We start from the raw sequence: 57671 nt of genomic DNA on the forward strand, positions 1-57671 counted from the left end.
TTAAGATTTTTTTGATGCGGCCGAGAGGACTTGAACCTCCACGGGGTTTCCCCCACTAGGCCCTCAACCTAGCGCGTCTGCCGTTCCGCCACGACCGCGCGAAAAAAAGTGAGCCATGAAGGATTCGAACCTTCGACCCTCTGATTAAAAGTCAGATGCTCTACCAACTGAGCTAATGGCTCGTAAATGGCTGGGCTAGCTGGATTCGAACCAGCGCATGACGGAGTCAAAGTCCGTTGCCTTACCGCTTGGCTATAGCCCACTGAAAAAATATCTTGTTTTCAAAGACAAATGTTATTGTACCATAATGTCCAATAAAAAACAACTGCCAATTAGCAGAAGTTAAAATGGCGGTCCCGACCGGGGTCGAACCGGCGATCTCCTGCGTGACAGGCAGGCATGTTAACCACTACACCACGGGACCATTTGGTTGCGGGGACAGGATTTGAACCTGCGACCTTCGGGTTATGAGCCCGACGAGCTACCGTACTGCTCCACCCCGCGATGATACTATTCATATAAAATTCATATGGTGGAGGATGACGGGATCGAACCGCCGACCCCCTGCTTGTAAGGCAGGTGCTCTCCCAGCTGAGCTAATCCTCCGAAGTGGTGACCCGTACGGGATTCGAACCCGTGTTACCGCCGTGAAAGGGCGGTGTCTTAACCACTTGACCAACGGGCCAATATGTATGGCAGAGAAGAAGGGATTCGAACCCTCGCACCGCGTTAGCGATCTACTCCCTTAGCAGGGGAGCCCCTTGAGCCACTTGGGTACTTCTCTGTATGGCTCCGCAGGTAGGACTCGAACCTACGACCGATCGGTTAACAGCCGATAGCTCTACCACTGAGCTACTGCGGAATAATGAAGACAATTTGTATCTTATAAAATTTCTTTCTGTAAGTCAAGAAGTTTTTAACAACATCTTGTTCAAACGTGACATGTTTATAATATACTGGATTGCGTTTTTACTGTCAAGATGTTTTCGATATCGGTTTGAGTTTCCCTTTACACTTTCCGCAGACATATCTTTTTGTATTTATTTGACGCCTTCTTACATATTGAAGTAAACACTCCATACATTCATACTTATAAATCTTTTTTTCCTTCTCTTCATTAATCATTCGTCTACAAAAACGAGGTGCATCAACTTTCTTTAACAACTCACGAAAATCTCTGTCCCTGTGCTTATACCCTCTTCCTGTAATATGCAAGTGATAATGACACAGTTCATGTTTGATGATTCCGATTAATTCCTCCTTACCATACATTTCGTAATATCGATAATTCAGTTCAACATTGTGACTCTTCAACAGATAACGCCCGCCAGTTGTACGCAACCTACTATTGAACTTTACTTTATGTAAAAATGGCATTCCGAAGTATTGTAGCGATACTTCTTCCACTAGCCGTTGAATTTCTTTCTCGTCCATTCTCATTCCTCCTAAACAAAAAAATATTTTTACACTTTTCACGCTTCTTATACATATATTAAATAGTACATATACCCATCCTCATTCAAGACGCGTGGTTTCTAAAAACACAACATGAATAGAAATCCACTCACCAACCTCTCATTAATAGTACTTTAGATTTTTGAGAGTAGGATTAAACAAGGAGGGATTCCTATGCCTACGTGGCTAAAAAAACAGATGCAACGTGCATATTTCGAAAAAAACCGGTATCAAATTAAATTGCTAAATGAATGCTGGTTTTATTATAGCAAAATACATCAAAACTCATGATCCATTACACTTTTTATTCTATAAAAAAAGAGCAGTTTTATCTGCTCTCTTCCCTTACTATTCAATCGGCAACATAGATAGTGCAACGCGTCCTTTTTTTGTATCAATATCATCTACCCATACTTTTACAATTTGTCCTACTGATACAACATCTAACGGATGCTTTACAAACTGTTTGCTAAGCTTAGAAATATGCACTAAACCATCTTGCTTTACGCCAACATCAACAAAAGCACCAAAATCAACAACGTTACGCACTGTTCCTTCTAGTTCCATACCACGTTTTAAATCTTCTAATTTCAAAATCCCTTTTTTCAGAAGTGGTTTAGGCAACTCATCCCTCATATCTCGTTCTGGACTAATGAGTGCATCTATAATATCAACTAACGTCGGCTCCCCAACTCTCGTTTCTTGAGACAACTTAGAAATCTCTACTTCTTCCAATCTCTTTTGTAATTGCGGTTGTCCTACGTCATCTATCGATAACCCTAAACTCTTCAATAACAATTCAACATTTTTATATTGTTCAGGATGAATACCTGTCCGATCTAATGGATTCGCTCCTTCTAATATACGCAAGAAACCTATACATTGTTCGTACGTCTTTGCACCTAAACGTGGGATTTTCTTTAATTCCGTGCGCTTTGTGAATTTCCCATCCTCTTCTCTCTTTGCCACAATATTTTTCGCAACAGTTTTCGATAAACCTGAAACATATTGTAACAATGCAACCGAAGCCGTATTTACATTAACCCCAACTTGGTTAACAGCTGTCTCTACTACAAATGTTAATGACTCATTCAATCTCTTTTGAGATACATCATGTTGGTATTGTCCAACCCCAACTGATTTAGGATCAATTTTCACAAGTTCAGCCAGTGGATCTTGCAGACGTCTTCCAATAGAAACGGCACTTCTCTCTTCAACTTGTAAATTTGGGAATTCTTCACGAGCTAAATCAGAAGCTGAATATACACTAGCACCCGCTTCATTTACAATAATATAAAAGACTTCCTGTTTCACACTTTGCAATACATCTACTATAAATTCCTCTGTTTCTCTAGATGCTGTCCCATTACCAATTGCAATCATTTCAACTTGATATTTATCTATAATAGAAAGAACTTTCGTTTTTGCGTCATCATATTTACGAACAGGCGGATGCGGATAAATAACATCAATATGTAGTACTTTCCCCGTATCATCTACTACAGATAATTTACAACCAGTTCTATATGCCGGGTCTACCGCTAGCACGACTTTCCCTTTCATCGGAGGTTGTAATAATAAGTTACGTAAGTTCTCAGAGAAAATATGTATCGCTTGTTCTTCAGCTGTTTCTGTTAATTCTTTACGAATTTCTCTTTCAATTGAAGATTGAATTAATCGTTTATAACCATCTTCAATCGCTAATTGTACATAATGCGCACTTTTAGAATCGTTATCACGAATTACTTTCTTATTTAAGAAATTTAATATCTCATCTACTGGTGGGACAACAGAAACTCTCAATATATCTTCTTTCTCACCGCGATTCATTGCTAATACACGATGTGGTACTACTTTTTGCAATGGTTCTTCATAACTGTAATACATTTCATATATATTCTTTTCATCTTTTTCTTCACCTTTTACAGACGAAGACATAATACCTTTTCTAAAAGTAATATTTCGAATCCAACTACGATACGTAGCTTCATCTGAAATCATTTCTGCAATAATGTCTTGTGCACCTTGTAAAGCTTCTTCTGCAGATTGCACTTCTTTCTCTGCATTAATAAATTCCACTGCCTTTTTAGCCGGATCTTCTTTCTTATATAACAATAACCATTCAGCTAACGGTTCTAACCCTTTTTCTTTTGCAATCGTTGCTTTCGTTCTTCTTTTCTCTTTATATGGACGATATAAATCTTCTACTTCCTGCAACTTTGTAGCTTTAACAATTTGCAGCCTTAGCTCTCCTGTCAGTTTTCCCTTCTCACCAATAAGACGAATAACTTCTTCCTTCCTATCTTCAAGTTGCATCATATATTGCCATCTCTCTAAAATCGCACGAATTTGCACCTCATCTAAAGAGCCTGTCCATTCTTTTCGGTAACGAGCAATAAATGGAACTGTGTTACCTTCTTCTGTTAATTGAATAACATGACGAACTTGCTTTTCGCTAAAGCCTAATTCTTTCACTAACATTTTCATTAACGCTTGTCGATTATCTACCATTTCCATATACAACCGTAACCTCCTCTATAATAAAAAAAGTTGCCCTTCAAAGAGAGCAACTTAAACTGCCGATTTAAAAATCTATTAGTCCTAAACTAATTTGTAACGCTTCATCTACACGACTCATCATCACTTCATCTAAATGAGTGATTTTGTCCGTTAAGCGTTGCTTATCGATTGTTCGAATCTGCTCAAGTAAAATAACAGAATCTCTCTCAAAACCATACTTTTTCGCATCAATTTCCACATGAGTGGGTAATTTCGCTTTTTGAATCTGTGCAGTAATAGCCGCTACAATCACCGTTGGACTAAAACGATTTCCGATGTCATTTTGAATGACAAGAACCGGACGAACGCCTCCTTGCTCAGAACCAACAACTGGGGAAAGGTCTGCAAAATACACGTCGCCGCGTTTTACAATCAAAATATTACCCCCCGCTAACTAAGCGTTCTACTGTATGAGCTGCTTCATACTCCGCTAAGAAAGCTTCAGATGCAATACCAAGATTAATTTTTCCCATTTCAATATACCCACGTCGCATTGATTCATGTTGGTAGCGTTTCTTCGTCTTATGTTGACGCAATAACAATTGTGTTGCCTGGCAAATTAGTTCATGGCGATTCTTATTCTCTTGTTTTCCAATTCCGTCCAATTCCGTTACCATTTGCTTTGGCAACCGAACCACGATTTCAGTAGTTACACTTGATTCGGACACAAAAATACACCTCCACCGTCAACTACACACCCAAATATATATATGACACCTATTGTAATAATACCATTGTATGGAGCCTGTTGCAAAGACTTCCTTATTCCTTGCTTATGTTTTCCAATTCACAAACAAAACATTCATCTTCTTAAATTTTTTATCTCATAACTAACTAAAAACAATAGAACTCCTCTTCAAAACTTACGTGTAACTTATATAAAAAATGATTATAAGTAAAAAGCTTCTCATCAAAAAGAGCTTATTATCCAGCAATGAACAGTCACTCCAATGACAAGAAGCAATCATGCTACCTTCTATATATTGTTCAAGTAATTAATTATCTCTACAACCTTACCATTCCGTATAAATATTCTTGGCACACGGAAACTGATCGTTGCAATAATTTCATAATTAATAGTCCCTGAATATTCCGCAACCTCTGTAGCGCTAATATACTCATCTCCCTGCCTTCCAATAAGCGTAACTTTCGTACCAAGCGGCACTTCACAAGGAAGATGAATCATGAACTGATCCATTGTTACTCGCCCTACAATCGGTACCCTTTTACCATTTATAAGCACTTCAAATCCTTGTAATCTTCTAAGCCATCCATCTGCATAACCAATCGCTACAGTCGCGATCCATTCTTCAGTTTTCGTTCGATAAGTGACGTTATAACTAATTCCATCACCTTTAATCACCTGTTTAATATGAGCTACTTTCGTATGCAGTGATAGCGCCGGTTCTAATTCAAATGGTAAAAAAGGACGTATTTCTACAGAAGGAGATAATCCATACATTGCAATCCCAATTCGCACTGCATTAAATGTAATCCCTTGAAAACGTAACGTGGCAGCACTATTAGCTGTATGGACAAACTTAGGATCCACTCCGAATTCTTTCAACCAACTTAACTGCTCTAAGAACGTGTTATATTGCTTATCAAAATACGAAGTCTCAACCTCATCTGCCGTTGCAAAATGCGTGTATACTCCTTCTAACTCTAAAAACGGTGCACCTTCTAAACTCCTTAAAAATTCTTTCAGCTCTTTTCTTTCACGTATTCCAATTCTCCCCATACCACTATCAAAATTAATATGAAATTTCATTACAGATGAACCATCCCAAAGTTTAATTGCTTCGTCCACCCATTCTTTTTGAAAAACAGTTAGCGCTACATCATTTTCAGCAGCTACATTTACATCACGCGGCGGCGAGGGACCTAACACTAAAATCGGCACAGTAATACCGGCCCTCCGAAGCACTAGAGCTTCATCTAAAAAAGCAACAGCTAACCTTGTTGCACCCGCTTCTAATGCCGTTTTAGCAACCGGTACATAATCGTGCCCATATGCGTTCGCTTTAACTACAGCAAAAATCTCTACATCACTTGGGATGAACTCTTTAATATGTGTAACGTTGTTATAAATGGCATCTAAATCCACTTCCACCCACGTGTCACGATAAAATGGTGCTTCTTCCATAAATACACTTCCTTATACACGATATGCGAAGCTTATTCTTTTATATGCTTCTTTTATGAAATCCACCTTCAAACTAAGAAAAGACGTGGTGCACATATATCACCACGTCTAAGAAGTTTACTTCACCTGCTTCGCTGTAACTGAACGAGCAACCATTAACAGCTCCTTCGGCTCTAAACCTTTAGACACGAGCATATATTCTACTCCGTTATGCGACCACGTTACAGAGTCTTTCGTCAACGCACCAATCGTAAACCCAAGATCAACCGGTTCTCCACTTACACTTACCGCTGATGAAGCCTCTGCAACTTTTGCCTTTTCTTGTATTAAAGTAAAGGATTTCTTATTTCCAGTGTATGTGAGTATCGCACGCTTGCCACTGTCTGTCTTCAACTCTTTTTCATCTTGCAGAGTCATACCTTGTGGTGTATCAAGCGGATACAAAGTAGCAAACGGTTTGTCTTCTTTCGCTGTTGTTTGAACATCTACCTGCGCTCTAGACATATTTTGTTTCGTATCAAATGCACCTTTATCAAATTTCGCATCGAATTTTACCTTAGAGAAATCTACTTTTACAAGAACATTTTGATCATTATCCATTAACTTCACTGAAACTGGAGTCAAATCGCTCTTCTTCAGTGTAATCTCTTGTTTCGGCAACATATTTTGATGTTGATAGTTTGTTTTTGTTTTAAAAATATAATACTTATCTGTTTTCTCGAAAGTAAGGTTTTTCTTATCCTGCAAAATATCTCTTACAAGTGATTCATATAAATAAGCCTGGCTGCTATTTTGCGGCCAATCACTTTGAAAACGGAAGCTCTTATTAAGTGCTGGCGTTAATACAAATACACCTTCTTCATTTCTTAAAATGATTTGGCTCTGATCTTTTTTTGCATTCTTTAAATTCACACGATAAAAAGACGGTTCTTTATGCCAAATCTCTACATTATACTCCTGAGGCTCATTTCCTGTTTTAATAGATAATTTCGCTTCAGCTTGATAACTTTTCATCCCTTTTACTTTCGCTTCTAAATCTCTCACGACATCATCTTGTTTCTTTTCCACACAACCCGCCAACACAAAAACGGTCAACAAACCGACAAGAACTAAAAACAGACGCCTTTTCATCACTTCAGCCCCTTTGCCCCTATAAATGAATGGAAGATGTACCTTCCTTATCGCTACCTCAAATATATGAGACAAAGATATAAAATATGCAGACTAGCGTGACGAGCTTTCTAAAACAACTTGAGCAACAGCAAATTCCTTACTATGACTAATTGATAAATGAACAATATACTCTGTACTTGTAATCAGAATCGGCTTACCTCTTTCATCATTTTTCACTTCAATATCTAAAAAGCTCACTTCTTTCCCGATACCAGTACCTACAGCTTTTGAATACGCCTCTTTCGCTGCAAACCTTCCAGCTACAAACTCTGTAAGGCGACTTCCTTTCAGCTCCATAGCAACATTACGTTCATTTTCTGTTAAAATACGTTCCATAAATTTAAGCTTTCCATCTAGCATTTTTTCAATACGATTTAATTCAATAATATCGATTCCAATCCCTATAATCATTTCAAAATCCCCTTCTTCTATTTAACTTTCTTCTTTCATATTGATAAGAATAACAGAGAATCTTTCTGATGCAAAAGGGGTGATAGTAACCGTATGCTAATAAGATCCACTCAGATTTCTTTACAACCGACTATTCTCACCTTACTTCTTATTCACTTAGTCCTGATGATATTAGGCGACTTTTTCCTCTTCCCACTGGCAGCCTCTAATGAATATATCGCTAAAGGAGAATGGTGGCGTGTCATAACTTCCCTTCTGGTACACGTAGACTTACAACATTTTCTTTCTAATAGTATTTTTTTGTTTGCACTTGGTTCTTCTATCGAAAAGCAACTCGGACACTTTTCTTTTTTTATTCTATTTTTTATTTCTGGAATTTCTGGAAATATTTCTTCTTATATTATTATGCCACCTGAATATATTCACGCAGGTGCATCAGGTGGTATTTTCGGACTATTAGGCGCACAATTATTTTTATTGTACAATCGATACCGCTCTTCAAAACCAAAAGAAATTGCCATTTTCTCAATTATGATACTTCTATTACTGCTATTTACTTTCTTTAATCCTTCCGCCAATCCGATCAGTCATTTAACAGGTTTAATAACCGGCGGCATTTTAACTCCTTTTTTAACAAAAAAAAACGATGGTGCAAAGCTTATTTAATATAAAAGCTTGCACCATCGATAATTTCTACATCTACATGTTCGCTTAAATCCCTCATTAATTGAAATAAAGACTCATCCTTCATCTTCGCCTCAATCATACAATCAATTTGCGGAACACTTCCCTTTATCCTTCTTAAAAAAGATAAAAATGCGTCTACATTAATATAATCTGCATGAGCTCTTGGATCTTTTCCCTCTCTAGGGCTAGAGATATGCATTTTAACTGGCAACAAAGATGTTTCCCACGTATAAACAACACGTGCCCAATCTTCATACCAATCTTCTTGCTCATTATTCATCATATGGTGATGCAAATCAAACACGACAGGAATATCTAATTTTTCTCCTAAATATAATGTTTCCTCTAACGTAAAAGTTGTATCATCATTTTCTAATATAATCATTTCTTGAATACCCCTTGGGACATTAGACCAATTCTCTATAAAACGCTCTAATGCAAGTTCTTTATCTTTATACCCTCCTCCAACATGTAGTACACATCGTTGCTTATGTTCAATCCCCATGCCTTTTAATAATTTTTTGTGCATCTGCAATGTCTTTACAGATTGTTTAAAAACACTCTCCTCAGGTGAATTTAGTACAACAAAATGATCCGGATGAAAATCAATTCGCATATTCATATGAATTGCATATTCACCTAATTCTTTCAATTTTTCTTTTAAAGGACGAATATAGTTCCACTCTAGCAATTCCTCATGATTCGCTAAAGGAATGAGCTTAGAACTAAGCCGAAAGAAAGATATGTCATGTCCCTTATTATGCTTTAATAAACGCAAACAATTTTCCAAATTGGAATTAGCAATTCTTTCAAGTTTACGAATTGCAGCATCACGATCATCTATTTTCTGAAACTGTGCGTACGTCATCGTTTGAGATGGGGATGCATTCTTCAAATGCACACTCATCGCAACGTAACCAAGCCTTACAAGCATATAACAGCCCCTTTTCTATCATAACTACTATGTAGTATGCACAATTACAGAAATAAAAAAAGAGAATGCCCGCAAAGGGCATTCTCTTTATTTATTAAGCTTGTGGACGGCTATGATGTTTTCTTTCGCCGCGTCCATTTGAAGATCCTGGGCGACCTTGACCTTCACCTCTACGACCACGACTACCACCATCACGATTACGATCACGGTTTCCATCACGATTGCGATCACGGTTTCCGTCACGATTACGTCCATCACGGTTACGACCATCGCCACCACCGCGTCCATCACGACTACGATTACGGTTACCATCACGGTATCCGCCTCCGTTACCGCCACGTTTTTTAGAACCGCCACCTCTTGAAACAACTGGTGGTTCTGATGTTAAAGCAATCGGAGTTGTATCCGGCTCTTTAGTCATCATTTTTAAAGCAGCAGCTACTACTGTTACAGAGTCATTCTCTTCTAACATTTCTTCTGCAATACGCTTGTAGTATGATAAGTTCTCATTTTGGATTGTGCTTTGAAGTTTTTCAGCGATTAAACGTTGTTGACCTTCTAATGCCTCATCAAGTGTCGGTGCTTCCATACGATCAACTTTACGTTTTGTTGTACGCTCAATATTTTTTAATTGTCCTGATTCACGTGGTGTTACAAATAACATTGCAATACCTTTTTTACCTGCACGGCCAGTACGACCGATACGGTGAACGTATGATTCTGGATCTTGTGGGATATCGAAGTTGTATACGTGTGTTACGCCTGAAATATCAAGACCACGTGCAGCAACATCTGTTGCAACAAGAACTTCAATAGCACCTTCTTTAAATTTACGTAATACAGACATACGTTTCGCCTGTGTTAAGTCACCATGAATACCTTCTGCTGCATAACCACGTAAGTTTAATGCTTCTGATAATTCATCAACACGACGCTTTGTACGACCGAATACGATCGCAAGCTCTGGAGATTGAATATCTAGTAAGCGTGTTAACACGTCAAACTTTTTCTTTTCTTGCACTTCTAAATAGAACTGCTGAATGTTTGGCATTGTTACTTCTTTTGCTTTTACTTTAATGTGTTGAGGCTCAGTCATGAAACGCTCAGCAATACGACGGATTGGATCTGGCATTGTCGCTGAGAATAATAATGTTTGATGTGTTTCTGGCACATCTGTTAAAATCGCTTCAATATCTTCAATGAAGCCCATGTTTAACATTTCATCCGCTTCATCAAGAACAACAGTCTCTACGTTTTGTAAGCGAAGTGTTTTACGGTTAATATGATCTAAAATACGACCCGGCGTACCAACAATAATGTGTGGGTGTTTTTTTAGAGCACGAATTTGGCGGTTAATATCTTGACCACCATAAATTGGTAGAATACGAACACGTTTATGTTTACCAATTTTGTATAGCTCTTCTCCAACTTGAATTGCTAATTCACGCGTTGGCGCGATAACAATACCTTGAACTGCTTCTTTATTTGTATCCACTTTATCTAATAGTGGTAATCCGAATGCTGCTGTTTTCCCTGTACCTGTTTGCGCTTGCCCAATAATATCCTTACCTTGCAATGCATGTGGAATTGTTTCAGCTTGAATCGGCGTAGCCTCTTCAAAGCCCATACTTTCAACCGATTGCAGTAAAGACTCACTTAATCCTAATTCTCGAAATGTTGTCAATGTTACTTCTCCTTTTCTATCCTATACTTATCATTTAAAAAAAGGCGTTTTCCGAATTTGCGGAAAAGCCCTTTTCCTGAATGCTCACGTATATAACCGGGCGTATATTCTTCACGAAAATACTTCTAAACGTTATTACACTTTATCAATTATAAGTTTTGTATGTGTAAAAAGCAAACCCAACTGTTACCTTATTTTATATTAAGGGCCTTTTTCTTTACTTTTATTTTTTTATCATTTACTGTAAGCGCTTATTATAAGTTTCTTCTATTTTCGTGACTATCATCCCTATTTATATACACCAATTATTTCAACATCGTAATTACTTCTTCTAATTTCATACCGCGAGATGCTTTTATTAATACGACATCTTTCGCGTCGACTACTGCTTCTAAATCTCTTACTAACTCTTCTTTATTATCATACGCCTTTACACGTTCATTAGGGAAATTAATTTTCGCTCCTTCAGCAATTTGAGCTCCTAATCTACCGTATGTGAATACATGTGCGATTTTTGCAGGATCGATTAATTTACCTACCTCATAATGGAACTGCACTTCTTGATTTCCAAGTTCTAACATATCACCGAGCACAACGATTTTTTTAGTAAATCCATCTAAACCATTCATTAAATGGAATGCTGCCTCCATAGCCGTCGGACTTGCATTATAAGCATCGTTGATAATTGTTAATCCACTATCCGTTTTTACAATCTCCATACGCATGCCCGTCATTTGAAGTGTTACTAAACCTTGTTTCATTTCTTCCCACGTCACCCCAAAATGTGTCGCAATTGCCATTGAAGCAAGTGTATTGTACACATTATGTTTTCCTAACACCGGTAGGTAGAATGAAATATTTTCATCTCTATTCATTTTAAAATGTGTCCCAGTTGCCTGTAATGTTACAGTCGTTGGATAGTAATCGTTGGCTCTTGCATCACCAAACGTAACTGTTTCTGCTGCTAAATTCATTTCAGGAACACGATTCGTTAATAACGGCTCATCTCCATTATATACGAACACGCCACCTTCTTGTAACCCTGTAACAATTTCTAATTTCGCTTCAGCAATTGCCTCACGAGATCCTAAATCCATTAAATGTGCCTCACCAATATTCGTAATGATAGCTGCATTAGGACGAGCTAACTTAGATAAAAATTCAATCTCTCCTCGGCTTGACATACCCATTTCTAATACAGCTACTTCTGTATTTTCTTCTAAGTTTAAAATAGTGAGAGGTAACCCAATATGGTTATTGAAATTTCCTTCTGTTTTTTGAACTTTGAACTTAGTCGCGAGAATACTTGTCACAATATCTTTCGTGGATGTTTTACCGTTACTACCTGTCACACCAACAACTTTAACATCCAATTGATCGCGATAGTTTTTCGCTAACATTTGCAGTGCAGATAGCGTATCTTCTACAAAAATAACCGGAAGATTCTCGGGTGGATTTGCTACATCTTTCATCCATAATGTAGCTACAGCTCCATTTTCAACTGCTTTATCTACAAAAGCATGTCCATCGAAACGCTCCCCTTGAATCGGAACATATAAGTTTCCTTTTTCAATTTTTCTCGTATCAATAGACACGCCTTGAATAATAGTTCCCTCATATTGCTCTGCTAATCCAGTACCATTTACCATCTGTTCTACTTGCTTTAACATTCGCTTTATCATATAGAAACGCTCCTTACATAGAGGAAGCACTATTCCTACGAATAGTGCTTCCTCCTTTTTTTGTTAGATTGTATATTTAATTTTTTGTTTTTCTTCGTGACGTTCAATCGCTAAACGAATTAGCTCTTCGATTAACTCTGGATACGGTAACCCAGTATGTTGCCATAATAGAGGGAACATACTAAACGGTGTAAATCCTGGCATAGTGTTTACTTCGTTAATATACACTTCTCCGTCTTTCGTTAAGAAGAAATCAGCTCGCGTTAAGCCTGCACCATCTAATGATTGGAACGCAATAATTGCATCACGCTTAATCACATCAGATTCTTCTTCTGTCATTTCAGCTGGAATAATTAACGCCGTATCACCATCGATATATTTCGACTTATAATCATAGAAGTCCTTTTTCGGAACGATTTCACCTACAACTGAACATTTCGGCTCATCATTACCTAGTACCCCCACTTCTACTTCACGACCTACAATATTTTCTTCTACAATAATTTTGCGATCAAATTGGAATGCCTCTACAAATGCATTCTCAAGTTCTTCACGATTTTTACACTTATTAATACCAACACTTGAACCAAGGTTTGCTGGTTTTACGAAACAAGGATATCCTAACTTATCTTCTACTTTAGAATAAGCTTCCTCACGATTTTTTTCCCATGCACTGCGAATGAAAGACGCATATTTTGCTTGTTTTAAACCAGCCTCTGCAAAGATGTTTTTCATAACAACTTTATCCATACCAGCAGATGATGCTAGAACACCATTTCCTACATAAGGAATATTCATCAATTCTAATAGTCCTTGAACCGTTCCATCTTCACCGTTTGGTCCATGTAGTAATGGGAAAATAACGTCAATAGCGTTTTCCTCAGAAGCTGCAGATGGAATAATCTCTGTACTTAATGATAACGGAGAAATCGCATTTTCTGCACTACTCATTTTTAAAGCTTCAACATCTGTTACTTCGCCTTCAATACGCTCACCACGTACCCATTGACCTTGTTCTGTAATATAAATTGGATGAATCTCGAATTTATCTTGATTTAACGCTTTAATAGCAGCAAGAGCCGTCTGTAACGAAACTTGATGCTCAGCTGATTTTCCACCATATAATAAACCTAATTTAATTTTTGTCACTGAAATCACCCTAACCAATTGTTTTCATTTTTCTATTTTAGCACTTTTTATAAAAATAGGTAGTTCCTATTTGAAATAAAATGTAACTTCCACAAATAATTAAATGACACCACTTATTGGTTTTCTACACTTTTTCTATTCCACTACTATACAAAGGTGAATTTTAAAATGAAATGGTAATCCTATCTAGTTATGTACCTAAAATATGTAGAAATTCCCTTTTTTGTGTATGTCACCTATTTACTAAGAAGATTGTTTGGTTAGTGTATCTTTTTGCCTTTGCTCAACAAGGCGATCTAAAGAAATATATACAATACCTGCAACTACACATCCTACAGCTAAAATTGTAAATAGAAAGTGGCCAAGTAATCGATCTAATAAAAAACCTCCCAAAAGTGGACCAAATGCGCTTCCTGTAATCCACTGCAAACTTGCAGCGCCCATATAAGTCCCTCTCAAATGCTCAGGGGCCAAGTTGGCTACAAATGTCATCTGTACAGGCGACATAATCATCTCACCTAACGTATATATAGCATAAACGAACAGTAGTGTTATTAAAATAACTGTAGCATTTGTATTAAACTCTCCAAACCACTTCGGTAACCACCCTATAAAAAATAATCCAATCCCGAACAAACATGCACCATATAACATCGTCTTCCCGACTGGTTTATCCGTAGCCCATTTTGAAATTTGAAATTGGAATAAAACAACTAATAGTCCGTTTAACGCCATTAAATATGGATATGGATTATTCGTTCCAAAAATACCCTTCATTTCATTATCAAAATGTAGTGGCAACATGCCTTCGGTTTGAGAAAAACCCATCGAAATGATAATACCTGCTAATAAGTAAATCATTAATGCCTTATCTCGCATTACAATTTTCAAAACTGCCCCAGATTCCTTTTCTTTATGTTCTTCCTTATCTATCCTCTTTGGCATCGTCTCTTGAATAAGAAGTAATACAAGTAACGCATAAAATAGCATTGTAGAAGAGGCAATAATAAACACAAGATTCTTTGACAACACAACTACTGATGCTCCCATTATCGGACCAATCGCAGCACCTATATTGTGTCCCATTCGTAATAAACCATATGCCTCTGTTCTTTTTTCTGGTGCCGTTACATCTGCGACCATAGCTGATGCAGCTGGATGAAATAAAGAATTACTCAACCCTAAAAAAATAGATAAAATTGCATATGGAATAAACCCTTCTATAAATAGAAAACCGAGCATTAATAATGCATTACTTGCCATAGAAAATATCATAATCGGTTTTCTTCCATATATGTCAGCAATTCTTCCTCCTATAAGTGATCCAAAGCTTGCAGCAATTGGAGAAAGCGCCATAATAACCCCAACTTCCAACAACGAATCTACCTTATCTTTTAAATATAATGCAAAAAAAGGCATTAACATCATCATTGCAATTCCATTTAACGTCTCTCCAATAAATCGAATCCATACGTTACGGTCCATCTCCCTTAACTCACGCCACGTATTTTTCATCATTTCACCCCTTTAGTTAGCCAACAATTATCTTATAATAAGTTCAGAAAAATTTAAATTTTCAAATATAAAAATCCATTCTAATAGAATTAGAATGGATTTTTTCACTTATAAATTCGCAACATCTTCTTCTTTTTTACTATTATTTAAAGCACTATGTTTTCGGCTATATAAGAAGTAAACCGCTATACCAATAACCATCCATATCCCAAAACTAATCCATGCTGTCCCCGATAATTGAAGCATTAAGTATAAACAGAAAATCACTGTTAACGCTGGTAAAAACGGTACAAGCGGAGCCTTAAATGCCCTTGGTAAGTCTGGATGGGTTCTTCTCATTACAATTACCGCAACAGCTACGAGTGCAAATGCTGACAATGTCCCCATGTTTACAAGATGTGCTAAAACATTTAAATCTATTAATCCTGAAATCAGTGCCGCAATAATTCCCGTTGTCCATGTATTTAAAAATGGCGTTTTAAATTTCGGATGAACTTTAGCAAGACGCTTCGGCAGTAAACCATCTCGGCTCATCGCATAAGAAACACGAACTTGTCCATACATCATAACTAGCATTACTGTTGTAATTCCTGTAATTGCTCCTACTGAAATTACTCCAGCTAAGCCATCTTGTCCAATAAATTGAAGTGCAAAAGCAACTGGATCTGATATATTTAACTGTCCGTATGGAACAATTCCTGTCAAAATAAGCGAAACAACGATATAAAGAACTGTACAAATTAATAACGATGCAATAATACCAATTGGTAAATCACGTTGCGGACGTTTCACTTCTTCTGCCGCTGTTGAAACTGCATCAAATCCTATAAATGCGAAGAATACTGTAGCCGCTCCAGCCATTACACCATCTAAACCAAACGGCATAAAAGGCGTCCAGTTTTCAGGTTTCACATAATTAAAACCAGCAAAGATAAAAATAAGAACAACTGCTATTTTAATAAATACCATAATGTTATTTACTCGTGCACTTTCACGAACACCCCTAGATAAAAGAACTGTCATCACTAAAATAATTAGAACTGCAGGTAGATCAATTATTCCACCCTTTCCTGTACCAGGAGCCGAGGAGAGAATAGTCGGAATGTGAATTCCAAACCCCTTTAATAAAGATTGAAAATATGCAGACCAACCGTTTGCTACAGCAGATGTAGCAAGTAAATATTCAAGCATTAGATCCCAGCCAATTAAAAATGCGAATACTTCTCCCATCGTCGCGTATGTATACGTATACACACTGCCCGATACAGGAACTGAAGAAGCAAATTCAGCATAACAAAATGCAGCAAAGGCACAAGCTAGCGCGGCAATCGCAAACGATAATATAATAGCTGGCCCAGAATGTTTCGCTGCCACAACACCCGTTAGAACAAAAATACCAGTTCCAACAATTGCTCCGATTCCAAGCATAGTTAAATCTAGCGCGCCCAATGTTCTTGCTAACGTTTTTTGCTTACTTTCTTGCATTAACTTTGCAATTGGCTTCTTTTGAAAAATTTGCTTCATCTTTCACTCCTCCAAGTTTTAAATTTTCTGAAAATTTTTAATTCGCTTTTTTATTTTACTCATTACGCTTTTCCTAGTCAATACTTTTGTCGAAACAAGTAGAAATTCTTCTGAATATGCACTATCCTTATCATTCTTTCTATATATCTTTCGACAACTCTTTTTGGTATTATTATACATGTCGATTCCACAAAAAAGGCATGCTCCCTTATTGAGAGCATGCTTTTTTTACTTATTTCACAGTATATGAACCTTGTTCAATCCAGCTATACATATACTTTTCATCTTCTGTTTCATGTGCTTGTTTTACAATACGAAGCGGACGGAATGTGTCTATCATAACAGCTAATTCAAGTGTCTCTTTCTTCCCTATACTTGCCTCTGTTTTCCCCGGATGCGGCCCATGGGGAATCCCGCTCGGATGAAGTGTAATAGAACCTTCTTCCACACCTTTGCGACTCATAAAGTTTCCTTCTACATAGTAAAGAACTTCATCACTATTAACATTACTATGATAATATGGTGCCGGAATTGACTCTGGATGATAATCGTATAAACGTGGTACGAAAGAGCAAATAACAAAATTATGCCCTTCAAATGTTTGATGTACTGGCGGCGGCTGATGAATGCGCCCTGTAATTGGTTCAAAATCCTCTACATTAAATACCCACGGATACAAATAGCCATCCCATCCAACAACATCTAACGGGTGGTGTCCTAAAACATGTTTGTGCATATAACCTCTTGATTTTGTCATTACGACAAAATCGCCTTTTTCATCATAGGTCTCTAATTTTTCTGGACCACGAAGATCTCTTTCACAAAACGGACTATGCTCTAACAATTGTCCGTATTCATTTCGATAACGACGCGGCGTTGTAATTTGGCTATTCGCCTCTACAACAAGAAACTTAGTCTCTCCTTCATCTGGAATAACACGATAAATCGTTCCAATTGGGATCGTTACATAGTCGCCTTTTCTATAGTGAATCGTTCCAAACATCGTTTCAATTTTCCCTGTTCCATAATGAACAAATAACATTTCATCGCCATCACCATTACGATAGAAATAATCCATTTTTTCTGTTGGGCTCACTACTCCAATTAACAAATCTTCATTTCCAAGTATGAAATTTCGTCCACTTATTGCATCACCACTTTTTTTATTTTCTTTCGTTCGGAAGTGGCGATGAGAAAGAGCAACATCCTCTTCATACTGCAACTGACAAGAATGCGATAATGCAGAATGACCTACTTCTGTTGGCATATAGTGATGATACAAAATAGACTGTGTACCAGAAAAACCTTTTGTTCCCATTACCTGTTCACGATAAAGCGATCCATCTTTTTTACGAAATTGTACATGTCGTTTATGAGGTAGTTCTCCCATGTGACGATAAAACATGCCCATCACTCGCTTCCTTTTCTTTTTTGATCGTATTACGTAGTGTACCTAAACCAGTAATCGACAGCTCTACAACATCTCCATCTTGTAGCCACTCTTCTGTACCAAGTTCTAAAATACAGCCTGTTCCTACTGTCCCAGAACCAATCACATCTCCTGGATATAACGTAACGTCCTCTGAAGCACGTTCAATCATTTCAGCAAATGTATAGTAAATATCTTGGAAGTTTCCCTTTGATAATAGTTTTCCATTTACATGAGCAGTCATTTCTAAATCATATCGATCACCATTACGATAAACATCTAATTCCTCTTTCGTAACAAGATGTGCTCCTAACGAAGTTGCAAAGTCCTTTCCTTTCGCTGGACCGAGACCTACTTTCATTTCTGTTGCTTGTAAGTCTCTCGCACTCCAGTCGTTCATAATACAATAACCAAAAATATATTCCTCTGCTTGCTCACGAGAAATATTTCGCCCTTCTTTTCCTATTACGCAAGCGATCTCCAACTCGTAATCAAGCTTTTTAGACTTTTTCGGACCAATTACAAAATCACCGGAACCAATTACAGCACGATGATTAGTAAAATAAAAGACCGGAATATCATACCATTCAGGCACAACATCTAGTCCTCTTCGTCCGCGAGCTGTTTTTACATGTTGTTCAAATGCGTAAAAATCTCGAATACTACTCGGATTAGGAAGAGCAGCTGTCAATTGTACTTCTTCTAAAGCATATATACCCTTATTTGGATTCTTAACATTCCTCACTACTTCTACATACTCATCAGCTTTCTCTAAAAAAGCCATCATAGAAGAAGGGATTCTCCCTTCACTAGCAAGATTCATATCTATTACTTTGTCACCTTCAAGCCATCCAGCCCGTATTTCTTTTGAAGGAAGACGAAATGTAACAAATTTCATCCTGATTCCTCCTTATAAAAATGAAATTTCCACCAGCAAAGGGACTTTTGCTGGTGGATACAAATCTTATAAGTTTCCGCGACGCTCTTGTTCTCTTTCAATTGATTCGAATAACGCTTTAAAGTTTCCTTCACCAAATCCACGAGAACCTTTACGTTGAATGATTTCAATAAATAAAGTCGGGCGATCTACAATTGGTTTCGTAAAGATTTGTAGTAAGTAACCTTCATCATCACGATCTACTAAGATCTTTAATTCTTTTAGCTTATCAATTTCTTCATCGATTTTTCCAACTCGTGCAGTTAACTCATCATAATAAGTATCAGGTGTATCTAAAAACTCCACCCCATTTGCACGAAGCGCTTCAACTGTTTTAACAATATCACTTGTTAATAAAGCAAGATGCTGTACACCAGCTCCATTATAGAATTCTAGATACTCTTGAATTTGTGACTTTCTCTTTCCGTCTGCTGGTTCGTTAATCGGAAACTTAATACGGCTTCCATTCGTCATAACTTTCGACATTAACGCCGAATACTCTGTACTAATATCGTCATCATCAAAATGAATCATTTGTTTAAAGCCCATGACATTCTCGTAATAACTAACCCACTCTTCCATTTTTTCAACATTACCAACTACATGATCGACAGCAATTAAACCAGACTCTTCAAATGGAATATTAAACTCTACCTTTTGGAATCCTGGCATAAATGCCCCTTTATAATTTTTACGCTCTACAAGCGTATGAATTGTATCACCATACGTACCAATAACTGCTTTTTTCAATGTACCGTCCTCATCTGTTAATTCCTCTGGTGGAGCAATTGCGACGGCACCACGTTTCACTGCTTCTGAGTATGCTTTATCAACATCATCAACAAGTAGTGCCACATCCTTCACGCCATCACCATGAGTCTTTACAAACTCTGCAATACGATTTTCACTACTTAAAGCTCCAGACACAACGAAACGCATATTTTTTTGCACAAGAACATAAGATACCTTTTCACGGTTTCCAGTTTCTAATCCAGAGTAAGCCACAATTTTGAATCCGAACGCTCTCGCAAGATAATAACTCGATTGCTTTGCATTCCCTACGTAAAATTCCAAATGATCTACATCACGTACTGGAAAAAAGTCCTCCATTTGTGCAGCTAGCGTATCCATAGATTTTTGTTTCATAATATCTTCATCCCCCTGTAAATAGATTAAATGGTCCATATACTTAAAACCAACCGAAAACGCTTCCAACATAAATAAATAGAAATTAGTTAGCAAGCTAACAAATTCTGACCTTTAAAATTTTCTATCTTTTCTGTCAAATTCCTCTTTTTTTCTTACATATAAAATTCGACTTTTTTCTCTTTGAAATAAAGTGAAACTTTAATCAGTGGATTTTTGATTATTCGTTGAATCAAGTTGCAACCGCAGCGTCTAATTATTCATGAATGCTAAATAATGGGGTAACTTTAATACTTGAAGGTATATAAGAAGAAAATAAAAAAGACTCCAACATATTAACTACTTACTAATACGTTAGAGTCTTTATTTTTTTTGAATAATTGTATTTATATATATCATACTAATACACTTGCAAGGAATAGAATAAATGATGTTAATATTACCGCTCCACCTAAGGATCCTAATAAATCTGTTTTTGTTACTTGAAACACTTGTTCACTGTTCATATCCCTCATTCTCCTTCCATTTTTGTTTGATTTAAAACTTCTATTATACTAATACACTTGATAGAAATACGATTAATGCTGTTAATACTACCGCTCCACTTGCTGATCCTACGAAGTCACCTTTTGTTACTTGTAATACTTGCTCTTTCATATCTTTCATTCTCCCTTCTTTTTCTTTTGTTACAAAGTTTCTATTATACTAATACGCTTGATAGAAATACGATTAATGCTGTTAATACTACCGCTCCACTTGCTGATCCTACGAAGTCACCTTTTGTTACTTGTAATACTTGCTCTTTCATATCATTTATCCTCCCTTTTCATAAGTTATCTATATGTAATTTCTAAGAAATGTTTATTTCATAGTTTTTATGTTAACGTTACATTAAATTTGATAACGTAACGTTTGTAACATTAATGTAACATAACTGTTGTTACGTTGCAATATAATAACGTGAAATTTATTACACTTTTTTTACGTTTTTTTATAATAATCCCCAAAAACCTTTATTTAATGCACTTTTCACTAAGCTCACGTTTGTAACATTCATGTAATATTACAGTCATAAAGTGAAATATAGTCATACTCCTCTCTATTTTTGTTACAAACAGTTTATTTAGTGACACTAAACCTATCTAATCTTTACTTACTTTTAATATGAGATAAAATACCGTCTTTCCAAGATAAGTTTATATGTTTCCTCTATATAACTATGTATAATAAAAACAAAGAGGTGGTCATTTTGAAATTAATCGCATTAGATATGGATGGTACACTACTATCATCTAATCTTGAAATCTCCAAAGAAAACCTACAAGCAATCCAAACTGCACAAGAAGCTGGTCATATTGTAATGATTTGTTCTGGTCGTGCGAAAGAGGATGCTTTAAAGCTATTGGAAGAATATAAATTATCTCTTCCAGTCGGAGCAAGCAATGGGGCTATTGTTTATGTGGATGGAAAAGTAATTAACTCGCGTTGTATACAAAACGACAAAGTGTACAAACTTGCAAAATTACTAGAATCTGAAAGTTTCCCATATAAGTTATATACAAATAAAGGAGTTTATTCTCCATATACATGGCAAGATCAAGTGATGCAAGCGTTCGAAGAAAATAAGCAGGCGCTCGATGTTACATTAGAGGAACTTGAACGAATTACAGAAAAGCAAAAGAAATCGAACTTAATTACTGATTTCAAAAAAATAGAAGATGTTGTAAATAACCAAGAACTAGAAATATCTAAATTCTTCATTTCAACATTTAATGCAGCGCATCGCGCACAGCTATTAAGCGTGTTACAAGAAGACGCTGATATTATGGTTACAGCATCAGCTCCTACTAACTTAGAAATTATGGATAAGAATGGACATAAAGGAAACGGGCTACAGCAGATGGCAGCTCATTTTAATATTCCTATTGAAGATACAGTTGCTATTGGTGATAATTTTAATGATGTACCAATGTTAGAAGTAGCAGGCTTATCTGTTGCAATGGGCAACGCTGAAGAAGATGTAAAAAAACTATGTGATGTTGTAACATTAACAAACAATGAACATGGTGTTGCTCACGCAATCGAGCAATTTGTATTGAAACAAACTTCATCTAGTAAATAAAAAAAGGACTCTTTCCATTTGAAAGAGTCCTTTTTTTATACATGATGACAAGAAACAAAATGATCATCACCAACATTACGAAATTCTGGTATTGTTTTTTTACAAACATCTGTTGCAAACGGGCAACGTGTATGAAAACGACAACCTGAAGGTGGATTTGCTGGACTTGGAATATCCCCTTCTAGTATAATTCGCTCTCGCTTCACTGTTGGATCTGGTATTGGAACGGCTGATAACAATGCTTTTGTATAAGGATGTAGCGGATTGGTAAATAACTCATCACGCGGCGCCGTCTCCACAATCGTACCTAAATACATAATTCCGATTTTCGTACATAAATGTTCTACTACACTTAAATCATGTGAAATGAATAAATAAGATAATCCCTTTTTCTCCTGTAACTCACTAAATAAATTAATAATTTGTGCTTGGATAGATACATCTAGTGCCGCCACAGGTTCATCAGCTACAATGAATTCTGGATTTAATACCATAGCTCTTGCTATTACGATACGTTGACGTTGTCCACCAGAAAACTCATGGGGATACCTGTCAATATGATAAGGAGCTAAGCCACATAACTCCAATACTTCAATTACCTTTTCACGAACATTTTCTTTCGTCGCTAATCCGTGGGCCAACATCGGCTCTCCAAGTGCTTCTCCAATTCTCATTCTCGGATTTAATGAGCTAAATGGATCTTGGAAAACGAGCTGCATATTAGGGCGATGTTTTCTCAATTCATCCTTGGATAAAGAATGAACATCTTTCCCTTTAAACTTCACTTCCCCCTCTGTTTTTTGAACGAGACGTAAAATTGTTTTTCCTATCGTTGTTTTTCCGCTCCCTGATTCGCCAACGAGACCAAACACTTCGCCTTTATTAATAGTAAAACTTACTCCATCAACTGCTTTTACATGTCCGATCGTTCTACTAAATATGCCACCTTTAATTGGAAAATATGTCTTTAGGTTTTTTACCTCTAATAATGGTTCACTCATTGCTCCGCACGCTCCTCATATAACCAGCAAGCTACTTTATGATTTTCATCATTTACATTTAGATTTGGGGCTTCTTTTTCACATATTTCCATACAATGCTCACAACGCCCACTAAAGTAACAAAACTCACCTAAACCAACTAAATTTGGAACTTGCCCTGGAATAGAATATAGTTTATCTATTCGTTTTCCCATTACTGGTTTTGATTTCAATAATCCTTTCGTATAAGGATGTTTTGGATTTTGGAATATCTCTAATACCGGAGCTTCTTCAATAACTTTCCCGCCATACATAACGACAACGTAATCAGCCATTTCTGCTACGACACCTAAATCATGTGTAATTAATAAGATCGACGTTTTAAATTCTTCTTTCACTTGTCTTAGTAAATCTAATATTTGGGCTTGAATCGTAACATCAAGAGCTGTTGTTGGTTCATCTGCAATTAATAACTTAGGATTACAACTAAGCGCAACAGCAATCATAATACGTTGTAACATCCCGCCGCTCAGTTCATGCGGATAAGAATGGACAATTTCATCAGCACGAGCTATGCCAACTTTACGAATTAACTCAATTGCTTTCTTATACGCTTCATTTTTACTAAGTAATTCATGCTCCCTTAGCGTTTCTACAATTTGCTCACCTACAGTGAAGACGGGATTTAGAGATGTCATCGGTTCTTGGAAAATCATTGCAATATCATTGCCTCGTAAACTACGAAGTTCTTTCTCTTTCATTCCTAAAAGACTTTTTCCTTCATATAAAATATCTCCACCCACTACACTGCCAGATTCAGCAATAAGCCCCATAATAGATAAAGCCGTTACACTCTTCCCGCAACCTGATTCTCCTACTACACAAACTGTTTCACCTTCTCGAACAGCAAAGCTAACATGGTTTACAGCCTTCACTGTCCCTTCCTCCGTTTGAAAGTGTGTTTGTAAGTCTTTTAGCTCTACTACCGCTCTACTCATACCTTCTCACCTACCGTCTCATCTTTGGATCTAACGCATCACGAAGTGCATCACCAAGTAAATTAATTGATACAACTGTTATAAAGATTGCAAAACCAGGCGGAATCCATAACCACGGACGCTTTTGGAAATCAATTAATGAGTTAGCTGCGCTAATCATGTTCCCCCATGATGGTGTAGGTGGGACGACGCCGAGACCTAAGTAGCTTAGCGCGGACTCACTTAAAATAGATCCAGCCACACCCAAAGTTGCTACAACAATAAGTAACGGAAAGACGTTAGGAATTAGATGATGAATGATTTTTCGAGAATCTTTTAATCCTAATACATCTGCCGCTTGCATAAAGGCTTGCTCCCGCAATGTTAAAATTTGTCCTCTCACAAGACGGGCAAGTCCTGGCCATCCTACTAAACTTAAAATAATCATTACAACATATAAACGGTACTCCGATGGTAATTTCCATTCTGATAAAATTGCTCCCATTATAATAAGTAGCGGTAATCCTGGAATGGACATTAAGACATCTGCAACATGCATAATTAAATGATCTACAACTCCTCGATAAAAACCAGCAATGGCTCCTAATAGAGCACCTAGTATAACGGATAGTAGCATCGACGCTAAACCAATTGTTAATGAAATACGCCCTGCTTGCATAAGTCTAGTTAAAATATCCCGTCCCAACTGGTCTGTTCCAAGCCAATGTGACAGGCTGGGTGGTTTATTAATTTGTGTTACTTGTACTTTCCCATCAGCATACGGTGAAAAGATTGGACCGATAAAACTAAATAAAAACATAAATATTAAAACGTATAAGCCACACAGTGCCATCTTATTTTTCTTGATTTTTTTATACGCTTGGCGCCATGGTGATGATTCATTTCTCTTTTTCCGTTCTTTCTTTTTCTCTATTATGGGTGTAATAGTCTCCATATCTTTCCCCCCTTACTTCAATCGAATTCTTGGATCAACAAACGCATATACAATATCAGCTAAGAAATTAGCCATAATCGTTAAACAAGAAAGAAACATTGTAAAGGCCATTAATACCGTATAATCACGGAAGTTTAATGCTTCTAATTGAATACTCCCAATCCCTGGCCAATTAAAAATCTGTTCAATAATAATAGCTCCTGAAAATAAACCCGGTAATTCAAAAGCGAGTAATGTAATTGCTGGCAAAATTGCATTTTTCAATGCATGTTTATAAATAACGGTTCTTTCTTTTAAACCTTTTGCACGAGCAGTACGAATATAATCTTGCCTAATAACATCCAACATGCCCGTTCTAAAATAGCGTGTTAACGATCCTACACCAAGAAGCGTTAAAATAAATACAGGTAGAATCATATGACGTAATACTTCTAATATGTATGCTATCCCTGTTGAGTTACTCCCAATATCAATCATGCCACCAATAGGTAATAACTTTAAATCAACTGCTAATAATTTAATTAAAAATAGTCCGATAAAGAATGATGGAAATGACATTGCTGCAAAGACACCGATTGTTACCAATCTATCAAACCAAGAATGCTGCTTTGTTGCAGAAATAACCCCAATAATAAGAGCAATAATCCAAGTGAAAAATAAAGCTGCAGCAGCAACAATAAATGTATTCCAAATGAATTTATTAAGTAATGAAGTTACCGGTTCTTGATACTGTAAAGAAAATCCAAAATCACCATGCAAAGCATTCACTAACCAATGAAAATACCTTTCAATAATCGGTTTATTTAAACCGTACAACTCTCTTAATTCTTGAGCCCTCTCTGGTGTTAATTTTGGATTTGAATCGATATAATCACCCGGTAAGAGTGCAAATAAGAAAAAGATAATAATAGACGTACCAAACAATGTAGGAATCATTTGTAGAAACCTACGAATGATATATGTTTTCACCTTTTGTCTCCCCAATCCTATTTACTTAAAAATAGAAGAACATTTTTTCAAAACAGCTACCATTCCATTGCTGTGTGAAAAAACGTCTTCTATTATTTAGGTCAACCCTTATTGTTCAATAGATAACACTGGTAAGTTGGAACTGATGCTATCGTACTTTTCTGGATCAATTCCTTTTATACGTGCATTATGAGCATAAAGTAGTTTACGATAGTTTAATAAAATAACTGGTGAATCATCACTTAACTCTTTATACAGCTCTTTATAAATCGCTTTACGTTTTTCAATATCTGTCGTTCCTATACCTTTTACAATCAAATCATCTACTTTCGGATTATTATAACCCGTATCACTTTTTGGATTAGTTGATAAGTACTCACTTACAACTTCACTTGGATCACTAATTCCTGGTGTTGAAACTGCCGCTAAATCGTAGTCACCTTTTCCTACTTTTGAAAGCATCGTATTAAAGTCCATCAACTCTGGATTTAATTCAACACCAATTTCTTTGTAACTTTCTTTTGCAATCGGAATAAAGATATCATTTGTTTTACCTGTATTTGATGCGTAGTATGTTAATTTTAATTTTTGACCATCTTTTTCACGAACCCCGTCAGAACCTACTTTCCAACCAGCCTCATCCAATAATTTTTTAGCCTTTTCTACGTCATGCGGATATTTATTAATACCTTCTTCTGTATATGCCCATGAAACTGGAGCAATTGGTACGTTAGCGACAGAGCCATAGCCTTGTAAAGCTGTATCCACATACTTCTTACGGTCTAATCCATAAGTAAGTGCTTGGCGTACCTTTTTATCTTTCAAATACGACTTCTTATTATTTACATAGATATAAGCAATATCACTTGATGATTCAAGATTAATATTTGCAAACTCTAATCCTTTTAATTGGTCTATATTTTCAGGGTTCGCTCTAAACCCACTATAGTCCAGTTCACCTGTTTGGAATAATTGGAATCCAGTATCACCTGATGTGATTTTGTAAATAAAGTTTTTAATTTTTGGTTTACCTGCATAATAATTTTCGTTAGCAACAAAGCGGACTTCTTGACCTGGAACATATTTTTCAAATTTATATGGACCCGCTGCAATTGGTTGCCCATATAATGCTTTTAAATAGTCTAAACTTGTATTTTGTTTATAATCTTTTCCATAATAAGCTTTTGATAGCACTGGGCCACCTAAATTCGTTAGCGCCTGTGAATTAACTTTTTCAGTTGTAATTTTAATTGTCTGTGGATCAACAACTTGGATTCCTTCAATAGAAGTTGCTTTTCCTTCTTTATATTCTTTCCCACCTTTAACAGCATACTGAGCAATATCCAATCCACCTTCATACGCTTTATCATGAAGTAGTGTTAATGTAAATGCTACGTCATCCGCTGTTAAAGGCGACCCGTCACTAAATTTTAAGTTTTTACGTAAGTGGAATGTATATGTTAACTGGTCAGCAGAAATATCCCATTTTTCTGCAAGGTCCGGAACAGGTTTACTTTGTTTGTCTGTTGTTACTAATGACGCAAAAATAACAGACGTTACATTTCCATCCCAACCATTATCTTGGAAATACGGAAGGAAAACTCCCCCTGGCTTAGAAATGGCTGTAATAAAAGTATCTTTTCGTTGATTTGCTTTCTCTGGACTTTTCTTTTTATCTGTAGCTGGAATTGATTCAATCTTAGAGTCTTTTAAATCCTGCTTTTTTACTGGTTCTGTAGAAGCCGTATCCTCCTGTCCCCCACAAGCAGATAACACAAGCGAACTACTCAGTAATACTGAAAATACACCAGCCCATTTTTTTGTTTTTTTCTTCATTGTCCCCACCCTAACTGTTTAATAGTTATACCCTTTGAACTTATTAGCTTATGTATGCCTCCCACAGCAACAATTATAGCCAATCGGAAAAGTCGGTTTTAATCGTAAAAAAATAGATGTTTTTGAGGGGTAACAATCTTATTCCGACCTTTCCGGTAGACTTTATGGTTATTAGCTTATATCGTTCATTATGTTTTGTCAATTCTTTCTAAATAAATATTTTTAGAATTTTTACAAAATTTTATCTCTACATTTATACTTTAAGAAAACTCAGCTATAATTCGTATTAAAAACTTAAAAATCTACTTCTATTTCTTCAGCATGAAACATAGAATACTAATAACCAATTACCAAAAAGGGGGCGAAAATATGGACAACCTATTCCAATACGTCCTGCACTACGTATTATTAACAATTATGATAGTCGGGGCGCTATTACTATTCCCGTTCTTCCCAAAGTTCGTCCTCTTTTTAGCTTTTTTTATCATGCTCGGGATCGCTATTATAATTTCAACGAGAGAAGATACCACGCAAAAAGAGAGCAGAGTTCAGCGCGTAAAGCTGTAACTTTGCTCTCTTTTCATTTTCATTCACTAGTCTCTTTTACACATATTTATCCCACTATTTTCCGGTCAGTAAGACCCTCACCTCAAAATTCAGCGAAAGCAAAGAAGTTAGGTGGGGGCGTGCTGCCCGTAAAAGCCCGATTCGTGAGGACTGATTAAAGTCTCACTTTATCTCTCGGGAAATAATTAGCCTTTGTTTTTGTAATTACTCCTATCGAAAAACTACTAATGACATTTATTTTTCACCTTAGCATTTCATATGTTTCACAAGCTATGCAAATTGAGGAACACGGATTTATCTAAGTTACTGTTTCACGTGAAACACATCGCTTTATTTAACCTTTAAAGCCAAATATCATTATGAAAAAAGCCACTTCCTCCAGCAAAACTGAAAGGAAGTGGCTTTCTACTCATTACTCCACAATATTCTCTAATTCATTATATAACTCTGCTCGTAACAACTCTTTCTTCGTTTTTTCCTCATATAATTTTTCAAGTCTTTCAACATCAGCTACATGTTCCATTTCACATTCTATTGCATATACATCTTCTTCTACATGCATTAACTCGTTTTCAATCTCTTCAAGATTCCTAGCTTCTTTCTCTTTTACAGGAACCGTTTCAACACTTTTTTTTCCTTGGCGTTTCTGCTTTATTACTTGCTTCTCAAGCTTTTCTTCCCACTTTTGACGAGCCCATGCATAGTTTCCTGCAAACTCAAATAATTTACATTCATCAATCCAGTACGTCTTTTCAAATAACTTATTTAAAAAATATCGATCGTGTGAAACAGCTAAAATCGTCCCGTTATATTGCTCAAGGGCTTCCTCTAAAACTTCTCTTGATTCAATATCAAGATGGTTTGTCGGCTCATCTAAAATTAGAAAATTGATGTCTTGATACATAAGTTGCGCAAGTCTTAACCTCATTTTTTCTCCACCACTAAGTTGCGTTACTTTCTTAAATACTGCTGGACCATAAAATAAAAACTTAGCTAATATATGTCTTGCTTCTCCCTCTGTTACAGTCACATTCTCCCTGAATGCTTCCAATACATTACTCTTCATATTTTCATACGTATGCTGTGATAAATAACCGATTTTCACACTACTCCCAACCCTAATTGCGCCAGCTTCTGGTTCCATTTCTTTTAATAGTAATTTTAGTAAAGTGGTCTTCCCTGTGCCGTTGCGACCAACGATAGCAGCACGCTCTTGAAAACGAACATGTAAATTCGCTTGTTCAAATAAAGGTCGGCCAGCAAAACCTTTACTCACTTCTTTCATTACAACAACATCTTTCCCACTTCTCTCTTGCCCTTCAAACTGAAGACCCATCTGTTTCCGTTCTAAAATCGGCCTCTTTAATTTCTCTATACGTTCTAACGCACGTTCCATATTTCTCGCTCTTTTATGCAATCCTTCATTCGGAGGATTCGCTTGATTTGCCCATTCACGTAGGCGCTTAATTGCTTCTTTCATTTTCTTTATTTTCTTTTGCTGCTCTTGATAAGCTTGAAACTCTTGAAGTAATCTTCCTTCCTTCTCCTCAACGAACTGAGAATAATTCGTATGGTACACGTGAATCGCTCCATCTTCCAAATCAAAAATTTTCGTTACAACTTCATCAAGGAAATAGCGATCATGTGAAATAACCATAACTGTTCCATTATATTCTTTTAAAAACTGCTCTAACCATTCAACTGCAAACAAATCTAAATGATTTGTTGGTTCATCTAATAGAAGTAAATCTGGTTTCTGCAATAGCATATATGCAAGGCTTACTTTCGTCTGTTCTCCTCCACTTAATTCCGTAAATACTCTTGAAAATAAGTTTGTCACTTGTAAGCCATTTGCTACCTTCATTATATTTGCCTCTATTTCATAACCACCGAGAAATGCAAATTTTTCTTGAATTACTCCGTACCTCTCCATTAGCTTTTGCAAAGAAGATTGTTCCTGCTCTTCTGCCATATTTTTTTCTAGAGCATGCATTTCTTTTTCTAATTCCTTTTCTACTTTAAAAGCGGAACTCAATACATCATATACAGTCATGGCCTCATCAAACTTCGGAATTTGTGCGACATGACCAATACGTGTACCTTTCTTCATATGGATGGCTCCTGTATCCAAACTCTCCATTCCCGTTAGAAGCCCAAAGATTGTTGTCTTCCCACTACCGTTACGACCAACTAACCCAACACGTTCACCATTCTTTATTTCAAGCGATATATTTTCAAATATGATGTTTCCACCAAAAGATTTCGTTACATTATTTACACTACAAATAGTCATTTTCCGTACTCCTTTCAATATAAAAAACCATGAGAAAGAAACATTCCCCATGGTTTTCGGCATAGAAAAAGGAAGCCAAATAGCTCCCTTTTCACACGTTTATTAAAAATGGGTGAAGAGATTCCTATCGTTCAATAGTCACTATGCAATTGTTAAAAAAGGGCATACGTATCCCGTTAACAACTACATCATGAAAAATCGCACGACAAAAATAGATAAAATCTAAAAATTTGGCACGTGCAGCTAAAGAACGTTTCATCTCATTCACCCCTTTCGTACGGAATTTAATACTTACTTCTTTATTATACTTCCCTATTTCATGTTTGAATAGTCTTTTTTCTGAAAATAATGAATATAGACTAAACATTTCAATGAGTGACATCAAATCTTACAAAACTGTTATGTTCACGTAATGGAAAGCGATAGTACGAAAAGATGCCTCCCTATACAATAAAGATGTAAACAAGAGAGACAAACAAAAGGAGGAAACAAACATGATAAAAGAAATCGTAAAAGCAATCTTTGAGGTATTAGTGAACGGACAAGCAGTTGTAAAAGAACTAAATGAACTATAAAAAGGAGTGAAGAAATATGATGAACATGGTAAAAATGATTTTACACGCTTTGGTCGATGCAAAAGCAGTTAGCCAAGAATTAAACCAACAATAAAAAGGGGTATATGAATATGAAGAAAGCCATTATTATAATTGCAAGCACAGCAATTACCTTATACACAATAAAAAATAGAAAAAAGAAAAATACTGAAAATGTTCTATATTATCCATACACACTATTAGAGAAAAAATAAAAGACAAGGTACCCTATCGTAATGAGGATATCTTGTCTTTTATTTTTCCCCATATTCCTTTAGAGGATTTCCTTCTCCTTTTCCCGAATGTATTAAGCGAGATTTTTACACATATTTTAAAGGGGCATATATATAAATGGATACACAACAACTATATTTTTTAAACGATATCGGTAAACAAAAACCAGAAAGTATTCGGAATAGAAGCGCTGCATGTCCATTTTGCGATACAGAACATTTAACGGATATTTTAGCAACTGATGGTTCTATTATTTGGTTAAAAAATAAATTTCCTACATTACAAGATACATTTCAAACAGTGTTAATTGAAACCGATAATTGCGAAGATCATATCGCAACATATACAGAAGAACATATGCGGAAATTAATGCAATTTTCTATTCAACATTGGTTACACTTACAGAAGAAAGAAGAGTTCGCATCTGTAATTTTATACAAAAATCACGGTCCATTTTCAGGTGGAAGTTTGCATCATGCACACATGCAAATTATCGGAATGAAATATGTAGATTATCTTGAAAATATTGAAGAAGAAAATTTCCAAGGGGTAATTGTTCAAAAAAATGAACGCATTGAGCTTAATATTTCAGAGCGTCCCATTATTGGCTTCACTGAATTCAATATAATCATTGATAATATTTCATATATAGATGACATGGCAAATTACATTCAGCAAACTGTACGTTACATACTGACAGATTTCCATAAAGGATGCAGTAGTTATAACTTATTCTTCTATTACTTAAATGGAAAAATCATTTGTAAAGTTGTTCCTAGGTTTGTCGTTTCACCGCTGTATGTAGGATATAAAATACCTCAAGTTTCCACAAAACTAGAATACGTAAAAATACAACTAGCGGAGTATTTCACAAAATGAAACGATTATCAAAAAAAAATAGAGTAGGTATCAAAACCTACTCTTTAATTACACCTTTATTTCGATAGTACACATCTTCTAATCCGATGTTATACTTCATGTTATTATCCGTCCACTCTGGCCCTAAATTCCCTGGCCATCCAGATGTATTCGCTATATATTTCAGTAATGCAAAATCAGTCAAACCTTTTTGCACCCCACGCTTATATCCTTTCATTAAATGCGGCATTGCAATTTGCGCATTTGTACGTGGATCTTTCAGCTCATCATCAGTTAAATGTTCTGGTGCAAGCCCGCCGCCGCGGTGTAGTTGAAACAATCCGAATGAAGTTCCATTATCTCCAACACTTCTTGGATTTAATCGACTTTCATGCTCAGCAATTGCAAGAGGTATCCATTCCGGAAGATTTACTTTCTTCGCTTCCTCTATAATGATTTGTTTCATCTGTTTTGCTTCTTCTGAATCAACATAGCTTGTTCCATTCACTAGCTTATCCATTCCTTCAGACTTTCCTTGGAAATATAAATATACTCCAAGAACAACTAAAAATCCTACAAAGAATTTCTTCACTACCTCTACCTCTTTCTCCGCTGAAATTTGTCCCCTTTCAGCCTTCCCTTTACAATTACCTACATTCTACTACTCTTTTATCATAGCAAATAACTATACGTATTATCATCATGCTTTAGACCGATTTTGTGAAAAAACAGCTGGTAAATACGTGCAAAAATGTAACTTTCATAGACTATAACGTATTTATTGTATATAATTGTAAATTGAATTCTAAATATAAACTAGGAGAATAATAATATGAAAAAATGGCTGTTACTCTTATTTAGTTTACTACTACTAATTCCTGTCCCTATTTCCGCACAAAAAATCGAACAACCAAAAACCCTTATTTTATACAGTTCAAACGATGATCAAATTACAAGTGATATCCAAATACTTAATACACAAGTAGGACATTTCACTAATAATATAACAATTAAAAACATAAAACAGTTAGCTGAAATAACTGATAAATCTTCGTATACACATGTTATTTACATGAGTGAAAAACAAGAAGAACTTTCTACTGAAGCAAAGAAATTTCTAGAAGGATTCCCAGGACCATTACTAGTTTTAGGTCAAAATATAGAACAGTTATCTAATCGTTTTTCATTTATCACACTTAAAAATGAAGATATAAACTCTGATACAATTGAATATCCAACACGTAAACTAAAGAATATATTAGAAGAAGAAAGAACAATTAAACAACTTGACACAAATGGAACAATTCTCGCCCATGCTTTAAGAGGAAATAATACTTATCCATTAATTGTACAGCAAAACAATTCTTATTATGTAGCAACTTCTAACCTCTTTGATTGGATATCTTATTATATTGGCGAAAGCCTATTTTCTTATTTTCAGCAAAAACCCGAAACAAATAAAAAATTAGCTTATTTACGTCTTGAGGATGTTCACCCAGCAGCAGATATAAATCAATTGAAAGAAATTGCTGAATTACTAAAAGAGAAGAAGATTCCTTACATGATCACTGTTATTCCTGTATATACAGATCCAGATACAGGTAAAACACTACATTTAAAAGATAAACCCGAACTAGTCGATCTTTTACGCTCTATGCAAGATGATGGCGCAGCGATTATTATGCATGGTTACACTCATCAATTTTATGATAGTGAAACTGGGGAAGGTTTTGAATTTTGGGACGTAAAGACGGATCAACCAATTCGCCAACCGAAACATGAAAAACCGAAGACAAAAGATGAATTTCCAAATATAGAGTCATATAACCAATATGTAAAAAAAGGGGAAGAGTTTGAGAAAAAATATACGACAGATCATATCGAAAAGGGGATTCAAGAACTTGTAGATGCTAAACTATATCCTGTCGCCTTTGAAGCACCTCATTACACAATGTCTCAAAAAGGGTATGAAATATTATCAAGATACTTTTCAACTTATGTAGGACAACTACAGTTAAGTGATACAACTTGGAAATCCATGCACTCTCCAGCATATAGAAGTACACCATCATTTCTACATGGAATGAAATTAATGCCTGAAACAGTCGGTTTTATTGAAGAAGATAAGCCACAAGCTATTGCTAAAATGAAAGAAAATGCTTTATCTGTTGCTAAATTATCCGATGGGATTATTGGAGCATTCTATCATCCTTACTTAGGTGTGAAACCATTAAAAGAAGTGTTAAAGGATCTAGAAAGTATTCCAAATATAGAATGGATTGATTTACAAAAGGAAAAGAATGAAGTAAAAATGAAAGATATTCATATTACTACGAATAAAGAAGGCATTCACGTTAAAAAACCAACAAGTGCAAATGACATAATTGATTATATAAAGCAATATGGCTTCTTCCTTATACTAGGATTCGTTATTATTGTCTTTCTTTTATTATTAAAACGCGCGAAAAAATTAGAATCCTAATACAAAACCACCGAGCGGAACGCTTGGTGGTTTTTTGTCCTATATCAAACCGTGGCATTTTATTAAATAAATTCAACTTTTACTTTTTCCGTTACATGATTAAAACTATAATTCTCCTATCCTTTCAAATAAAATCGACTTGTATTTTCATATATTGTTTCTGCGACCTTATCGATGGATATGTTTTTTATAGAACTAATTTCCTTTAATACCTCTCGAATCATTCTTGGATGCGTTATAACACCCTCTTGAAATTCCCACGGTCCATCTGTTTCTACCATCATATATTCAAGCGGATAATACGAAACGATTTTTCTAATCTTCTCCTTATGTAAAACATCCGGTGTAATCGAAATATAATAACCATTTCTCATCATCCGTTTCATTGTTTCATCGCTTCCTTTAAACCAATGGAAGTGTGCACGTGAAACTTTATATTTCTCTAGCAAATCACATACAATGTCAGCATCTTCATAAACTGCGTGTAATACAATCGGCAAATTATACTTACTAGCTAGTTCTATAAATTTTTTCAATACAGCTAGGTATGGATCTGCAGCAATTCTTTCATCTTCTTTTCTCAAATAATAGGGCAAACCTACTTCACCAATCGCAACAATTTCCTCTGCGTTCTGTTCAATAAGTTGATAAATCTGTTCACACTCTTCTTTATGAATCTGTTGCTCTGGATGAAACCCTATCGCTGGATATATAAAGGGATACTTCTTCGCTAAAGATAACGTTTCCTTACAAGATTGATAATTCATAGATACCGCAATAAGCCCCTTTATTTCATTACTATTTTCCACCTCTTTTAGTAATCTGCTCTTCTCTTCATCCTTATATTGATCAACATGTATATGACTATCAATCCATTTCATCTTTATGCCCCCATAAAAAAAACAAGAAAGGACTTCCTTTCTTGTTTTAGCATCTATATTATTTAACAATTAAGTTTGTTATGATATCAAATAATCCAATACACACTACGGCAACAGTAAAGTAGCTACAGAAATCTTTAATTGGTAACTTCACTACTTCTTCTTTACGCATCCCATTTTTCTCCCTTCTTACTAGATCCCTAATTATTTTTCTATCTGTATCTATTATGCAAAAAATATGACAAATTTACTATCGAATTAACTTACGTAAACCTTACAATGTTGTAAGGTTTAAAAAAGGATCCTCATCTTTATTCAGATGAGGATTATTAAAAATTAGTTGGTTTTTCATTCTTCATTACAAACAGAAAGTAATACATTAAGACTTTCTAGTTATACTATATGAAAATTACTATCTTTTAACTATCGAATTACATTACAGAAGGCTTACATGTTTGTAAGTTATGTGTAATGTAATTCGATAGTTCCCCTTACTTATATTTCGTACAATAACGTTAGAAAGTAAGCCAAATAAGAAGAACACTCACATAACCAAATTACATTGCTAGTAGCTACTCTTCTTATACCTTTCACCTATGCTACTACAATGTACCCCCTTCCCCTTTATATAATAAAAAAGCCTTAGTCTATATGTACTAAGGCTTTTTTGTTAATCTCAAAAATACCCTTACCCAGTATTTTTATTTTCGACAAAAAATAGATGGGGGTATATTTTACTATCTCATCGTTAAAAGTTTGCTCTTCGCATTTATAGGAATATTTGCAACCTCAATCTCTTCAATCGATTCACCGTAACGTCCTTTTGCAAAAACCTTTAATGCTTCATCTCTCTTTAACATATGCTTAACCGTTTTCTTTATTTTCTGCTCTCTACCACGTTCATCGAATGCAATAAATTCATATTCATACCACTCATCACCAATATGCTGACCAATTGTATTCACAACCGTATAGTATTCTTTCGTCTTATAAAATGGATTATATTTATCGATAACCGGCCCAAGTTTCGTAGGCAGTAACATTACTACTATTACTATCATCGCTATTATAGTAGTGATCATTTTTTTCTTCATAATAAGCATTCCTCCTCTGCAGGATATATATACATCCATTTTAAAAAGGGGGAATAAAATCTACTATTGAATCTCATTACATTACACTTACATTTTTGTAAGAATTAAAAAAGGTGAACGAATTTACTCGTTCACCTTTTAGCTTGCTTTAAAGCCACCGCCAAGTACATCACGTACATCATGTATAACAACGAAAGCATCTTCATCTACCCGGCTAATAACTTGTTTTAACTTAACAAGCTCTTGTTTATTAATAACAACATATAAAACTTCTTTATTTTTACCAGTATATCCGCCGCGCCCTTCTAATACAGTAACACCGCGTGTCATATTTTTCGTAATAGCCTCACGAATTAAATCTGGTTGATTCGAAATAATCGTAACAGCCGTTTTTGTATCCATTCCTTCTACAATGAAATCAATCACCTTCGCTCCGATGAACACAGCTACAAGTGTATACATTGCCTTTTCTTGCCCTATTATAAATACAGAACCAGCAATTACAACAATATCAATAATTAGTACGCCTTTACCTACGCTCCAACCTAAATATTGATTCGCTAACTGAGCTAAGATTGCTGATCCTCCCGATGTACCTCCGGCTTTGAACATACAGCCTAATCCAATACCCACAAATAAGCCAGCAAATAAAGCTGCTAATAATGTATCACTATTTACATGATATTCAATATGTTCTGTAACGTATAAAAACAAAGATGTTTCTACAATCCCTAAAATTGTATAAATCATTGTTTTCTTATCAAAAAATTTATAACCAACAGCTAGTAAAATTGCATTTATAGCAAAGTTCACAATTCCTGGTGACCAATCAAATAAGTAGTACGTAACAACCGTTAAACCAATAATTCCACCTTCCGATAAACGGTTTGGAATTGCAAAGTAATTAATACCAATTGCGAATAATAATGAACCAATTGTAATTAGTGTTATTTCCTTTATACGTTGATTAACCATAGTTCATACCCTCCCCCCATTTGACATTGTATCACTATCTCCTAGAGGTTTAGAAGTGGTTTTTATTCCGCATTTTCCCTCTTAAAAATTGAAATATTATGTTTAAACAGAGGGTTGATTAATTATTCATATTTGCTCTAACTGCACGGACAAATTGCTCCACATTCCCTTTCTGAATATACTTAGCGCGAATGGTTTCATGATTACAAGTAAACTCAAAATACGGATGAAAATCTATGCTATCTATATGCAAATATGAATACTCTTTAAATGTTGAAGAATAGTACGGAAATTTCCCGTAAAAAAGGAGACGTCTAGTAGTGGCAACAAAAATCCCATGTTGATACGATAATATAAAATTATCCTTCTCAAATATCCCTACCACAAAGGCCAAAATCTTTTCATCATCATCTACATACTTTTTCATACTCAATAAAAGTTCATTCATGCATATTCCTCCAAATTCTATTCACTGCTTTAACACTTGAAAAGAATCCATGGATTATTACAGACCGGTTTAACTCCTTTATAAAGTATGAAACGCGTTTCCTGTCAAAGATATTCCAAAAAAATAATCCGTTATGCGATTATACACATAACGGATTAAGATTAAACTGTAGAGCGTTCCACAAGTTCGTATGGAATTTCCAGCTTTTCTTGTTCAGAACTCTCGTCATTCACTTTTCTATGCAACATTTCAAAAGCAGTTTTCCCTATCTCCTTTAAATTTTGATCAATAGTTGTCAATTGTAACACTTGCGAGATAGGTTGATTATCAAAGCCAATAATCGCTAAATCCTCAGGAACTTGAATCCCTAATTTTTCAACTTCTGTCATAACCCCAATCGCAACTTCATCACCTGCTACTATTAATGCTTCAGGAAGATCCTGCATCTCTTTTAACTTATGAGCCACTTTTACACCATCTTCTAGTGTAAAACATTCTGTAAAAATCCATTCTTCATTAACCTCTTCGTCTATAGATTGCAATTGCTGTTTATAAACATCAAAACGCTTTTGACTACTCGGCCCTAATTTTCTTCCCGTACAATAACCAATTTTTTTATAACCTTTCTCAATCAAATAATCCATTCCTAATTGAAAGGCCGCTGAATGATTCGTATATACACTTGAGATGTTTGAAATATCATTGTCTTCACAAGCAATTATTGCGCCGTAAGAAGCATACGGTTCTATCGTTTCCCAATCATTTGCACGTGAACAAATAATAAGACCATCCAATTGTTTTGTTTTTAACATATGTAAACTTTTCATTTCTTCTTTTTTATTATAATTCGTTTGGCAAAGTAGCACCCTGTAATTATGCGCTAACGCAGTCTCCATCATTCCGCTCACCATCGCATCAAAACACGGATGATTAATATACGGTAAAATCACACCAACAATATTCGTTTTTCCTTTTGATAAATGAACAGCATTTGCGTTTTGCGAGTAATTCAATTTCTCAACTATCTCTATAACCGCTTTTCTTTTTTCTTCACTTACATATGGGTGATCATTCAACACTCTCGAAACAGTCGTAACTGAAACTCCCGCCATCTTTGCAATATCTTTAATATTAGCCATACACTCACCTCTACCTTTAACTTAATGAATCTCATGAACATATGTCAAATCTTCTTATCATTACACCTTCATTCGTTTCTCTTACAAAAGTGTAATTTTTCTGTAAGCTAATTCGATAGTGACTTTCCGCAACATTTCATACAATTGAGTCAGAAACAGGGTAACAACTATTCGAAAAGGAGCGGATTAATATGATGAACAAAATGAAAACAAACAATTTCTTAAATACAATGGGCATGGTATTTTCCGCTCTTATCGACGCAAAAGCTGTTGCTTCTACATTAAACAAGTAAGGAGAATGTATTATGAATAACATCACTTTTAACAAATTAGATTTTTTAGGACTAGCTAGTGGCTCGCTTCTTCTTACTGCTTTTATTTATGCCGCTACGCTTGTATAACTTTGTGTCCCCTTTCCCCTTTATTATAAATAGTAATAGAAAAGACGACCGTCTATGCCCGGTCGTCTTTTCTTATTTTTGATTTGATTGCAAAGCTTCTTTTAACTCCTCAAACTTCTCATTTAATTGATCTGTCATCATTTTCATAGCGGTTTTTCGATCTATTTGTTCTCCAGCCTCAATTTGAATTGGATCTCCAAAAATCAATTGTGCCTTTTTCCCCTTTATTAATTCTTTTACACTTGATGGACCAACATAAGCTGCTGGTACTAACGGAACATTAGAACGCATCGCAATTGTCACAGCACCCGCTTTTAATGAAACATCTTCCGCTGATCTCGTTCCACTCGGAAAAATCCCTACTACCTTTCCTTCTTTTAATAAACGTGATGGAATTTTAAGTGTACTTGGTCCTGGGTTCGCACGATCTACAGGGAATGCATTTACATTTTTAAAGAACCAATTTTTGAATTTCCCTTCAAATAATTCTTTTTTGGCCATGTAATGAATTTGAGTTGGATACATCCCTGTAGCTAACATTAATACATCCATAAAACTTGTATGTGTACATGCAACAACATACGGTCCACCTTCTGGTAGCTTTTCTCTTCCTTGTACTTCTACTTTTCCAGCTGTTTTAAATATATATTTCAACAAAAATGTAATTGGTTTATACATTTGTTTCGTTCCTTTCTAAACATCCGAAGTATAATCATATTCTTATAACGATTATAACACTAAGTTTTAGGAGTTGGTAATAAAATTAAGTATGAATTGTTAAATTTCAATTCTTACAAAAGTGTAATTTTCTTGTAAGCTAATTCGATAGTTACTTCTTACTATATTTCATACAATTAAGTCAGAAACAGGGCAACAATTATTCGAAAAGAAGTGGATTAATATGATGAACAAAATGAAAACGAACAATCTCTTAAATACAATGGGCATGGTATTATCAGCTCTTTTCGATGCAAAAGCTGTTTCTTCTACATTAAACAAGTAAGGAGAATGTATTATGAATAACAGTACTTTTAACAAATTAGATTTTTTAGGATTAGCTAGCGGCTCTCTTCTTCTTACTGCTTTCATTTACGCTGCTACGCTTGTATAACTTTGTGTCCCCTTTCCCCTTTATATAGAAAAAGACGACCGTCTATGCCCGGTCGTCTTTTTAATTTTTTCTTTCTTTCAACTCTTTTAAAAGCTGTATCAGCTCAGCTTGTTGTTTTATCTTTTTACGACCATTTCGATTAATTGCTGCAAGCTCACAGGCAACTCCGACGGCGAAGAAAAACAATAAACTTTCTAACATGTGAAATCCTCCATTTGCCTATTAAACAGCTTGACGTAATTGCTCTTCTTGTAAAACTCTCTTATTTATATTTTCTTCTTTTCTCTGACAAACGTTATTGCGAATAAGCGCTGCAATAACAAGTACAGTCCCTATAATATCAAACATTGTGATTTGATACCCTTGCATCATCATAATAGCTAAAGTCGTAATTGGTACAAAATTAATAAATAAAATCCCATTAATGGATGATAAAATTTTCACACCGTAGTTCCAAGCAAGTAGCGCTAGAATACCTGGCAATGTCATCATAAATAACAAATCATATTTTACAATAGAAATCGTTCCCATACTCGGAACTGAAATATATCCAAGCGACGTTATAATTACCGTTATAATTCCTGTAACAGTCGTACCGAATACACACGTCAACGTAGAATAACGTAATGTTGACCAATCACTACACGTTTGACCACCCATCGTATAAATAACCCAGCCTACAACACCAATAAATATAAATGCTAATGGGAACATATTATCTTTCAATGTTACAAAGAAACTCATGTCACCTTTTGTAATAACAAACACAGCTCCTACAAAAGCAATAACCATACTCGTTATCATATACTTCTTCGGTTTTATATGCTTATATCCCCATAAAATACAAATAGAAATCATCGGCATAAGTGATTCCATAATGGAAGCTACCATTACACCCGACTTACCCATTAACATTTGCCCTAAAAATATGAGGACATTATATACTGTAAATGCCATCGTTCCAAAAAAGACGAGTAACTTTCCTCTTCCCTCTAAACGAAATGCCTGTTTTCCTTCTTTCATTAACAACAATACAATCAGCATTATCGCCACTGCTCCATAACGAATAAGCGAAAAATAAAATGGATCTATGTATTCTAGCGCATGATCAGCAACCGGAAACATCGCTCCCCATGACATACTCGCAATTAAACACGCTAAAGCCCCTATTATCATTTGACCTCTTCTCACCGCAATCCCCCGTTTCTTTCTATTTGCACAAAGAGAATTGTAAAAGAAAAAATATATCACGTAAAATGATTCAAAATGATGTTAACTATCATTTATAATGATAGTTAACATCAAGGGGGATTACAAAATGGAATTAAGAGACTTACAAATCTTTAAAAGCGTTGCCGACCAGGGTAGTGTAAGTAACGCAGCAAAGGAATTAAATTATGTACAATCAAATGTAACTGCACGTATTAAACAACTAGAAAACGAATTAAAAACCCCGCTCTTTTACCGCCATAAACGAGGGATGACTTTAACAGCTGAAGGAAGAAAAATGCTCGTTTATGTTAATAAAATTTTGCAAGATGTCGACGAACTAAAACAAGTATTTTTAGATAGTGAAACACCCTCCGGTATATTAAAAATCGGTACAGTAGAAACAGTAAGTACATTACCTACCATTTTATCTTCTTACTATAAAAGCTATCCGAATGTCGATTTATCATTACAAGCGGGTCTAACAGAAGAATTAATTAGAGAAGTACTTGATCATCAATTAGATGGCGCCTTTATATCAGGTCCTATTAAACATCCACTCATCGAACAATACGATGTTAGTACAGAGAAATTAATGCTTGTAACACAAAATAAAGCTTTTCATATAGAAGAATTTACAACAACGCCTCTACTCGTTTTTAACCAAGGATGTGGATACCGTTCCAAATTAGAACGATGGCTGAAAGACGAAGGTTTGCTACCAAAAAGAATTATGGAATTCAATATATTAGAGACAATATTAAACAGCGTTGCACTTGGCCTCGGAATTACACTCGTACCACAGTCTGCTGTCCATCATCTTTCTAAAGCAGGTAAGGTACATTGTCATGCAATCCCTGAAAAATACGGCAGTATTTCAACGGTTTTCATACGCCGCAAAGATAGCTATATGACGAATTCAATGCGTAGTTTTTTAAAAACAATTGAAGAACATCATCATATTAATATGCTGTGAAAGCTGTTGCAACTACATTAAACAAATAAGGAGAGATTATAATGAACAACATTACTTTCAAAAAATCAGACTTTACCCCGCATTAACGGGCAGTAAGACTCCCACTTCAAAATTCAGCGAAATCAAAGAAGTTAGGTTTAGGTTCAACTGCCCGTAAAAGCCCGATTGGTTCAACTAATAATCAGCGAGGGATACCCCGCCCTCACTGATTAAAGTTTCATTTTATCGGACTTGCAAGTGGAGCTACTCTTCTTACAGCTTTCATTTACACACTTGCTCAAGGTCTTATTTAATACTTTGTTTCCCCAAACCCCTTTATATATAGAAAAAGCTGTTCGTCTTATAGACAAGCAGCTTTTTAGTTTGTTTCATATATAATTTGACCTGTTTTCTTAATATCATATCCGCCAATCGCATTTAATTCATTATAAAATCCTTCCGATTGCAGAATATCTTTCACGACTTCAACCAGCTCTTCATTTTCTTTATTCTTCAAAATTACTAAATCATACTGTTCTTTCATGATTGGAATAAAGTCCACATTTACAATTTGCGAAAACTTTTCTGAACCTACTCCTACATCAGCTTTTCCATTTGCAACTTGCGTGGCAACACCAAGATGATTCGATTCTTCCCATTCATATCCACTAATATCGGATTTATTTAATTTTTGGATTCGTAATTGTTCATCCACTAACACTCTAATACCAGAACCCTTTTCTCGATTTACAAACTTTATAGTGGATCCGGATATGTCAGCCCATGTCTTTATTTTCTTCGGATTTCCTTTTTGGACATAAAACCCTACATTTCTGGACAATAAATTAATCATAATACATGGTTGACCTACTAAAATGCGTTTTACGTAAGGAACATTATATGTACCCGTTTCACCATCAAACAAATGCAAACTAACGATACTTCCTTCTCCTTGATACATTTTCACTAAACTTGTTAAGCTACCTTGATACGCTCTTAAAACATTAGAACTTGGCAAACGATTTTCTATACGTTTAGCTAACATATCTAACGTTAGTTCTTGACCACTAATAATACACGTGTTCAAGATACTACTACCATCGTTTTTCACAGGAGTAACTTGTACCTTTCCTGTTTTCATTTGTTTTATATATTGATCTAAATCCACTGCATCAATGCGCATCTGTCTACCAACTCTATAAGAAGGAAGTTCTCCTTTTTTAATTAAGTCGTATACAGTTAATTTTGATACCTTTAATCGCTTTGCTACTTCTTCCGTTGTGTAGGAATGATGATCCATAGACGATTCCTCACTTTCTCCTTTCATTGTAACAAAGAAAAGAATATTTCTCCTATTTTTTAAAAATAGATATATGTTCAAATTATATTCAATTATAACTAGTTATATTTAGTTATACTTAGTTATAATTAGTTATAATTAGTTATATCAAAACGAAAGGGGATTTTTTTATGAATAAATTTACATTACGTTCTATTGGGGCACTTATACTTTCTTTCCTTCTTATATTTAGTGCTGCTTGTACAAGTGGGGAAAAGAATACAAAGTCAGCTGCTAAAGAAGATAAAACAGTTGAACTGACTATCTCAGCTGCTGCAAGCTTACAAGATGCATTAAAAGAAATTGAAAAACAATATAAAGAAAAAGAGCCAAATATCAAACTTTCTTTTAACTTCGGTGCTTCTGGAGCACTTCAACAACAAATTGAACAAGGTGCACCTGCTGATTTATTCTTCTCTGCAGCAGAAGATAAATTCCAAACCCTTGTAAAGAAAGGATTCATTAATGAAAAAGAAGGGAAAAATCTTCTTGGAAATGAACTAGTTCTAGTCATCCCTAAAGATAGTTCTCTTACAAAATTTCAAGATTTAAAAGATGAGAAAATCAAAAAAATTGCACTTGGTACACCTGAATCTGTACCTGCTGGAAAATATGCAAAGGCTTCTCTAACACACGAAAACCTTTGGAATGATGTTCAAAATAAAGTCGTATTTACAAAAGATGTTCGCCAAGTGTTAACATATGTAGAAACAGGGAATATCGATGCTGGTATCGTATACAAAACAGATGCTCTCATTTCAGATAAAGTAAAGATTGGTGAAACAGCAGCAGCTACTTCTCATGAGCCAATCCACTATCCTTTAGGTGTTATAAAGGAATCTAAACATAAGAAAGAGGCGACTTCATTTTATGAGTATTTGCAGTCAAAAGATGCACAATCTATCTTTAAGAAATATGGATTTACAGTCCTGTCGTAATTACTATGAGCATTGATGCTATTATATCGCCTGTCTTTCTATCTTTAAGAGTAGCTGCGTGTGCCACTATTCTCGTTACAATTTTAGGGACGATTGTCGGGCGAGCACTAGCTCGCTCCTCATGGCGATATAAAGTACTATTAGAAACCATATTTTTATTACCAATGGTACTTCCACCAACTGTTATCGGCTTCTTTCTCATTATCATCTTTGGAAACAACAGCCCGATCGGAAGGTGGGTTGAATCATTATTTCAGCAGTCTATTATGTTCACATCTACCGCTGCGATCATCGCTTCTACAGTTGTTGCATTTCCGCTTATGTACCAATCAGCGAAAACGGGATTTTCTATCGCAAATGTACAAATTGAAGAAAGTGCTCGTGACCTTGGCGCAAGTGAATATCAAGTTTTTCTGCACGTTACACTTCCGCTCGCATTTCCTGCATTACTAAGCGGGATGATTTTGAGCTTTGTCCGCGCGCTCGGTGAGTTTGGTGCTACACTCATGTTTGCCGGGAACATTCCTGGTAAAACACAGACAATCCCAACTGCAATTTACATGGCCATTGACGCAAGTAATATGCAACTCGCCTGGACACTTGTGGTTATCACTATTAGTATGTCACTCCTATTTCTGCTATGTATTCAGCTTATTAACAAAAGAATTACTAACCTTTAAAGCAGCTTTTTTGGAAGCTGCTTATTTATTTCTTAGGAAATAAATAAGTCGTTGGGAAATAACTGAATTTTAACTCTTATTGAAATATACATTTTATTTGAATTCACTTTCTAAAATAGGCAATTTCCTGTTATTATATGGAGGTGTTTCAAAAAATGAAGAAATGAAAACGCATTTATATCGTGAATTCTTCATCCTGTTTTAGCGATCGGTAATCTTCTACTCTATTAGTGGGGCATTACCGATCGTTAGAACGATATGTAATTATATTGGTATAGGAAACCGAAGGGAGTCTTGTAATGGACATTTTATTAGCGCTTCTTCCTGCAATTGCATGGGGAAACATCTTATTAGTAAGCGTAAAAATGGGCGGTGGTGCATATAGCCAAACGGTAGGTATGACAATCGGTGCTCTATTCTTCGCAACAATTATGTATGTATTTACTCAACCAGCTTTAACAATGACAGTCTTAATTGTTGGTTTTATTTCAGGTTTATTCTGGGCTTTAGGACAAGTAAACCAATTAAAAACAGTTGAAAAACTAGGTGTTTCAACTACCGTAACAATTTCTACTGGTATGCAACTTGTTGCAACTTCTATCTTTGGGGTTATCGCTTTCCGTGAATGGACTACTACGACAACAATTGTTCTGGGAACGATTGCAATCCTATTAATCGTAGTTGGTGTTGTATTCACATCACTAGATGATAAAGAAAATGCTCAGCCACCAGGACAATTGAAAAAAGGACTTCTTACTTTAATTGTTTCTACTTTCGGCTATCTTGTATATGTAATTATTATTCGTTGGTATAATATCGATGGTTGGTCTGCTATTTTACCACAAGCAGTTGGTATGTTTGTTGGTGCGGTTGTACTGACGTCTAAACATAAACCATTTAACAAATATGCAATTCGTAATGCTTTATCCGGTTTACTATGGGGAACGGGAAACTTATTCTTACTTCTTTCATTACCACGTGTCGGAGTAGCAACAAGCTTCCCATTATCTCAAACTGGAATCGTTATCTCAACATTCGGTGCAATTGTCTTCTTAGGTGAAAAGAAAACAAAACGTCAATTGATCTTTATTGCACTAGGCAGTGTTTTAATTATCGGCGGTGCTGTATTACTTGGTATGACAAAAGCATAATCTTATATTCTATCAGTAAACCCCTGAAGCATATATGCTTCAGGGGTTTTTCAATTCTAATTATTTTCTAGATATAATTATTTGTATGTTCTTGCCCCTTATAATTGCTCTTCCACTCTAGCAAACCAGCTACACATATAAAGAGATTAATAACAGCTAATATTAGTATGACGTAGAAACCAGTATAAGTAATAGCCCTTTCCTTTACCATGAATTTCCGCCTTCCCATTATCCATTCCATCTACGGTAAGTCTTTTCTTTTTACAAAATTCTCTTAAAGATGATATCGTTTTTATAACATATCTCTACTAGAAAGGAATAAAGGATATGCTAACTAAACATCGAATTTTATTTATTGGTGCCGGTCGTATGGCCGAAGCTATATTTTCCGGATTACTTAAAACAAGCAAAGAGTACATCGAAGAAATTATCGTCTCTAACCGAAGCAACGCAGAAAAACTAAAACAGTTACAACATCGATATAATGTGTCTACTGCAACAGATTGGAAGCAGCATGTTACATCTGTCGATACGGTTGTTTTAGCAATGCCACCTTCTGCTCATGAAGAGTTATTAGCTGAGCTATCTCCGTTAATATCAAATCAACTTGTCGTAACAGTAGCAGCTGGCATTGGACCATCTTATTTAGAAGCTAGACTCCCAAAAGGCACGCCTGTTGCTTGGATTATGCCTAATACAGCTGCTGAAATTGGAAAGTCTATCTCCTTATATACAATGGGACAATCAATAAAAGAGATGCATCAAGAAACCCTGCAACTGCTTTTAAGAGGTATTGGTACTTCGCAACTTTGTACTGAGGAAGAAGTTCATCAGCTTACTGCAGTTACTGGAAGTGCACCAGCCTTCCTTTATTACTTTGCTGAAAGCTTAATTGAAGCAACAAAAAGTTATGGAGTCGATGAAGAAACCGCAAAACATCTTGTCATTCAAATGATTTCTGGCTCTGCTTCTATGCTCGAACAAACGCAAGATCCAGCTAACCTCCGCGAACAAGTAACAACGCCAGGTGGTTCCACAGCTGAGGGTCTCAAAACTTTATATGAATATAATTTTTCAGAGGCAATTCAAAAAGCAGTAGAAGCAACAAACAAAAAAGCTAGGGGGAAATAATATGACTTTAACAAGTTTAAAGGACTATACAACATTACATAACGGTGTAAAAATGCCTTGGTTTGGTTTAGGTGTTTTTAAAGTAGAAGATGGTTCAGAAGTAATTGATTCTGTAAAAGCAGCAATTAAAAATGGCTACCGCAGCATCGATACTGCAGCAATCTATCAAAATGAAGAAGGCGTTGGACAAGCGATTCGTGAATCCGGTGTTTCACGTGAAGAATTATTTATTACCTCAAAAGTATGGAATAGCGATCAAGGATATGAAACAACACTTCAAGCATTTGAAACTACATTAGAGAAATTAGGTCTAGAATATTTAGATTTATATTTAGTACATTGGCCTGTAAAAGGGAAATATACCGAATCATGGAAAGCATTAGAAAAGCTTTATAAAGATGGCCGTGTTCGCGCTATCGGTGTGAGTAATTTCCACATTCACCACTTACAAGACGTATTTGAAATTGCTGAAATTAAGCCAATGGTCAACCAAGTGGAATACCACCCACGTTTAGCACAAGAAGAGTTACACGCTTTCTGTAAAGAACATAATATCCAGCTTGAAGCTTGGTCACCATTAATGCAAGGACAACTACTAGATAATCCAACGTTACAAGAAATTGCGACAAAATATAATAAATCAACTGCGCAAATTATTTTACGCTGGGATTTACAAAACGAAGTTGTAACAATCCCTAAATCAATTAAAGAACATCGCATTATTGAAAATGCAAACATCTTCGACTTTGAATTAAGTGCTGATGATATGAAAGCAATTCAAGCTTTAAATGAAGATCGTCGCGTTGGTCCAGATCCAGATAACTTTAACTTCTAAGCGAAAAACCACTGCCATATGCAGTGGTTTTTTCATTTGAGATAACTGAAAATTTAAACTATATTCCATTTGGTTGACACTTCATTGTTCAAGGTGTAAGATTTTGAATTATCAAAGAAACACAAAAATTAATAAAATTTATTCGTTTACTCATTGTATCAAGAGAGGTGGAGGGACTGGCCCTTTGAAACCTCGGCAGCAGGTTCATTTTGAATACTGTGCCACTTCCTGCAAGCTTTATGCTTGAAAGATAGAATGAGGGACTTCGTTTATATACGGGTGCATAACTTGTACGTAAAAATCCCTCTTTCTCAATATGAAAAGAGGGATTTTTTATTTTTCATTTCCCTCATCATCATCCAAACTTAATTATTTAGGAGGAAAATCAAATGAAAAAGAAGTTTGTACCCGGTATTGCATCAGTTGTAGGAGTAAGTATTTTATTAACTGGTTGCGGTAGTTATAAAAACGAAGCAAGCGGAGCAAATGCAAAAGACGAGGCACCTAGCAAACAGGTTTTAAATTTATCTTCACCTACTGAAATACGAACAATGGATACGGCCCGTGCTACAGATACTGATTCTGGTCAAGTAATGAGAAACGTATTTGAAGGTTTGTATAATCTTGGTGAAGGTAACAAACCTTTCCCTGGCGTTGCAAAATCTCATGAAGTAAGTGGCGATAAAACAAAATACACATTCCACCTGCGAGATTCAAAATGGTCAAACGGCACTCCTGTTACAGCGAAAGATTTTGTGTTCGCTTGGCAGAGAGCCGTAGATCCAGCAACAGCCTCTGAATATGCATTTCTATTCTTTGATATTAAAAATGCAACAAAAATTAACAACAAAGAACTTCCAGCCGACCAACTTGGTGTAAAAGCAGTTGATGACCATACGTTTGAGGTAGAATTGGAGCGTCCTGTTCCGTATTTTATTAGCTTAACAGCGTTCCCAACATTTCTACCAATTAACGAGGAATTCTTTAAAGCACAAGGTGATAAGTACGCTTTAGAAGATCATACAATCTTGTACAATGGAGCTTTTACACTAAGCGATTGGAAGCACGAACAAAGCTTTAAATTCAAGAAAAACCCTACCTATTGGGATAAAGATACTGTCAAACTAGAAGAAATCAATTTTAACGTCGTAAAAGAAAAATCAACAGAAGTAAATTTATTCGAGTCAAAACAATTAGATCGTATAAAACTAACATCTGACTTTGTCGATAAATATAAAAAGGATGCTAACTTTAAAGAACGTCCAAACGTAGGCGTACAATTTTTACGTATGAATCAACAAAACAAAGTACTTCAAAATGTTTCTGCACGCCAAGCAATTAATCAAACAATTGATAGAAAATCCTTTGTAAATACGTTATTAAATGATGGCTCTACATCAACACTTGGTCTCGTTCCAAAAAACTTTGCAAAAGGACCTGAAGGAAAAGACTTCCGTACTGCAAACGGCGATTTAACAAAAGTTGATACAAAATCTGCACAAGAGTTATGGAAAAAAGCTAAACAAGAGCTTGGTTCTGAAAAGATAACATTAGAATTATTAACGAGTGATGCTGACCTTGATAAGAAAACTGGTGAATTCTTAAAAGGGCAACTAGAAAAGAATTTAGATGGATTAACAGTAAATATAAAACCGCAACCGCGTAAGCAACAAGTTTCGCTTTTATTAAAAGGTGACTACGAAATCGGAATTGACGGCTGGAGCCCTGACTTTGCGGATCCAATTACATTCCTTGAGCTATTTACAACGAATAACCCTTATAACTTAGATCATTACTCTAATAAGGAATTCGATGAAACAATAGCAAAAGTGAAAACAACTTTAGCTGGTGATGAAAAAGCTCGCTGGGAAGCATTACTAGCATCCGAGAAAATATTATTTAAAGACTCTGTTATCGCTCCTCTTTACCAAAAAGGCGAATCTTATTTAGAACGTTCTTATGTGAAAGGAATTGTGCAAGTAGACTTTGCGGGTCAATTAAATTTCAAGTGGGCAAAAATTGAAAAATAAAGTAAAACCGTAATAAGTGAGGGTTCTTCATCCCCACTTATTATTAGCCCACACCAATTGTTTTTTTAGCAAAATATATTAAAAGCAGGTTCTCTCACACAAGAGAATCTACTTTTTTAATATATTATTCTAAGAAATTAACATTCTATTTTTATTATTGACATATAGTTCTTTCCAGTGTTAATATTCTAAATAATCAAATAAACAAAATATTTCACCATCAAAATATAATGTCTACTACGTTGAAACATATAACGATAGATTATAGCTCAACATGTATATACATATAGAACACCTGATTACCTATAAACAAATATTTATAATAGGTTTCATCTCCTTCTATAGCTACTTCAAGACATGGACATTATGACGTTACGAACAACACATTTAGGGAGGAACGAACAATGAAGAAAAAAGTTGTACCTGTTGTTGCATCTGTTTTAGGGGCAAGTCTATTACTAACTGCTTGCGGGGGAAATAAAGATAATGCAGGCGGAGCGAAAGCAAACGATAAAGTACCTGATAAACAAGCAATTAACTTATCATTCGCTTCAGAAATTCCAACAATGGATGTTGCAAAAGCAACGGATGGGGAATCCATGAATGTAATGCGCAATGTTTTTGAAGGTTTATATGCAATGGGAGAAGATAATAAACCGATTCCTGGTGTTGCTGAGTCGGTTGACATTAGTCCCGATAAAACAAAATATACATTCCATCTGCGTGATTCAAAATGGTCAAACGGTACTCCTGTTACAGCAAAGGACTTCGTCTTTGCTTGGCAACGTGCCGTAAATCCTGATACAGCAGCTGAATACGCATTCTTATTCTTCGATGTACAGAATGCGAAACAAATAAACCAAAAACAATTACCAATTGATCAACTAGGGGTCAAAGCTGTTGATGACAAAACGTTAGAAGTACAACTAGACCGTCCTGTTCCTTACTTCTTAAGCTTAACGACATTCTCAACATTCTTGCCAATTAATGAAGAGTACTTAAAGTCTCAGGGCGATAAATACGGTTTAGAAACAAATTATTTAATTTACAACGGTGCTTTCACATTAGATAACTGGAAACACGAACAAAGTTTCCAATTGAAGAAAAACCCTAACTATTGGGATGCTAAAACGGTAAAATTAGAAGAAATCAACTTCAATGTCGTTAAAGATAAGTCTACAGAAGTGAATTTATATGATTCAGGACAAATTGATCGCGTTGCTTTAACTGCAGAGTTTGTTGATAAATATAAGAGCGATCCAAACTTCAAGGAACGCGCTGAAGTCGGCATTCAATTCTTACGACTAAATCAGAAAAATGAAACATTAAAAAATCAACATGCACGCCTTGCTATTAACGGCGCAATGAATAAAAAGGCTTATGTAGAAACAATTTTAAATAACGGTGCTATTCCCGCTGAAGGAATGGTTCCTGCGAAATTTGCAAAAAGTCCAGAAGGCAATGACTTCCGTAAAGAAAATGGAAATCTAGTCAAGGATGATGTGAAAACAGCGAAAGAAAACTGGAAAAAAGCAAAACAAGAACTTGGTACTGACAAAGTAACAATCGAACTATTAACAAGTGACAATGCTTTAGCTAAAAAGACTGGTGAATATTTAAAAGGTGAGTTAGAAAAGAACTTAGATGGGTTAACAGTGAATTTAAAACCGCAACCACGTAAACAACAGTTGAAACTACTATTAAGTGGTGACTATGAAATTGGTATTGATGGCTGGGGCCCTGACTTCGCTGATCCAATTACATTCTTAGATTTATTTACAACAGATAGTGCTTATAACTTCGATAAATACTCTAACAAAGAGTACGATGAGCTCATTCATAAAGTGAAAACAGATTTAGCTGGCGATGAAAAAGCACGCTTTGAAGCAATGAAGCAAGCTGAAAAAATTCTATTACAAGACGGCGCTGTCGCTCCTTTATACCAACAAGGTCGTTCTTACTTACAACGCTCTTTCATTAAAGGACTTGTAACGACTGACTTCGGCGGTGAATTTAACTATAAGTGGACAGAAGTTGCAAAATAACAAAAGTAAAAGGTATCCTACGAAGGATACCTTTTACTTTTATACAACTTTAACTACAGAGCTTCCTCTTCCCTTTACCATTCCTTTTATAGCTAAAGTCGTCACTGCTACTAATTGTGTAACCAATACAATAACTAATAATGAAATAATATTTCTCTCTAAACTAACTCCTCCGAATATTATTGTATAATAGCCATTTGCTGCATATGTTGCTTGAAATAATTCACCGATCGTTTGATACGTTTTAGAAAGCATTTCAGTACCTCCTCACAACTTCAATTTACCATATACATACAAATCATTTTTGATTTAAATTGCGGATGAGCCCTTGTGACTGCAGGATAATAATTTATTTTCAACACATACATAATTACATGTTTTTGGGAAAAACTTGTATAGAACGAATTTACATAAGGAGGAATTTATAATGAGAATTCTACTATCAGTTTTATTAGCTCTTATGCTAGTACCTGCATTAACAGGATGTAAAGCCCCTGCAAAAGAAGACACAACTTCTAATAAAAAGACGACTGAAGAAGCAAAAAATGAGGCTCCTGCAGATTTAAAACTAAACTTTAATGAATTTAGTTTAGATGCAGACTATCAAGATACGAAGAAAGACTACGAAGCTGATTATAAGAATGTAGCCGCTGATAAGAAAATGGAAGCAAAGCTTGAAGACCATAAAACAAATGCAAAGTTTACAGGTGACGAGGCTATTACAAAATTAAGCCCACTTCTACAAGAATTAAAATTTGATAAAGATACTCCTGACCAAGAAGTAATCGATCAAGTAGTGAACGTGTTTAAACTTGATAAAGACTACCAAAAATTCGATTTAGAAGTTGTCTTCTCTGATGGAACGAAAAAAGAATATAAAAGAGAAATAAAATAAAGAAGTAGGCGATTGCCTACTTCTTTATTTTTGCATATCTTAAATCTGGTTTAGATCCAACATAATATTGAAGTCCAGATACCGTTTGTTTTTGTAAATAGGAATCCGACGGGAATATAATTGGAATTAATGGTGAATCTGTAAACATAATATCTTCCGCTTTATGCAATAAGTCAAAACGCTTATCTTCATTTTGTTCAACTTCTGCTTCCTTCACTAAAGCATCAAATTCTTTATTATGCCATTTTGCATAATTGTTTGGACCATCACCTGCATATAAATCTAATTTAGTAATTGGATCTAATAAAGAACCGCCCCATCCCATATAAGCCAATTGGAAATCACTTTGCTTATATGTGTCGATGTAACTCTTCCACTCTTTATTTTCTAATTTAATATCTACGCCAAGATTTTTCTTAAACATTTCTTGCATTGCTTCTGCTACTTTTTTATGTTGTGTATCTGTAGTGAATTTTAATGTTACTTCAGGTAATGTAGACCAGCCTTGTTCTTTCATGCCTTCTTCTAATAATTTTTTCGCTTCTGCTGGATCAAATTTAACGTAACCACCTTTTTCTTTACGGAAATCACGCCCACTTTGTGTTTTTGCTCCTTCTGGAACGAATGCATTTGCTTCTTGTGCATTGTTTTTATACAGTTTTTCAACAATAAACTTACGATCAACTGCTAATGAGAATGCTTTACGTACTTTCGCATTTGTGAATGGCTCTTTTTCTACGTTAAACGAATAAATATAAGATGAAAATCCTGCAACACGTTTATATTCTTTATTTCCTTTTTCTTTTTCAATCATTTCTTGCGGTAAACCGCTTAGTAAATCTAATTCTTTTGATTTATATAATTGGTACGCTGTTTTAGAATCTGGAATAATACGAAACTCAATTTCTTTTAATGTTACCTTTTTATCATAGTATTCTTTATTTTTTTGTACTGTAATAGCCTGATTATGCTTCCATTCTTTTAATGTGAATGGCCCGTTCGTAATTAACTCTTTTGGATCTGTTTTTAATTTATTATTATCATCAATCGACTTTTTAGCTAATGGAATAAATAATGAGCTTGCTAATTTCTGTTTAATAGAAGCAACTGGATGTTCAAGAGTTACCTTTAATGTTTGAGGATCAACGACTTGAATACCAACTTGTCCTTCTTCACCTTTTCCAGTATTGTATGCCTCTGCCCCTTTAATAAAATACATTTCTGTTGCATTCATAGAACCCGTTTTCGGATTCAATAATCGCTTCCATGCAAATTCAAAATCATTTGCTGTAATAGCAGAACCATCTGACCATTTAATATCTTTCTTTAAATGAATTGTATACTCAGTTCCATCAGCATTTACTTCTTCTTTCTCTGCTAATTCATTTTGATATTTCCCATCACTATCTTGCGTATATAAGCTTGAGAATAAATGTCCAATTACATAACCTGACGTGCTATCTGTCGCAATAGCGGAATCAAGTGTATATGGATCGCTACCAATATTCGTTACTAATCGATCTCCTTCTCCCTTACCAGCACTCGCCTTTTGCGTCTCTTTCTTACCGCAAGCGACAGAAGTAATTGCTAAAACAGTCATAATGACAAACAGTAAAAACTTCTTCATCCTACATTCTCCTTTAACCTGAAATTTTTGGTGTTGATGCCAATAGTGTTTTTGTATAAGAATGTTGTGGATTACAGAACACTTCGTCCGTATTTCCAAATTCAACAAGTTCTCCTTTATATAAGACAGCCACTTTTTCACATAAATAGTGAACCATCGGCAAATCATGTGCGATAAATAAATATGTATAGCCTTGTTCCTTTTGAATCTTTTGCAGCAGATGTACAATTTGAATTTGCAATGAAACATCTAATGCTGAAATTGGTTCATCAAGAATCAATACTTCTGGCTCACACAATAACGCTCTTGCAATAGCAATTCGTTGACGTTGTCCTCCGCTAAATTCGTGCGGATAGCGATCGATATATCGTCTATCTAATCCCACACGTTCTAGCGCATCACCTGCTACTTTATCCTTTAATCCTTTATCACCTAAACCGAATGAAATATAACCCTCCGTTACGCTATCGCGTACTTTCCAGCGCGGATTTAATGCTGCTGTGGAATCTTGAAAAATGAACTGTACTTTCTGTAAAAAATCTCGCCTATGAGCTGATTTCAGCTTGTGAACGACTTGACCGTTATAATCAATTTCACCAGACGTTGGACTCTCAATCCCTGCTATGAGCTTTCCAAGTGTTGTTTTTCCTGAACCACTTTCACCAATAATGCCAAGTGTTGTTCCTTTCGGAATAGAAAGTGATATGTCTTTTAACGCTGTGATTTCTTTACTTTTACTTCCATACGTTTTCGTTACTTGCTTTATAGTAATTAAATCTGTCGTCATGAGGCATTCACCTTCTCTTTTGATTTCGCTTTATTATGCTCTAGAACATGTTGCCAACAATGTGAACTATGCTCCTTAGAATATGTGGTTCTCTCTGGAAAACGATGAATACATTCTTTTATCGCTACTGGACAACGATTTACAAAAGGACAACCAAAGCTATTTAATGTTTCAATGGAAGGTGTCGTTCCTTCTATAGCACGTAATACCTTTTCGGAATCATCCATATTCGGAATTGCTTGTAATAAACTTTTCGTATATGGATGTTTAGGAGAACCTATTACCTCCTGTATCGTTCCTTTTTCAACAACACGTCCCCCGTACATAACAACTACTCGATCAGCTACTTCACGTACAAGTGCCAAATCATGTGTAATTAATAAAATACTCGTATTTTGTTTTTCTTTTCTTTCTTTTAATAGCCCCATAATTTGTTTCTGAATCGTTACATCTAACGCTGTTGTCGGCTCGTCTGCAATTACAAGCTTTGGGTGACAAGCAAACGCAATTGCTAAACAAATACGCTGCCTCATACCTCCGCTTAATTGATGTGGGTACTGTTCAAAGCGTTTCTCTGCTTCATGTATCCCTAAACCCGTTAACAAGTTAATCGCAATTTCCTTTGCTTCTCTTTTCGATTTTTTCCCATGTTGCAAAACTACTTCTGTAATTTGTTTGCCTACCTTCATCGTTGGGTTTAAAG

The 57671-nt window shown here is 35.5% G+C and carries 58 protein-coding genes, 9 tRNA genes, 1 pseudogene and 1 riboswitch (1 of these 69 only partly in view); of the genes and pseudogenes, 19 read left to right on the forward strand and 49 right to left on the reverse strand.

Features of this window, described 5'->3' with window-relative positions; all coding sequences use genetic code 11:
• Nucleotides 1–15: 15 nt before the first annotated feature.
• From N2V92_RS06115 to N2V92_RS06160, 10 genes are all read right to left on the reverse strand, one after another.
• Nucleotides 16–98, reverse strand: a tRNA-Leu gene (locus N2V92_RS06115).
• An 11-nt stretch (nt 99–109) separates the two neighbouring features.
• A tRNA-Lys gene (locus N2V92_RS06120) sits at nt 110–182 on the reverse strand.
• Between the two features lie 5 nt (nt 183–187).
• Nucleotides 188–262, reverse strand: a tRNA-Gln gene (locus N2V92_RS06125).
• Between the two features lie 86 nt (nt 263–348).
• A tRNA-Asp gene (locus N2V92_RS06130) sits at nt 349–424 on the reverse strand.
• 3 nt (nt 425–427) lie between these two features.
• Nucleotides 428–504 (reverse strand) — tRNA-Met (locus N2V92_RS06135).
• 26 nt (nt 505–530) lie between these two features.
• A tRNA-Val gene (locus N2V92_RS06140) sits at nt 531–606 on the reverse strand.
• Between the two features lie 4 nt (nt 607–610).
• A tRNA-Glu gene (locus N2V92_RS06145) sits at nt 611–685 on the reverse strand.
• Nucleotides 686–693: 8 nt separating this feature from the next.
• A tRNA-Ser gene (locus N2V92_RS06150) sits at nt 694–784 on the reverse strand.
• Nucleotides 785–787: 3 nt separating this feature from the next.
• Nucleotides 788–862: transfer RNA gene (locus N2V92_RS06155), tRNA-Asn, on the reverse strand.
• 113 nt (nt 863–975) lie between these two features.
• The gene (locus N2V92_RS06160; RefSeq protein WP_000343553.1) at nt 976–1434 is read right to left on the reverse strand and encodes a SprT family protein; all 459 of its coding nucleotides are present in this window, start codon (nt 1432–1434) and stop codon (nt 976–978) included.
• Between the two features lie 195 nt (nt 1435–1629).
• On the opposite strand from N2V92_RS06160, the gene cmpA reads away from it, so the two are divergent.
• A complete protein-coding gene (gene cmpA / locus N2V92_RS06165) occupies nt 1630–1746 on the forward strand; it encodes a cortex morphogenetic protein CmpA (RefSeq protein ID WP_001143640.1) in 117 nt (38 codons plus the stop codon).
• Nucleotides 1747–1803: 57 nt separating this feature from the next.
• Here the strand turns inward: cmpA and N2V92_RS06170 are convergent, their stop codons facing one another.
• From N2V92_RS06170 to acpS, 6 genes are all read right to left on the reverse strand, one after another.
• On the reverse strand, nt 1804–3972 hold the full coding sequence (locus tag N2V92_RS06170; protein ID WP_016078972.1) for a Tex family protein: 2169 nt from the start codon (nt 3970–3972) through the stop codon (nt 1804–1806).
• Between the two features lie 67 nt (nt 3973–4039).
• Nucleotides 4040–4390, reverse strand: a complete 351-nt coding sequence (gene ndoA, locus N2V92_RS06175; protein ID WP_000635965.1) for a type II toxin-antitoxin system endoribonuclease NdoA — start codon at nt 4388–4390, stop codon at nt 4040–4042.
• A gap of 4 nt (nt 4391–4394) precedes the next feature.
• Complete coding sequence (locus tag N2V92_RS06180) at nt 4395–4682, reverse strand: antitoxin EndoAI (protein ID WP_000004570.1); 288 nt, start codon at nt 4680–4682, stop codon at nt 4395–4397.
• Between the two features lie 308 nt (nt 4683–4990).
• Nucleotides 4991–6160 (reverse strand): alanine racemase, encoded by a 1170-nt coding sequence (gene alr / locus N2V92_RS06185; protein ID WP_000390595.1) that lies wholly within the window; start codon nt 6158–6160, stop codon nt 4991–4993.
• A gap of 117 nt (nt 6161–6277) precedes the next feature.
• Nucleotides 6278–7228, reverse strand: coding sequence for a LolA family protein (locus tag N2V92_RS06190; protein ID WP_003306148.1), 951 nt, complete (start codon nt 7226–7228; stop codon nt 6278–6280).
• A gap of 156 nt (nt 7229–7384) precedes the next feature.
• A complete protein-coding gene (gene acpS / locus N2V92_RS06195; RefSeq protein ID WP_000583417.1) occupies nt 7385–7744 on the reverse strand; it encodes a holo-ACP synthase in 360 nt (119 codons plus the stop codon).
• Nucleotides 7745–7837: 93 nt separating this feature from the next.
• On the opposite strand from acpS, the gene N2V92_RS06200 reads away from it, so the two are divergent.
• The gene (locus N2V92_RS06200) at nt 7838–8410 is read left to right on the forward strand and encodes a rhomboid family intramembrane serine protease (RefSeq protein ID WP_016078971.1); all 573 of its coding nucleotides are present in this window, start codon (nt 7838–7840) and stop codon (nt 8408–8410) included.
• On the opposite strand, the gene uvsE is transcribed toward N2V92_RS06200, so the two are convergent.
• The 12 genes from uvsE to N2V92_RS06260 all read right to left on the reverse strand — a co-directional run bounded on the left by uvsE (nt 8403) and on the right by N2V92_RS06260 (nt 21239).
• Nucleotides 8403–9365 carry a UV DNA damage repair endonuclease UvsE gene (gene uvsE / locus N2V92_RS06205; protein WP_016078970.1) on the reverse strand — a complete coding sequence of 321 codons (963 nt, stop codon included), beginning with the start codon at nt 9363–9365 and terminating at the stop codon, nt 8403–8405. The genes N2V92_RS06200 and uvsE overlap by 8 nt on opposite strands.
• Nucleotides 9366–9459: 94 nt before the next feature.
• Nucleotides 9460–11049 (reverse strand): DEAD/DEAH box helicase, encoded by a 1590-nt coding sequence (locus N2V92_RS06210; RefSeq protein WP_000206602.1) that lies wholly within the window; start codon nt 11047–11049, stop codon nt 9460–9462.
• Between the two features lie 305 nt (nt 11050–11354).
• Nucleotides 11355–12731 (reverse strand): UDP-N-acetylmuramoyl-tripeptide--D-alanyl-D-alanine ligase, encoded by a 1377-nt coding sequence (gene murF, locus N2V92_RS06215; protein WP_000595967.1) that lies wholly within the window; start codon nt 12729–12731, stop codon nt 11355–11357.
• Nucleotides 12732–12794: 63 nt separating this feature from the next.
• The gene (locus N2V92_RS06220; RefSeq protein ID WP_000161434.1) at nt 12795–13880 is read right to left on the reverse strand and encodes a D-alanine--D-alanine ligase; all 1086 of its coding nucleotides are present in this window, start codon (nt 13878–13880) and stop codon (nt 12795–12797) included.
• A gap of 243 nt (nt 13881–14123) precedes the next feature.
• Entirely contained in the window at nt 14124–15395 is a 1272-nt protein-coding gene (locus tag N2V92_RS06225; RefSeq protein ID WP_000799713.1) for an MDR family MFS transporter, read from the reverse strand.
• A gap of 108 nt (nt 15396–15503) precedes the next feature.
• The gene (locus N2V92_RS06230) at nt 15504–16919 is read right to left on the reverse strand and encodes an amino acid permease (protein WP_000809361.1); all 1416 of its coding nucleotides are present in this window, start codon (nt 16917–16919) and stop codon (nt 15504–15506) included.
• 232 nt (nt 16920–17151) lie between these two features.
• Nucleotides 17152–18324 carry a homogentisate 1,2-dioxygenase gene (locus tag N2V92_RS06235; protein WP_012614724.1) on the reverse strand — a complete coding sequence of 391 codons (1173 nt, stop codon included), beginning with the start codon at nt 18322–18324 and terminating at the stop codon, nt 17152–17154.
• Nucleotides 18290–19246, reverse strand: a complete 957-nt coding sequence (locus N2V92_RS06240) for a fumarylacetoacetate hydrolase family protein (RefSeq protein ID WP_000673996.1) — start codon at nt 19244–19246, stop codon at nt 18290–18292. The genes N2V92_RS06235 and N2V92_RS06240 overlap by 35 nt, the downstream gene beginning before the upstream one ends.
• Nucleotides 19247–19312: 66 nt before the next feature.
• The gene (gene hppD / locus N2V92_RS06245; protein ID WP_000810920.1) at nt 19313–20431 is read right to left on the reverse strand and encodes a 4-hydroxyphenylpyruvate dioxygenase; all 1119 of its coding nucleotides are present in this window, start codon (nt 20429–20431) and stop codon (nt 19313–19315) included.
• A 395-nt stretch (nt 20432–20826) separates the two neighbouring features.
• The gene (locus N2V92_RS06250) at nt 20827–20937 is read right to left on the reverse strand and encodes a DUF3948 family protein (protein ID WP_001083691.1); all 111 of its coding nucleotides are present in this window, start codon (nt 20935–20937) and stop codon (nt 20827–20829) included.
• Nucleotides 20938–20980: 43 nt separating this feature from the next.
• Nucleotides 20981–21097, reverse strand: a complete 117-nt coding sequence (locus N2V92_RS06255; RefSeq protein ID WP_000654250.1) for a DUF3948 family protein — start codon at nt 21095–21097, stop codon at nt 20981–20983.
• A gap of 34 nt (nt 21098–21131) precedes the next feature.
• Nucleotides 21132–21239: a DUF3948 family protein gene (locus N2V92_RS06260; RefSeq protein WP_000664237.1), complete on the reverse strand. Its 108-nt coding sequence runs from the start codon at nt 21237–21239 to the stop codon at nt 21132–21134.
• Nucleotides 21240–21680: 441 nt separating this feature from the next.
• Between N2V92_RS06260 and N2V92_RS06265 the strand changes: the two genes are divergently transcribed.
• Nucleotides 21681–22553, forward strand: coding sequence for a Cof-type HAD-IIB family hydrolase (locus N2V92_RS06265; protein WP_000766426.1), 873 nt, complete (start codon nt 21681–21683; stop codon nt 22551–22553).
• A 35-nt stretch (nt 22554–22588) separates the two neighbouring features.
• Here the strand turns inward: N2V92_RS06265 and N2V92_RS06270 are convergent, their stop codons facing one another.
• The 5 genes from N2V92_RS06270 to N2V92_RS06290 all read right to left on the reverse strand — a co-directional run bounded on the left by N2V92_RS06270 (nt 22589) and on the right by N2V92_RS06290 (nt 28270).
• Nucleotides 22589–23554, reverse strand: coding sequence for an ABC transporter ATP-binding protein (locus N2V92_RS06270; RefSeq protein ID WP_001294500.1), 966 nt, complete (start codon nt 23552–23554; stop codon nt 22589–22591).
• Nucleotides 23551–24531 carry an ABC transporter ATP-binding protein gene (locus N2V92_RS06275; protein ID WP_000085614.1) on the reverse strand — a complete coding sequence of 327 codons (981 nt, stop codon included), beginning with the start codon at nt 24529–24531 and terminating at the stop codon, nt 23551–23553. The genes N2V92_RS06270 and N2V92_RS06275 overlap by 4 nt, the downstream gene beginning before the upstream one ends.
• A 10-nt stretch (nt 24532–24541) precedes the next feature.
• Entirely contained in the window at nt 24542–25465 is a 924-nt protein-coding gene (opp4C, locus tag N2V92_RS06280) for an oligopeptide ABC transporter permease (RefSeq protein ID WP_170264899.1), read from the reverse strand.
• 12 nt (nt 25466–25477) lie between these two features.
• Nucleotides 25478–26434, reverse strand: coding sequence for an ABC transporter permease (locus N2V92_RS06285; protein ID WP_000860687.1), 957 nt, complete (start codon nt 26432–26434; stop codon nt 25478–25480).
• Between the two features lie 108 nt (nt 26435–26542).
• On the reverse strand, nt 26543–28270 hold the full coding sequence (locus tag N2V92_RS06290) for an ABC transporter substrate-binding protein (protein ID WP_016078969.1): 1728 nt from the start codon (nt 28268–28270) through the stop codon (nt 26543–26545).
• Between the two features lie 369 nt (nt 28271–28639).
• On the opposite strand from N2V92_RS06290, the gene N2V92_RS06295 reads away from it, so the two are divergent.
• Nucleotides 28640–28837 carry a hypothetical protein gene (locus N2V92_RS06295; RefSeq protein WP_000369259.1) on the forward strand — a complete coding sequence of 66 codons (198 nt, stop codon included), beginning with the start codon at nt 28640–28642 and terminating at the stop codon, nt 28835–28837.
• Between the two features lie 412 nt (nt 28838–29249).
• Here the strand turns inward: N2V92_RS06295 and abc-f are convergent, their stop codons facing one another.
• Together abc-f and N2V92_RS06305 are read right to left on the reverse strand one after the other, a co-directional pair.
• Nucleotides 29250–31130: a ribosomal protection-like ABC-F family protein gene (gene abc-f / locus N2V92_RS06300; protein ID WP_000150890.1), complete on the reverse strand. Its 1881-nt coding sequence runs from the start codon at nt 31128–31130 to the stop codon at nt 29250–29252.
• 124 nt (nt 31131–31254) lie between these two features.
• Entirely contained in the window at nt 31255–31389 is a 135-nt protein-coding gene (locus N2V92_RS06305) for an RAxF-45 family protein (protein ID WP_000830643.1), read from the reverse strand.
• A 420-nt stretch (nt 31390–31809) separates the two neighbouring features.
• Between N2V92_RS06305 and N2V92_RS06310 the strand changes: the two genes are divergently transcribed.
• Together N2V92_RS06310 and N2V92_RS06315 are read left to right on the forward strand one after the other, a co-directional pair.
• Nucleotides 31810–31938 (forward strand): hypothetical protein, encoded by a 129-nt coding sequence (locus N2V92_RS06310; protein ID WP_002083998.1) that lies wholly within the window; start codon nt 31810–31812, stop codon nt 31936–31938.
• A 136-nt stretch (nt 31939–32074) separates the two neighbouring features.
• Complete coding sequence (locus tag N2V92_RS06315) at nt 32075–32836, forward strand: DUF4931 domain-containing protein (protein ID WP_002162952.1); 762 nt, start codon at nt 32075–32077, stop codon at nt 32834–32836.
• Nucleotides 32837–32873: 37 nt separating this feature from the next.
• On the opposite strand, the gene N2V92_RS06320 is transcribed toward N2V92_RS06315, so the two are convergent.
• Entirely contained in the window at nt 32874–33407 is a 534-nt protein-coding gene (locus N2V92_RS06320; protein WP_000713249.1) for a transglycosylase SLT domain-containing protein, read from the reverse strand.
• Between the two features lie 240 nt (nt 33408–33647).
• On the opposite strand from N2V92_RS06320, the gene N2V92_RS06325 reads away from it, so the two are divergent.
• The gene (locus N2V92_RS06325; RefSeq protein WP_016078968.1) at nt 33648–35297 is read left to right on the forward strand and encodes a DUF2334 domain-containing protein; all 1650 of its coding nucleotides are present in this window, start codon (nt 33648–33650) and stop codon (nt 35295–35297) included.
• A gap of 116 nt (nt 35298–35413) precedes the next feature.
• Here the strand turns inward: N2V92_RS06325 and N2V92_RS06330 are convergent, their stop codons facing one another.
• The 5 genes from N2V92_RS06330 to N2V92_RS06350 all read right to left on the reverse strand — a co-directional run bounded on the left by N2V92_RS06330 (nt 35414) and on the right by N2V92_RS06350 (nt 39834).
• Complete coding sequence (locus N2V92_RS06330; RefSeq protein WP_000871109.1) at nt 35414–36178, reverse strand: TatD family hydrolase; 765 nt, start codon at nt 36176–36178, stop codon at nt 35414–35416.
• A 737-nt stretch (nt 36179–36915) separates the two neighbouring features.
• Complete coding sequence (locus N2V92_RS06335; RefSeq protein WP_000728422.1) at nt 36916–37272, reverse strand: YxeA family protein; 357 nt, start codon at nt 37270–37272, stop codon at nt 36916–36918.
• A gap of 138 nt (nt 37273–37410) precedes the next feature.
• Nucleotides 37411–38247 carry a YitT family protein gene (locus N2V92_RS06340; protein WP_000248045.1) on the reverse strand — a complete coding sequence of 279 codons (837 nt, stop codon included), beginning with the start codon at nt 38245–38247 and terminating at the stop codon, nt 37411–37413.
• Between the two features lie 118 nt (nt 38248–38365).
• On the reverse strand, nt 38366–38695 hold the full coding sequence (locus N2V92_RS06345) for a PH domain-containing protein (RefSeq protein WP_001004219.1): 330 nt from the start codon (nt 38693–38695) through the stop codon (nt 38366–38368).
• 161 nt (nt 38696–38856) lie between these two features.
• The gene (locus N2V92_RS06350) at nt 38857–39834 is read right to left on the reverse strand and encodes a LacI family DNA-binding transcriptional regulator (RefSeq protein WP_001273903.1); all 978 of its coding nucleotides are present in this window, start codon (nt 39832–39834) and stop codon (nt 38857–38859) included.
• A 305-nt stretch (nt 39835–40139) separates the two neighbouring features.
• On the opposite strand from N2V92_RS06350, the gene N2V92_RS06355 reads away from it, so the two are divergent.
• Nucleotides 40140–40235, forward strand: coding sequence for a DUF3948 family protein (locus N2V92_RS06355; RefSeq protein ID WP_001060007.1), 96 nt, complete (start codon nt 40140–40142; stop codon nt 40233–40235).
• 72 nt (nt 40236–40307) lie between these two features.
• Here N2V92_RS06355 and N2V92_RS06360 read toward each other — a convergent pair whose 3' ends face one another.
• On the reverse strand, nt 40308–40913 hold the full coding sequence (locus N2V92_RS06360) for a lysophospholipid acyltransferase family protein (protein WP_000277778.1): 606 nt from the start codon (nt 40911–40913) through the stop codon (nt 40308–40310).
• Between the two features lie 337 nt (nt 40914–41250).
• Here N2V92_RS06360 and N2V92_RS06365 point away from each other — a divergent pair, with 337 nt between their 5' ends.
• The gene (locus N2V92_RS06365; RefSeq protein WP_001066117.1) at nt 41251–41346 is read left to right on the forward strand and encodes a DUF3948 family protein; all 96 of its coding nucleotides are present in this window, start codon (nt 41251–41253) and stop codon (nt 41344–41346) included.
• Between the two features lie 60 nt (nt 41347–41406).
• Here N2V92_RS06365 and N2V92_RS06370 read toward each other — a convergent pair whose 3' ends face one another.
• Both N2V92_RS06370 and N2V92_RS06375 read right to left on the reverse strand, forming a co-directional pair.
• Nucleotides 41407–41547 (reverse strand): YrzO family protein, encoded by a 141-nt coding sequence (locus tag N2V92_RS06370; RefSeq protein ID WP_000894065.1) that lies wholly within the window; start codon nt 41545–41547, stop codon nt 41407–41409.
• A 21-nt stretch (nt 41548–41568) separates the two neighbouring features.
• On the reverse strand, nt 41569–42537 hold the full coding sequence (locus N2V92_RS06375) for a DMT family transporter (RefSeq protein WP_016078967.1): 969 nt from the start codon (nt 42535–42537) through the stop codon (nt 41569–41571).
• A gap of 127 nt (nt 42538–42664) precedes the next feature.
• Here N2V92_RS06375 and N2V92_RS06380 point away from each other — a divergent pair, with 127 nt between their 5' ends.
• Both N2V92_RS06380 and N2V92_RS06385 read left to right on the forward strand, forming a co-directional pair.
• Nucleotides 42665–43531: a LysR family transcriptional regulator gene (locus N2V92_RS06380; RefSeq protein WP_000423024.1), complete on the forward strand. Its 867-nt coding sequence runs from the start codon at nt 42665–42667 to the stop codon at nt 43529–43531.
• Nucleotides 43532–43743: 212 nt separating this feature from the next.
• Nucleotides 43744–43824: pseudogene (locus N2V92_RS06385) on the forward strand (DUF3948 family protein); the annotation flags it as partial.
• 65 nt (nt 43825–43889) lie between these two features.
• Here N2V92_RS06385 and N2V92_RS06390 read toward each other — a convergent pair.
• Nucleotides 43890–44810: a substrate-binding domain-containing protein gene (locus N2V92_RS06390; RefSeq protein WP_016078966.1), complete on the reverse strand. Its 921-nt coding sequence runs from the start codon at nt 44808–44810 to the stop codon at nt 43890–43892.
• 170 nt (nt 44811–44980) lie between these two features.
• Between N2V92_RS06390 and modA the strand changes: the two genes are divergently transcribed.
• The 7 genes from modA to N2V92_RS06425 all read left to right on the forward strand — a co-directional run bounded on the left by modA (nt 44981) and on the right by N2V92_RS06425 (nt 53659).
• A complete protein-coding gene (modA, locus tag N2V92_RS06395; protein ID WP_001032237.1) occupies nt 44981–45787 on the forward strand; it encodes a molybdate ABC transporter substrate-binding protein in 807 nt (268 codons plus the stop codon).
• Between the two features lie 5 nt (nt 45788–45792).
• Nucleotides 45793–46467: a molybdate ABC transporter permease subunit gene (gene modB, locus N2V92_RS06400; protein WP_000020519.1), complete on the forward strand. Its 675-nt coding sequence runs from the start codon at nt 45793–45795 to the stop codon at nt 46465–46467.
• Between the two features lie 299 nt (nt 46468–46766).
• Nucleotides 46767–47618 (forward strand): GRP family sugar transporter, encoded by an 852-nt coding sequence (locus N2V92_RS06405; protein ID WP_000353549.1) that lies wholly within the window; start codon nt 46767–46769, stop codon nt 47616–47618.
• Nucleotides 47619–47945: 327 nt separating this feature from the next.
• Nucleotides 47946–48749, forward strand: a complete 804-nt coding sequence (gene proC, locus N2V92_RS06410; protein ID WP_000956241.1) for a pyrroline-5-carboxylate reductase — start codon at nt 47946–47948, stop codon at nt 48747–48749.
• Between the two features lies 1 nt (nt 48750).
• Nucleotides 48751–49584 carry an aldo/keto reductase gene (locus N2V92_RS06415; protein ID WP_000176912.1) on the forward strand — a complete coding sequence of 278 codons (834 nt, stop codon included), beginning with the start codon at nt 48751–48753 and terminating at the stop codon, nt 49582–49584.
• A 152-nt stretch (nt 49585–49736) separates the two neighbouring features.
• Nucleotides 49737–49841, forward strand: a riboswitch (SAM riboswitch).
• Between the two features lie 132 nt (nt 49842–49973).
• Entirely contained in the window at nt 49974–51614 is a 1641-nt protein-coding gene (locus N2V92_RS06420) for a peptide ABC transporter substrate-binding protein (RefSeq protein ID WP_000726448.1), read from the forward strand.
• 404 nt (nt 51615–52018) lie between these two features.
• Entirely contained in the window at nt 52019–53659 is a 1641-nt protein-coding gene (locus N2V92_RS06425) for a peptide ABC transporter substrate-binding protein (RefSeq protein WP_016078964.1), read from the forward strand.
• Nucleotides 53660–53698: 39 nt separating this feature from the next.
• Here N2V92_RS06425 and N2V92_RS06430 read toward each other — a convergent pair whose 3' ends face one another.
• Nucleotides 53699–53914, reverse strand: a complete 216-nt coding sequence (locus N2V92_RS06430; protein ID WP_000949587.1) for a hypothetical protein — start codon at nt 53912–53914, stop codon at nt 53699–53701.
• Between the two features lie 172 nt (nt 53915–54086).
• On the opposite strand from N2V92_RS06430, the gene N2V92_RS06435 reads away from it, so the two are divergent.
• Nucleotides 54087–54554, forward strand: coding sequence for a YusW family protein (locus N2V92_RS06435; protein ID WP_001221557.1), 468 nt, complete (start codon nt 54087–54089; stop codon nt 54552–54554).
• 16 nt (nt 54555–54570) lie between these two features.
• Here N2V92_RS06435 and N2V92_RS06440 read toward each other — a convergent pair whose 3' ends face one another.
• The 3 genes in view from N2V92_RS06440 to N2V92_RS06450 are tightly spaced (at most 13 nt apart) and all read right to left on the reverse strand, a layout consistent with a single transcriptional unit that may run on beyond the window.
• A complete protein-coding gene (locus N2V92_RS06440) occupies nt 54571–56181 on the reverse strand; it encodes a peptide ABC transporter substrate-binding protein (protein ID WP_000714110.1) in 1611 nt (536 codons plus the stop codon).
• 13 nt (nt 56182–56194) lie between these two features.
• Complete coding sequence (locus N2V92_RS06445; protein ID WP_000205646.1) at nt 56195–56968, reverse strand: ABC transporter ATP-binding protein; 774 nt, start codon at nt 56966–56968, stop codon at nt 56195–56197.
• On the reverse strand, nt 56965–57671 hold the 3' portion of the coding sequence (locus N2V92_RS06450) for an ABC transporter ATP-binding protein (protein WP_000057890.1). It continues 304 nt past the right edge of the window; only the last 707 of its 1011 coding nucleotides appear in the window; its start codon lies beyond the right edge, outside the window; the stop codon is at nt 56965–56967. Before N2V92_RS06450 ends, N2V92_RS06445 begins: the two co-directional genes overlap by 4 nt.

The organism is Bacillus sp. CH_48 (assembly GCF_038008465.1).
GTDB classification, from domain to species: Bacteria; Bacillota; Bacilli; order Bacillales; family Bacillaceae_G; genus Bacillus_A; species Bacillus_A thuringiensis_S.

Coding starts and splice junctions, on each gene's coding strand:
- N2V92_RS06160 (WP_000343553.1), bottom strand. CDS start 1,434: ATGGACGAGAAAGAAATTCAACGGCTAGTGGAAGAAGTATCGCTACAA.
- cmpA (WP_001143640.1), top strand. CDS start 1,630: ATGCCTACGTGGCTAAAAAAACAGATGCAACGTGCATATTTCGAAAAA.
- N2V92_RS06170 (WP_016078972.1), bottom strand. CDS start 3,972: ATGGAAATGGTAGATAATCGACAAGCGTTAATGAAAATGTTAGTGAAA.
- alr (WP_000390595.1), bottom strand. CDS start 6,160: ATGGAAGAAGCACCATTTTATCGTGACACGTGGGTGGAAGTGGATTTA.
- acpS (WP_000583417.1), bottom strand. CDS start 7,744: ATGATTATAGGGATTGGAATCGATATTATTGAATTAAATCGTATTGAA.
- N2V92_RS06200 (WP_016078971.1), top strand. CDS start 7,838: ATGCTAATAAGATCCACTCAGATTTCTTTACAACCGACTATTCTCACC.
- uvsE (WP_016078970.1), bottom strand. CDS start 9,365: ATGCTTGTAAGGCTTGGTTACGTTGCGATGAGTGTGCATTTGAAGAAT.
- murF (WP_000595967.1), bottom strand. CDS start 12,731: ATGATAAAGCGAATGTTAAAGCAAGTAGAACAGATGGTAAATGGTACT.
- N2V92_RS06225 (WP_000799713.1), bottom strand. CDS start 15,395: ATGAAAAATACGTGGCGTGAGTTAAGGGAGATGGACCGTAACGTATGG.
- N2V92_RS06230 (WP_000809361.1), bottom strand. CDS start 16,919: ATGAAGCAAATTTTTCAAAAGAAGCCAATTGCAAAGTTAATGCAAGAA.
- N2V92_RS06235 (WP_012614724.1), bottom strand. CDS start 18,324: ATGTTTTATCGTCACATGGGAGAACTACCTCATAAACGACATGTACAA.
- N2V92_RS06240 (WP_000673996.1), bottom strand. CDS start 19,246: ATGAAATTTGTTACATTTCGTCTTCCTTCAAAAGAAATACGGGCTGGA.
- hppD (WP_000810920.1), bottom strand. CDS start 20,431: ATGAAACAAAAATCTATGGATACGCTAGCTGCACAAATGGAGGACTTT.
- N2V92_RS06250 (WP_001083691.1), bottom strand. CDS start 20,937: ATGAACAGTGAACAAGTGTTTCAAGTAACAAAAACAGATTTATTAGGA.
- N2V92_RS06255 (WP_000654250.1), bottom strand. CDS start 21,097: ATGAAAGATATGAAAGAGCAAGTATTACAAGTAACAAAAGGTGACTTC.
- N2V92_RS06260 (WP_000664237.1), bottom strand. CDS start 21,239: ATGAAAGAGCAAGTATTACAAGTAACAAAAGGTGACTTCGTAGGATCA.
- N2V92_RS06270 (WP_001294500.1), bottom strand. CDS start 23,554: ATGAGTGAACCATTATTAGAGGTAAAAAACCTAAAGACATATTTTCCA.
- N2V92_RS06275 (WP_000085614.1), bottom strand. CDS start 24,531: ATGAGTAGAGCGGTAGTAGAGCTAAAAGACTTACAAACACACTTTCAA.
- opp4C (WP_170264899.1), bottom strand. CDS start 25,465: ATGGAGACTATTACACCCATAATAGAGAAAAAGAAAGAACGGAAAAAG.
- N2V92_RS06290 (WP_016078969.1), bottom strand. CDS start 28,270: ATGAAGAAAAAAACAAAAAAATGGGCTGGTGTATTTTCAGTATTACTG.
- N2V92_RS06295 (WP_000369259.1), top strand. CDS start 28,640: ATGGACAACCTATTCCAATACGTCCTGCACTACGTATTATTAACAATT.
- abc-f (WP_000150890.1), bottom strand. CDS start 31,130: ATGACTATTTGTAGTGTAAATAATGTAACGAAATCTTTTGGTGGAAAC.
- N2V92_RS06305 (WP_000830643.1), bottom strand. CDS start 31,389: ATGAAACGTTCTTTAGCTGCACGTGCCAAATTTTTAGATTTTATCTAT.
- N2V92_RS06310 (WP_002083998.1), top strand. CDS start 31,810: ATGAATATGAAGAAAGCCATTATTATAATTGCAAGCACAGCAATTACC.
- N2V92_RS06315 (WP_002162952.1), top strand. CDS start 32,075: ATGGATACACAACAACTATATTTTTTAAACGATATCGGTAAACAAAAA.
- N2V92_RS06325 (WP_016078968.1), top strand. CDS start 33,648: ATGAAAAAATGGCTGTTACTCTTATTTAGTTTACTACTACTAATTCCT.
- N2V92_RS06330 (WP_000871109.1), bottom strand. CDS start 36,178: ATGAAATGGATTGATAGTCATATACATGTTGATCAATATAAGGATGAA.
- N2V92_RS06335 (WP_000728422.1), bottom strand. CDS start 37,272: ATGAAGAAAAAAATGATCACTACTATAATAGCGATGATAGTAATAGTA.
- N2V92_RS06340 (WP_000248045.1), bottom strand. CDS start 38,247: ATGGTTAATCAACGTATAAAGGAAATAACACTAATTACAATTGGTTCA.
- N2V92_RS06345 (WP_001004219.1), bottom strand. CDS start 38,695: ATGAATGAACTTTTATTGAGTATGAAAAAGTATGTAGATGATGATGAA.
- N2V92_RS06350 (WP_001273903.1), bottom strand. CDS start 39,834: ATGGCTAATATTAAAGATATTGCAAAGATGGCGGGAGTTTCAGTTACG.
- N2V92_RS06355 (WP_001060007.1), top strand. CDS start 40,140: ATGAATAACATCACTTTTAACAAATTAGATTTTTTAGGACTAGCTAGT.
- N2V92_RS06360 (WP_000277778.1), bottom strand. CDS start 40,913: ATGTATAAACCAATTACATTTTTGTTGAAATATATATTTAAAACAGCT.
- N2V92_RS06365 (WP_001066117.1), top strand. CDS start 41,251: ATGAATAACAGTACTTTTAACAAATTAGATTTTTTAGGATTAGCTAGC.
- N2V92_RS06370 (WP_000894065.1), bottom strand. CDS start 41,547: ATGTTAGAAAGTTTATTGTTTTTCTTCGCCGTCGGAGTTGCCTGTGAG.
- N2V92_RS06380 (WP_000423024.1), top strand. CDS start 42,665: ATGGAATTAAGAGACTTACAAATCTTTAAAAGCGTTGCCGACCAGGGT.
- N2V92_RS06390 (WP_016078966.1), bottom strand. CDS start 44,810: ATGGATCATCATTCCTACACAACGGAAGAAGTAGCAAAGCGATTAAAG.
- modA (WP_001032237.1), top strand. CDS start 44,981: ATGAATAAATTTACATTACGTTCTATTGGGGCACTTATACTTTCTTTC.
- modB (WP_000020519.1), top strand. CDS start 45,793: ATGAGCATTGATGCTATTATATCGCCTGTCTTTCTATCTTTAAGAGTA.
- N2V92_RS06405 (WP_000353549.1), top strand. CDS start 46,767: ATGGACATTTTATTAGCGCTTCTTCCTGCAATTGCATGGGGAAACATC.
- proC (WP_000956241.1), top strand. CDS start 47,946: ATGCTAACTAAACATCGAATTTTATTTATTGGTGCCGGTCGTATGGCC.
- N2V92_RS06415 (WP_000176912.1), top strand. CDS start 48,751: ATGACTTTAACAAGTTTAAAGGACTATACAACATTACATAACGGTGTA.
- N2V92_RS06420 (WP_000726448.1), top strand. CDS start 49,974: ATGAAAAAGAAGTTTGTACCCGGTATTGCATCAGTTGTAGGAGTAAGT.
- N2V92_RS06425 (WP_016078964.1), top strand. CDS start 52,019: ATGAAGAAAAAAGTTGTACCTGTTGTTGCATCTGTTTTAGGGGCAAGT.
- N2V92_RS06430 (WP_000949587.1), bottom strand. CDS start 53,914: ATGCTTTCTAAAACGTATCAAACGATCGGTGAATTATTTCAAGCAACA.
- N2V92_RS06435 (WP_001221557.1), top strand. CDS start 54,087: ATGAGAATTCTACTATCAGTTTTATTAGCTCTTATGCTAGTACCTGCA.
- N2V92_RS06440 (WP_000714110.1), bottom strand. CDS start 56,181: ATGAAGAAGTTTTTACTGTTTGTCATTATGACTGTTTTAGCAATTACT.
- N2V92_RS06445 (WP_000205646.1), bottom strand. CDS start 56,968: ATGACGACAGATTTAATTACTATAAAGCAAGTAACGAAAACGTATGGA.